This is a genomic window from Flavobacterium chungbukense, assembly GCF_020805785.1.
Lineage (GTDB): Bacteria > Bacteroidota > Bacteroidia > Flavobacteriales > Flavobacteriaceae > Flavobacterium > Flavobacterium chungbukense.
Window position 1 is genome coordinate 173,014 of sequence record NZ_JAJGZV010000004.1, and the last position, 57,671, is coordinate 230,684.

Annotated in this window: 56 protein-coding genes, 1 tRNA gene and 1 pseudogene (2 of these 58 only partly in view); 29 read left to right on the forward strand and 29 right to left on the reverse strand. The window is 33.0% G+C overall.

All coding sequences use genetic code 11. The features are described 5' to 3' along the window. The 8 genes from LL966_RS14665 to LL966_RS14700 all read left to right on the forward strand — a co-directional run. On the forward strand, positions 1–139 hold the final stretch of the coding sequence (locus LL966_RS14665; protein ID WP_229354323.1) for a YcxB family protein. 383 nt of this gene lie to the left of the window's left edge; 139 of the gene's 522 nt are visible here — the last part of the coding sequence; its start codon lies beyond the left edge, outside the window; its stop codon occupies positions 137–139. A 53-nt stretch (positions 140–192) separates the two neighbouring features. Continuing rightward, positions 193–1,452, forward strand: coding sequence for a sigma-54 interaction domain-containing protein (locus LL966_RS14670; protein ID WP_229354325.1), 1,260 nt, complete (start codon positions 193–195; stop codon positions 1,450–1,452). A 98-nt stretch (positions 1,453–1,550) separates the two neighbouring features. Beyond that, positions 1,551–2,069, forward strand: coding sequence for an LptE family protein (locus tag LL966_RS14675; protein WP_229354327.1), 519 nt, complete (start codon positions 1,551–1,553; stop codon positions 2,067–2,069). Positions 2,070–2,166: 97 nt separating this feature from the next. Beyond that, positions 2,167–3,804 (forward strand): tetratricopeptide repeat protein, encoded by a 1,638-nt coding sequence (locus LL966_RS14680; RefSeq protein ID WP_229354329.1) that lies wholly within the window; start codon positions 2,167–2,169, stop codon positions 3,802–3,804. A gap of 3 nt (positions 3,805–3,807) precedes the next feature. Then, on the forward strand, positions 3,808–4,149 hold the full coding sequence (secG, locus tag LL966_RS14685; RefSeq protein ID WP_229354331.1) for a preprotein translocase subunit SecG: 342 nt from the start codon (positions 3,808–3,810) through the stop codon (positions 4,147–4,149). Between the two features lie 143 nt (positions 4,150–4,292). Continuing rightward, positions 4,293–4,568 (forward strand): co-chaperone GroES, encoded by a 276-nt coding sequence (locus LL966_RS14690; protein WP_012023920.1) that lies wholly within the window; start codon positions 4,293–4,295, stop codon positions 4,566–4,568. Positions 4,569–4,650: 82 nt separating this feature from the next. Further along, positions 4,651–6,282, forward strand: a complete 1,632-nt coding sequence (gene groL, locus LL966_RS14695) for a chaperonin GroEL (protein ID WP_229354333.1) — start codon at positions 4,651–4,653, stop codon at positions 6,280–6,282. Positions 6,283–6,619: 337 nt separating this feature from the next. Continuing rightward, the gene (locus LL966_RS14700; protein ID WP_229354335.1) at positions 6,620–7,819 is read left to right on the forward strand and encodes an alkaline phosphatase family protein; all 1,200 of its coding nucleotides are present in this window, start codon (positions 6,620–6,622) and stop codon (positions 7,817–7,819) included. Positions 7,820–8,008: 189 nt separating this feature from the next. Here the strand turns inward: LL966_RS14700 and LL966_RS14705 are convergent, their stop codons facing one another. From LL966_RS14705 to LL966_RS14725, 5 genes are all read right to left on the reverse strand, one after another. Next, a complete protein-coding gene (locus tag LL966_RS14705; protein WP_229354337.1) occupies positions 8,009–8,848 on the reverse strand; it encodes an oxidoreductase in 840 nt (279 codons plus the stop codon). A gap of 91 nt (positions 8,849–8,939) precedes the next feature. Then, a complete protein-coding gene (locus LL966_RS14710) occupies positions 8,940–9,848 on the reverse strand; it encodes a helix-turn-helix domain-containing protein (RefSeq protein WP_229354339.1) in 909 nt (302 codons plus the stop codon). Between the two features lie 319 nt (positions 9,849–10,167). Then, the gene (locus LL966_RS14715) at positions 10,168–11,697 is read right to left on the reverse strand and encodes a SulP family inorganic anion transporter (protein WP_229354340.1); all 1,530 of its coding nucleotides are present in this window, start codon (positions 11,695–11,697) and stop codon (positions 10,168–10,170) included. A gap of 232 nt (positions 11,698–11,929) precedes the next feature. Next, positions 11,930–12,142 carry a hypothetical protein gene (locus LL966_RS14720; RefSeq protein ID WP_229354342.1) on the reverse strand — a complete coding sequence of 71 codons (213 nt, stop codon included), beginning with the start codon at positions 12,140–12,142 and terminating at the stop codon, positions 11,930–11,932. A 35-nt stretch (positions 12,143–12,177) separates the two neighbouring features. Beyond that, on the reverse strand, positions 12,178–13,167 hold the full coding sequence (locus LL966_RS14725; protein ID WP_229354344.1) for a DUF6268 family outer membrane beta-barrel protein: 990 nt from the start codon (positions 13,165–13,167) through the stop codon (positions 12,178–12,180). Between the two features lie 179 nt (positions 13,168–13,346). Here LL966_RS14725 and LL966_RS14730 point away from each other — a divergent pair, with 179 nt between their 5' ends. From LL966_RS14730 to LL966_RS14790, 13 genes and pseudogenes are all read left to right on the forward strand, one after another. Next, positions 13,347–14,345, forward strand: coding sequence for a sensor histidine kinase (locus LL966_RS14730; RefSeq protein ID WP_229354346.1), 999 nt, complete (start codon positions 13,347–13,349; stop codon positions 14,343–14,345). Next, on the forward strand, positions 14,318–15,031 hold the full coding sequence (locus tag LL966_RS14735; protein ID WP_229354347.1) for a LytR/AlgR family response regulator transcription factor: 714 nt from the start codon (positions 14,318–14,320) through the stop codon (positions 15,029–15,031). Before LL966_RS14730 ends, LL966_RS14735 begins: the two co-directional genes overlap by 28 nt. 353 nt (positions 15,032–15,384) lie before the next feature. Then, positions 15,385–15,849, forward strand: coding sequence for a hypothetical protein (locus LL966_RS14740; protein WP_229354348.1), 465 nt, complete (start codon positions 15,385–15,387; stop codon positions 15,847–15,849). Between the two features lie 379 nt (positions 15,850–16,228). Continuing rightward, on the forward strand, positions 16,229–17,458 hold the full coding sequence (locus tag LL966_RS14745) for a TMEM143 family protein (RefSeq protein ID WP_229354349.1): 1,230 nt from the start codon (positions 16,229–16,231) through the stop codon (positions 17,456–17,458). A gap of 93 nt (positions 17,459–17,551) precedes the next feature. Then, positions 17,552–18,016 carry an Mpo1 family 2-hydroxy fatty acid dioxygenase gene (locus LL966_RS14750; RefSeq protein ID WP_229354350.1) on the forward strand — a complete coding sequence of 155 codons (465 nt, stop codon included), beginning with the start codon at positions 17,552–17,554 and terminating at the stop codon, positions 18,014–18,016. Positions 18,017–18,023: 7 nt separating this feature from the next. Further along, a complete protein-coding gene (locus tag LL966_RS14755; RefSeq protein WP_229354351.1) occupies positions 18,024–18,890 on the forward strand; it encodes a class I SAM-dependent methyltransferase in 867 nt (288 codons plus the stop codon). A gap of 155 nt (positions 18,891–19,045) precedes the next feature. Continuing rightward, a complete protein-coding gene (locus LL966_RS14760; RefSeq protein WP_229354352.1) occupies positions 19,046–19,825 on the forward strand; it encodes a hypothetical protein in 780 nt (259 codons plus the stop codon). Positions 19,826–20,478: 653 nt separating this feature from the next. Beyond that, a pseudogene (locus LL966_RS22885) lies at positions 20,479–20,889 on the forward strand (TlpA disulfide reductase family protein); the annotation flags it as partial. 150 nt (positions 20,890–21,039) lie between these two features. Next, positions 21,040–21,447, forward strand: coding sequence for a hypothetical protein (locus tag LL966_RS14770; RefSeq protein ID WP_229354354.1), 408 nt, complete (start codon positions 21,040–21,042; stop codon positions 21,445–21,447). A 131-nt stretch (positions 21,448–21,578) separates the two neighbouring features. Beyond that, complete coding sequence (locus LL966_RS14775; protein ID WP_229354356.1) at positions 21,579–22,439, forward strand: hypothetical protein; 861 nt, start codon at positions 21,579–21,581, stop codon at positions 22,437–22,439. Between the two features lie 52 nt (positions 22,440–22,491). Then, positions 22,492–22,686, forward strand: coding sequence for a hypothetical protein (locus LL966_RS14780; protein WP_229354357.1), 195 nt, complete (start codon positions 22,492–22,494; stop codon positions 22,684–22,686). Between the two features lie 183 nt (positions 22,687–22,869). Further along, positions 22,870–23,463: a dihydrofolate reductase family protein gene (locus LL966_RS14785; protein ID WP_229354358.1), complete on the forward strand. Its 594-nt coding sequence runs from the start codon at positions 22,870–22,872 to the stop codon at positions 23,461–23,463. Positions 23,464–23,468: 5 nt separating this feature from the next. Next, positions 23,469–24,578 (forward strand): tetratricopeptide repeat protein, encoded by a 1,110-nt coding sequence (locus tag LL966_RS14790; protein WP_229354359.1) that lies wholly within the window; start codon positions 23,469–23,471, stop codon positions 24,576–24,578. Positions 24,579–24,676: 98 nt separating this feature from the next. Here LL966_RS14790 and LL966_RS14795 read toward each other — a convergent pair. The 16 genes from LL966_RS14795 to mraZ all read right to left on the reverse strand — a co-directional run bounded on the left by LL966_RS14795 (position 24,677) and on the right by mraZ (position 42,088). Further along, positions 24,677–24,750: transfer RNA gene (locus LL966_RS14795), tRNA-Arg, on the reverse strand. Positions 24,751–24,838: 88 nt separating this feature from the next. Further along, positions 24,839–25,288, reverse strand: a complete 450-nt coding sequence (locus LL966_RS14800) for a GatB/YqeY domain-containing protein (protein WP_229354360.1) — start codon at positions 25,286–25,288, stop codon at positions 24,839–24,841. 263 nt (positions 25,289–25,551) lie between these two features. After that, a complete protein-coding gene (gene ftsZ, locus LL966_RS14805) occupies positions 25,552–27,528 on the reverse strand; it encodes a cell division protein FtsZ (RefSeq protein WP_229354361.1) in 1,977 nt (658 codons plus the stop codon). Positions 27,529–27,614: 86 nt separating this feature from the next. Further along, positions 27,615–29,024: a cell division protein FtsA gene (gene ftsA / locus LL966_RS14810; RefSeq protein ID WP_229354362.1), complete on the reverse strand. Its 1,410-nt coding sequence runs from the start codon at positions 29,022–29,024 to the stop codon at positions 27,615–27,617. Between the two features lie 6 nt (positions 29,025–29,030). Then, positions 29,031–29,753 (reverse strand): cell division protein FtsQ/DivIB, encoded by a 723-nt coding sequence (locus tag LL966_RS14815; protein WP_229354363.1) that lies wholly within the window; start codon positions 29,751–29,753, stop codon positions 29,031–29,033. After that, positions 29,740–31,089, reverse strand: a complete 1,350-nt coding sequence (gene murC, locus LL966_RS14820) for a UDP-N-acetylmuramate--L-alanine ligase (protein WP_229354365.1) — start codon at positions 31,087–31,089, stop codon at positions 29,740–29,742. The genes LL966_RS14815 and murC overlap by 14 nt, the downstream gene beginning before the upstream one ends. A gap of 198 nt (positions 31,090–31,287) precedes the next feature. Further along, positions 31,288–32,376: an undecaprenyldiphospho-muramoylpentapeptide beta-N-acetylglucosaminyltransferase gene (murG, locus tag LL966_RS14825; protein ID WP_229354367.1), complete on the reverse strand. Its 1,089-nt coding sequence runs from the start codon at positions 32,374–32,376 to the stop codon at positions 31,288–31,290. A gap of 43 nt (positions 32,377–32,419) precedes the next feature. Continuing rightward, positions 32,420–33,730, reverse strand: a complete 1,311-nt coding sequence (locus tag LL966_RS14830; RefSeq protein ID WP_229354368.1) for an FtsW/RodA/SpoVE family cell cycle protein — start codon at positions 33,728–33,730, stop codon at positions 32,420–32,422. 72 nt (positions 33,731–33,802) lie between these two features. Continuing rightward, positions 33,803–35,134, reverse strand: coding sequence for a UDP-N-acetylmuramoyl-L-alanine--D-glutamate ligase (murD, locus tag LL966_RS14835; RefSeq protein WP_229354369.1), 1,332 nt, complete (start codon positions 35,132–35,134; stop codon positions 33,803–33,805). Positions 35,135–35,166: 32 nt separating this feature from the next. After that, positions 35,167–35,547 (reverse strand): four helix bundle protein, encoded by a 381-nt coding sequence (locus LL966_RS14840; protein WP_229354370.1) that lies wholly within the window; start codon positions 35,545–35,547, stop codon positions 35,167–35,169. Positions 35,548–35,600: 53 nt separating this feature from the next. Next, positions 35,601–36,830 (reverse strand): phospho-N-acetylmuramoyl-pentapeptide-transferase, encoded by a 1,230-nt coding sequence (gene mraY / locus LL966_RS14845; protein WP_229354371.1) that lies wholly within the window; start codon positions 36,828–36,830, stop codon positions 35,601–35,603. 75 nt (positions 36,831–36,905) lie between these two features. Further along, the gene (locus LL966_RS14850; protein ID WP_229354372.1) at positions 36,906–38,369 is read right to left on the reverse strand and encodes a UDP-N-acetylmuramoyl-L-alanyl-D-glutamate--2,6-diaminopimelate ligase; all 1,464 of its coding nucleotides are present in this window, start codon (positions 38,367–38,369) and stop codon (positions 36,906–36,908) included. Beyond that, positions 38,366–40,372 carry a penicillin-binding protein gene (locus tag LL966_RS14855; protein ID WP_229354373.1) on the reverse strand — a complete coding sequence of 669 codons (2,007 nt, stop codon included), beginning with the start codon at positions 40,370–40,372 and terminating at the stop codon, positions 38,366–38,368. The genes LL966_RS14850 and LL966_RS14855 overlap by 4 nt, the downstream gene beginning before the upstream one ends. Beyond that, positions 40,363–40,710 (reverse strand): FtsL-like putative cell division protein, encoded by a 348-nt coding sequence (locus LL966_RS14860; protein ID WP_229354374.1) that lies wholly within the window; start codon positions 40,708–40,710, stop codon positions 40,363–40,365. Before LL966_RS14860 ends, LL966_RS14855 begins: the two co-directional genes overlap by 10 nt. Before the next feature lie 21 nt (positions 40,711–40,731). Further along, a complete protein-coding gene (gene rsmH / locus LL966_RS14865; protein ID WP_229354376.1) occupies positions 40,732–41,640 on the reverse strand; it encodes a 16S rRNA (cytosine(1402)-N(4))-methyltransferase RsmH in 909 nt (302 codons plus the stop codon). After that, positions 41,615–42,088: a division/cell wall cluster transcriptional repressor MraZ gene (mraZ, locus tag LL966_RS14870; RefSeq protein ID WP_184157698.1), complete on the reverse strand. Its 474-nt coding sequence runs from the start codon at positions 42,086–42,088 to the stop codon at positions 41,615–41,617. The genes rsmH and mraZ overlap by 26 nt, the downstream gene beginning before the upstream one ends. Before the next feature lie 377 nt (positions 42,089–42,465). Here mraZ and LL966_RS14875 point away from each other — a divergent pair, with 377 nt between their 5' ends. Next, positions 42,466–43,230: an alpha/beta fold hydrolase gene (locus LL966_RS14875; RefSeq protein ID WP_113677632.1), complete on the forward strand. Its 765-nt coding sequence runs from the start codon at positions 42,466–42,468 to the stop codon at positions 43,228–43,230. A gap of 43 nt (positions 43,231–43,273) precedes the next feature. Next, the gene (gene yihA, locus LL966_RS14880; protein WP_229354377.1) at positions 43,274–43,894 is read left to right on the forward strand and encodes a ribosome biogenesis GTP-binding protein YihA/YsxC; all 621 of its coding nucleotides are present in this window, start codon (positions 43,274–43,276) and stop codon (positions 43,892–43,894) included. 855 nt (positions 43,895–44,749) lie between these two features. Here yihA and gldC read toward each other — a convergent pair. Further along, positions 44,750–45,082: a gliding motility protein GldC gene (gene gldC, locus LL966_RS14885; protein WP_229354378.1), complete on the reverse strand. Its 333-nt coding sequence runs from the start codon at positions 45,080–45,082 to the stop codon at positions 44,750–44,752. Next, positions 45,082–46,041 (reverse strand): gliding motility lipoprotein GldB, encoded by a 960-nt coding sequence (gene gldB, locus LL966_RS14890; RefSeq protein ID WP_229354379.1) that lies wholly within the window; start codon positions 46,039–46,041, stop codon positions 45,082–45,084. Before gldB ends, gldC begins: the two co-directional genes overlap by 1 nt. A 100-nt stretch (positions 46,042–46,141) precedes the next feature. On the opposite strand from gldB, the gene nadE reads away from it, so the two are divergent. Then, complete coding sequence (nadE, locus tag LL966_RS14895; RefSeq protein WP_229354380.1) at positions 46,142–46,948, forward strand: NAD(+) synthase; 807 nt, start codon at positions 46,142–46,144, stop codon at positions 46,946–46,948. A gap of 92 nt (positions 46,949–47,040) precedes the next feature. Continuing rightward, positions 47,041–47,670, forward strand: coding sequence for a response regulator transcription factor (locus tag LL966_RS14900; protein ID WP_008467169.1), 630 nt, complete (start codon positions 47,041–47,043; stop codon positions 47,668–47,670). A gap of 93 nt (positions 47,671–47,763) precedes the next feature. On the opposite strand, the gene dnaG is transcribed toward LL966_RS14900, so the two are convergent. From dnaG to LL966_RS14925, 5 genes are all read right to left on the reverse strand, one after another. Next, a complete protein-coding gene (gene dnaG / locus LL966_RS14905) occupies positions 47,764–49,830 on the reverse strand; it encodes a DNA primase (protein WP_229354381.1) in 2,067 nt (688 codons plus the stop codon). A 127-nt stretch (positions 49,831–49,957) separates the two neighbouring features. Next, positions 49,958–50,986: a hypothetical protein gene (locus tag LL966_RS14910; protein WP_229354383.1), complete on the reverse strand. Its 1,029-nt coding sequence runs from the start codon at positions 50,984–50,986 to the stop codon at positions 49,958–49,960. Positions 50,987–51,130: 144 nt separating this feature from the next. Continuing rightward, on the reverse strand, positions 51,131–51,856 hold the full coding sequence (locus tag LL966_RS14915; protein WP_229354385.1) for a hypothetical protein: 726 nt from the start codon (positions 51,854–51,856) through the stop codon (positions 51,131–51,133). After that, complete coding sequence (locus LL966_RS14920; RefSeq protein WP_229354386.1) at positions 51,843–52,403, reverse strand: RNA polymerase sigma factor; 561 nt, start codon at positions 52,401–52,403, stop codon at positions 51,843–51,845. The genes LL966_RS14915 and LL966_RS14920 overlap by 14 nt, the downstream gene beginning before the upstream one ends. 197 nt (positions 52,404–52,600) lie before the next feature. Further along, positions 52,601–53,578, reverse strand: a complete 978-nt coding sequence (locus tag LL966_RS14925) for a polyprenyl synthetase family protein (protein ID WP_229354387.1) — start codon at positions 53,576–53,578, stop codon at positions 52,601–52,603. 147 nt (positions 53,579–53,725) lie between these two features. Here LL966_RS14925 and LL966_RS14930 point away from each other — a divergent pair, with 147 nt between their 5' ends. Further along, entirely contained in the window at positions 53,726–54,586 is an 861-nt protein-coding gene (locus LL966_RS14930; RefSeq protein WP_229354388.1) for a hypothetical protein, read from the forward strand. 207 nt (positions 54,587–54,793) lie between these two features. Here LL966_RS14930 and rlmN read toward each other — a convergent pair whose 3' ends face one another. Beyond that, positions 54,794–55,840, reverse strand: coding sequence for a 23S rRNA (adenine(2503)-C(2))-methyltransferase RlmN (gene rlmN / locus LL966_RS14935; protein ID WP_229354389.1), 1,047 nt, complete (start codon positions 55,838–55,840; stop codon positions 54,794–54,796). A 334-nt stretch (positions 55,841–56,174) separates the two neighbouring features. On the opposite strand from rlmN, the gene LL966_RS14940 reads away from it, so the two are divergent. The 3 genes from LL966_RS14940 to LL966_RS14950 all read left to right on the forward strand — a co-directional run. Further along, the gene (locus LL966_RS14940) at positions 56,175–56,735 is read left to right on the forward strand and encodes a YceI family protein (RefSeq protein WP_229354390.1); all 561 of its coding nucleotides are present in this window, start codon (positions 56,175–56,177) and stop codon (positions 56,733–56,735) included. Between the two features lie 298 nt (positions 56,736–57,033). Continuing rightward, positions 57,034–57,603, forward strand: a complete 570-nt coding sequence (locus tag LL966_RS14945; protein WP_229354391.1) for a YceI family protein — start codon at positions 57,034–57,036, stop codon at positions 57,601–57,603. Positions 57,604–57,608: 5 nt separating this feature from the next. Beyond that, on the forward strand, positions 57,609–57,671 hold the 5' end (the start) of the coding sequence (locus LL966_RS14950; RefSeq protein ID WP_229354392.1) for a hypothetical protein. The gene runs 1,389 nt beyond the window's last position; the window shows 63 of its 1,452 coding nt (coding positions 1–63); the start codon lies at positions 57,609–57,611; its stop codon lies beyond the right edge, outside the window.

The following is a 57,671-nucleotide window of genomic DNA, read 5'->3' on the forward strand; positions in this document are numbered from 1 at the left end:
GAAAAAAGATATGTTTTTGTTCTATATAGGCAAAAACAGTGCTATGCTTTTACAAAAAACAGACCTAAAAGACAATCAATACAACGAATTAAAACAGCTTTTTAATTCGATAGATATAAAAAAGAGTTTAAAAAGTTAAGGTTTTAAAAACTTGAAACCTGAAACAAAATAAAACTTGAAACAAAAATTTACATGGAAACAGTTCAAGCAATAAAACAGCGATTTGAGATTATTGGTAATGATCCGAAATTAAATCGTGCTATCGAAAAAGCCATTCAGGTTGCTCCAACTGATATTTCGGTTATGGTAACTGGAGAAAGTGGTGTTGGTAAAGAAAACATTCCTAGAATTATACATTCGCTTTCGCACAGAAAGCATGGTAAATATATTGCCGTAAACTGCGGTGCAATTCCGGAAGGAACAATTGATAGTGAGCTTTTTGGTCACGAAAAAGGAGCTTTTACAGGTGCAACTAGCACACGTGAAGGATATTTTGAAGTTGCTGACGGCGGAACAATATTTTTGGATGAAGTTGGTGAATTGCCATTGACAACTCAAGTAAGATTACTTCGTGTTCTTGAAAACGGTGAATTTATTAAAGTAGGTTCTTCTCAAGTTCAAAAAACAAATGTCCGTATTGTTGCGGCAACCAACGTGAATTTATTTAATGCTATTGAAAAAGGTAAATTCCGTGAAGATTTGTACTATCGTTTAAGCACAGTCGAAATTACCTTACCTCCTTTAAGGGAAAGAAACGACGACATTCATCTGTTATTTAGAAAATTTGTTGCCGATTTTGCTCACAAATACAAAATGCCTCCTTTAAGATTGGACGATGACGCGGTACAGCTTTTACAAAAATTCAGATGGAGCGGTAATATTCGTCAGCTTCGAAATGTTGCGGAACAAATTTCTGTTTTAGAAACCAATAGAGATATCACGCTGGCAACTTTAAAATCGTATTTGCCTGCGGAAGGAAGCAACTTACCTTCTGTAATCAGCGACAGTAAAAAGGAAAGTGACTTTAGTACAGAAAGAGACATATTATATAAGGTACTTTTTGATATGAAAAGTGACTTAAATGATTTGAAAAAACTGACTTTAGAATTAATGAAAAATGGTACTTCTAAAGTACAAGACATTAATCCGAATTTAATTCAGAAAATATACGGAAATCAGCAAAATGATAGTGAAATTGATTTTGAAGAAGAACCAAGAACCGCTGTTATGACAACACCAGCCGTTCGTGAAGAAAACTATCAAATTCCAGAAGACAATTATTTGTTTGCTGAAACAATTGAAGAAGAAGAAATTTTACGTTTAGAACAGAAAGAAATCGAAATGATCAAAAAATCATTAGAAAAAAACAAGGGAAAACGTAAAGCTGCGGCGGATGAATTGGGTATTTCTGAAAGAACTTTATACCGTAAAATCAAACAATTCGACTTATAATAAATCTCAATATTTAAATTCCAAATCCCAAATTAGTATATTTGGCAAGATTTGGAATTTGGAATTTCAAAATACTTGGAATTTGATTAATAAACATTATGAAAAAAATATATTCTCTTTTTGCATTTTTAAGCCTTTTTATGTTGAGTGGCTGTTCGGTTTACAATTTTACTGGAACTGGAAAAATTGATGCCAAAACATTTCAGGTTAATTTCTTCCAAAATAATGCAGACTTAGTTGAGCCTGGAATTGACAGAACCTTTACATTGGCTTTGCAGGATTTGATTATGAACCAGACCAATTTAAACCTGGTTCCAAATGGAGGAGATTTAGTTTATGAAGGAGAAATTATAGATTACAGAACCACTCCAATGACGGCAACAGCTGTCGGATCTAATGGCGAGGTTGGTGCAGCTCAAAACCGTTTGACTGTTCGTGTTAATGTTAGATTTATCAATAAAAAGAAAGAAACAGACGATTTTGAAAAATCTTTCGAATTCTATTATGACTTTTCAGGGCAGCAACTTCCAACAGGAACAGTTTTAAACGATGCTATAAAAACTATTTTCGAAAGAATCACACAGGACATCTTTAATGAATCATTGGCAAAATGGTAAAATGTTTATTTTACTGAACTCTTTTAGACATTGAAACGTTTAAACGAAAAAAGTAAAACAATAAACGATTAAACAATTAACCGATTAAACAAAAAAAATGAACGTTACCGATTATACCTACTTAATGAACAAACCCGATGCTATTACAGAAAAGCAGGCGGATGCATTAGGAAGTGTTTTGAATGAATTTCCGTATTTTCAAAGTGCACGCGCATTACGATTAAAAGGACTTTACAATCAAAACAGCTTTAAGTATAATTATGCCTTAAAAGTTACGGCGGCACACACATCTGATCGATCTATCTTATTTGACTTTATTACTTCGGAAATCTTTACTTCTATTCAAAACGATTTTTACGAACAAAAACTAAGAGATCTTCTTGAAATTACTGTTTTTGAAAGTGAAATAATTTCACCAGAACAAATTAGAAAAGCCATTGAAGTAAAAACAGAAAATGAAAAACAGCCGGTCTTAGAAGCTAACAAAGTAGCTGAAACTATTATTGCTGAAGAACCTGTTAAAACGGAAAAGCTAAAAAGTGTTCCGGAAATAGATCCAACTATTTTTCTTGCCATAAAAGAATCTCAAGCTATAACTTTTGAAAAACCGATAAAAACGGAAGAACCAAAAACACTTCCTGTAATCGATGAATCTATTTTTAACGCCATCAAAGAAGCACAATCGGTAACTTATGAAAAACCAGCTTTAGCAGAAGAAAATAAAAATATAACTGCTGAAGAGCCTGTTTCAGAAATAAAAGAATCAGAAACTGTATCATTTACCGACACTACAAAAACCGAAGAAACTAAAATTGATCGTATTGAAAATTCTATCTTAAGTTCGATAAAGGTTTCTGAAACGCCTTTTTTACCAGAACCAGTAAAAGTTGAAGAACCAAAAATTGATGCTGCGATCGAACGTTCAATTCTTAATTCTATTAAAGAAGCAGAAGCATCAACTCCTGACGAACCTAAAATAGAAGAATCTAAAATTGAAATTGCGGAACAACCTGTTTTAAATTCTGCTGATGAAGAAGAAGACGACAGTGTTATCGAAGAAATGATAATTCCGGAGTTTAAAATGAATCCAGTTGAAAGATCTATTCTTTCTTCTATTAAAGAATCAGAAACTGTTATTCCTGAACAGCCAAAAGAAGAGATTCAGGAAGAAATCCTAAATAAAACATCACCAGAAACTGAGTCCGAAACTGAAGAAATAATTGAATTACAAGTTCAAGATACCGATGAATCTGTAAAAATGGCGACAGAGCATTTAGAAATCGGAATGCCTTTAGATTTTTCTCTTAGTGAAAAACATTCTTTTCAAGAGTGGCTGCAATTATCTAGAACAGAACCAATTGATCGTTCTAACGAAATTTCGGAAGAAACAGACACTAAAACAACCGTTGAAATTGAAAAAGAAGAACAGTCAATTTTAGAGGAGAGACAAAAAAAGGCTGAAATTATCAATAAATTTATCGAAACTAATCCTAAAATCTCTCCAATAAAGCCTGGCACAAGTGCTCCAGTAGTCCAAATTGAAAGCAATTCTGATGACAATTCTTATCTGATGACAGAGACTTTAGCTAGAGTTTATCTGGAACAAAAGAAATATACAAAAGCAATTCAAGCATATGAAATATTAATTTTGAAATATCCAGAAAAAATTACTTTCTTTGCAGACCGCATATCGGATATAAAGATTTTACAACAAAATAACAATAACAATAATTAAGTAATGAGCACATTTTCAATTTTTTTAGTTTTAATTACAATAGTTTGTTTTCTATTGATCATCGTAATCATGGTACAAAACCCTAAAGGAGGCGGATTGTCTTCTACTATCAGCGGAACGCAGATGTTAGGTGGAGTACAAAAAACAACTGACTTTTTAGATAAAAGTACTTGGACTTTAGCTACTGTTCTAATTGTGTTAATTTTACTTTCTAGTTTAAGTTTTTCTGGAGCTTTAAGCGATACAGATTCTAAACTTATTGATAAAACAGAAGCTCCTGTAAATACACCAGCGGCTCCTGCTCAAGGAACTACTCCTGCTCCAGCAGCACCTGCAACTAAATAATCTTATTTCAATATAGAAATCTAATGCCAGCCTGTCAAAGCTGGCATTTTTTTTAAGAAATAATGTCAGTTTTACCAGCATGGCATAATTTCTGAAAGTTTATAGAACATAAAAAAATGTATAACTTATAATAATATAAAATCATGGCTTTAAACATTAAACCGCTTTCAGATCGCGTACTTATTGAGCCTGTTGCAGCTGAAACCAAAACTGCCTCAGGTATTTTTATTCCAGATACTGCCAAAGAAAAACCACAAAAAGGAACTGTAGTTGCAGTAGGAAACGGATCTAAAGATCATACTATGACTGTAAAAGTTGGTGATACTGTTCTTTACGGTAAATACGCAGGAACAGAATTAAAATTAGAAGGAACTGATTATTTGATTATGCGCGAGGATGATATTCTTGCAATTATCTAAAAAAAAATATTGTATTGAGTAAGAAGTACTAATTAAGAACTTCATAAACTTGAAACAAATCAAACTTTAAACAAAAATTAAAATGGCAAAAGATATAAAATTTGATATTGAAGCACGTGACGGATTAAAACGTGGTGTTGATGCATTAGCAAATGCTGTAAAAGTAACTCTTGGACCAAAAGGTCGTAACGTAATCATCGGAAAATCATTTGGTGGACCAACTGTTACTAAAGATGGTGTTTCTGTTGCAAAAGAAATCGAATTAAAAGACCCATTAGAAAATATGGGCGCTCAAATGGTTAAAGAAGTTGCTTCTAAAACTAATGATTTAGCTGGAGACGGAACTACAACTGCTACAGTTTTAGCTCAGGCTATCGTAAAAGAAGGTCTTAAAAACGTTGCTGCTGGTGCAAATCCAATGGATTTGAAACGTGGTATTGATAAAGCGGTTGAAACTATTGTTGCTGACTTAGCAAAACAAGCTAAAGTGGTTGGAAGTGATTCTGACAAAATCAAACAAATTGCTTCTATCTCTGCTAATAATGACGAAGTTATTGGTGAATTAATCGCTACTGCTTTCGCTAAAGTTGGAAAAGAAGGTGTTATTACTGTTGAAGAAGCTAAAGGAACTGATACTTTTGTTGACGTTGTTGAAGGAATGCAGTTTGACAGAGGTTACCTTTCTCCTTACTTCGTAACTAACCCAGAGAAAATGGAAGTGGAACTAGACTCTCCATACATCTTATTATACGACAAAAAAGTATCTTCTTTAAAAGAATTACTTCCAGTTTTAGAGCCAGTTGCTCAATCAGGAAAACCATTATTGATTATTGCTGAAGATGTTGACGGAGAAGCTCTATCTACATTAGTAGTAAACAAATTAAGAGGTGCTCTTAAAATTGCTGCTGTAAAAGCTCCTGGTTTTGGAGACAGAAGAAAAGCAATGTTAGAAGATATCGCAATCTTAACTGGTGGAACTGTAATTTCTGAAGAAAGAGGTTATACTTTAGAAAATACAACTATCGAAATGTTAGGAAACGCAAAAAGAGTTTCTATCGATAAAGATAATACTACTATTGTAAGCGGTGCTGGTGAAGCTGATATTATCAAAAACAGAGTAAACCAAATTAAAGGTCAGATGGAAACTACTACATCTGATTATGATAAAGAAAAATTGCAAGAGCGTTTGGCTAAATTAGCTGGTGGAGTTGCTGTTCTTTATGTTGGTGCTGCTTCTGAAGTTGAAATGAAAGAGAAAAAAGACAGAGTTGACGATGCTTTACACGCAACTCGTGCAGCTGTTGAAGAAGGAATCGTTGCTGGTGGAGGTGTTGCTTTATTAAGAGCAAAACTTGCTTTAGCTGACTTAAAAGCGGATAACGCTGATGAAGCAACTGGAATCCAAATCGTTTCTCGCGCTGTTGAATCTCCATTAAGAACTATCGTTGAAAACGCTGGTCTTGAAGGTTCTGTTGTTGTAGCTAAAGTTTCTGAAGGTTCAGGTGATTTTGGATACAATGCAAAAACTGACGAATATGTAGACATGTTAAGTGCAGGAATTATCGATCCTAAAAAAGTAACTCGTGTTGCATTAGAAAATGCTGCCTCTGTTTCTGGAATGATCTTAACTACAGAATGTGCATTAATTGATATTAAAGAAGAAAATGCCGGTGGCGGAATGCCAATGGGAGGCGGAATGCCAGGAATGATGTAATTCATTCTCTTCTTAAAACTTAAAGCGTCAGATTTTCATCTGACGCTTTTTTTTGCCACAGATTTCACTGATTAAAAGGATTTTCTTTTGCCACGAATTGCTCGAATTTCCACGAATTACTTTTTTAGCCACAGATTAAAGGATTATAAAGATTAAAATCTGTGGAAATCTTTTTAATCTGTGGCAAATTTAACAGTAAAACAATTCGTGGAAATTTATGTAATTGCTTCGCCTGTTCGCTATCGCTCGGGTCGTGACAAACTTTTTTATTTAACATTCTCTTTTTCTTTAAAAAATCTGTTATCAATATCTTTGCTGCTTCATAATAATATCAAAAATGAAAAAGCATTTTACCTCACTCCTATCATTAATTTTTCTTTCACTTTCATTCGTTTTACAAGCCCAAAACAATAAAGACAATTATGTTGTTTTAGTTTCTATGGATGGCTTTCGCTGGGATTATGGCAAGCAATTTAATCTTCCAAACCTAAAACAAATTGAAAAAGAAGGCGTTCATGCCAAATCAATGAAACCTTCATATCCAACAAAAACGTTTCCTAATCATTATACTATCGTAACAGGTCTTTATCCTGATCATCACGGAATTATAAATAATGTTTTTTATGATGCAGAATTAAATCAATCTTTCTCATTATCAAGCGAAGCAAAAAATGATTCTCGTTTTTATGGCGGAAATCCGATTTGGAATTTAGCAGAACAGCAAGGTGTAAAAACGGCTTCTTTTTTCTGGCCGGGTTCTGATATTGACAAAAGAAATCCCAGCTATTTTAAAAATTACAATGGAAAAATTCCGTACGAAGCCAGAATTGATACGGTTATGAAATGGCTTCAGCTTCCAGAAAAACAAAGACCTCATCTGGTAACTTTGTATTTTGATGAACCTGATCATTCAGGACATAATTTTGGTCCGCTTTCGCCACAAACTAAAAAAGCCGCAATCAAAATGGATTCAATTATGGGGGAACTATCTAGAAGATTAGATCAATTGCCAATCGGAAAACAAGTTAATCTAATCATTGTTTCAGATCACGGAATGGCTGATATTTCTAATGATAAAAAAGTAGCCGTTTTAGATTACTTACAACCAGAATGGTTAGGTTACAAAGACGTAATTAACCCAATTATGAGTTTACAAGCAAAAAACGGCTTTAAAGATTCTATTGCCAATGCTTTGAAAAAGGTACCTCATATTAAATTTTGGAAATCGAATGAAGTTCCAAAAAGATTGCATTACGGAACAAATCCGCGTGCACATGATTTTGTGATTGAGGCCGAAAAAGGATGGAGTTTAGTAAGCAAAGAAAGCACCCATATTAAAGGCGGAACCCATGGTTATGACAATGATAACAAAGACATGCATGCTATTTTTTATGCAAAAGGTCCTGCTTTTAAAGTAGACAAAACGGTAAAAACTTTTCCAAATATTTCCGTATATCCTTTAATTGCTCACATTTTAGGGTTACAAGTTGGCGAGATTGATGGGAAGTTAAGCGATGTTAAATCGATGCTTCGCTAATTAGAGAATTTGTCAATTAGAAAATTAGATAATTATTTCCATTTTAATCTGTAGAGACGCACCGCAGTGCGTCTAACGCAACGTAACCACAATTTTTGATGCATGAAACGCAGACGCACTGCGGTGCGTCTCTACAGATATACATCATGTCAAATCATTTTCTAATTGACAAATTATCAAATTGACACATTAAAACCCAGTTGAAATAGAAACCGATTTCCATCCCTCCAATTCCTTTTGAACACTCGCTATTTTTTGGTTTGCCATATTATAAGCATCTTCACCTAAAAACAAATGCAATGGAGGATTTTGATCGTGGCTCGCTTTAATTAAAGCTTCTGCTAATTTTACCGGATCTCCCGGCTGATTTTCGTTAATATCCTCTTTGTGAGCGTTTTCAGATTGTCTCACTTCTTTATAATCTGGAATCGGATTTTGAGGTAATAATAACGAACTGTCTTTTAAGAAATCGGTTCTAAAATAACCAGGATAAACAATTGTAGCGTGAACTCCAAATGATTTTACTTCAGCTGCCAAAGATTCTGTTAAACCAGCAACAGCAAATTTTGTAGAACAGTAAATTCCCCAGCCTGGAAATTCTCCGTAATAACCTCCAACAGAAGAGATATTAAAAATATGACCCGACTGATTCGCGCGAAGAATTGGCATTGTGTTTCTAATTACATTTAATAATCCGAAAACATTTACTTCGTAATTTTTTCTGGCTTCAGCATCAGTTAATTCTTCTAATGCACCTAGTAATCCGTAACCAGCATTATTAACTAAAACATCAATTGTTTTAAAATGATTTACCGCTTTATCAATTGCCTTTTTTACACTTTCTTCATTAATCAAATCCATTTCAAGAGGCAGAAAACTATCAGATGTGTTTCCTAATGCTTCAATTAAAGAAGATTCATTTCTTGATGTTGCAGCTACTTTATAACCTTCTGCTAATAATTTTTTAGCTAATTCTAATCCAAGTCCTTTTGAAGCACCTGTGATAAACCAAACTTTGTTATTTTCCATGATTTTAATTTTTTACATTTTAATTACAGGACAAAGGTATTGGCGAAGTGCCTCTTAAATATTGAAGCAATCAAACAAGAAGTTGCAAAAATCAAACAATTTCAGTCAAACGATAGTTTTTAGGCGAAACCTGAACATTTTTCTTGAAGAAATTAATAAAATGAGATAATTCTTCGAAACCTAAACACCAGGCAATTTCATTAATATTCCAATTGGTTTGTTTCAATAAAATCATCGCTTCTTGAACAATTCTTTCAGAAATAATCTGAGAAGTGGTTTTTCCAGTCGTTTCTTTTAAAGCTTTATTCAAATGATTGACATGTACATTTAACTGATTGGCGTATTCCGAAGGTGAACGAAAATTGATTTGCTGCGAAATCGATTCAATCGGAAATTGACGCTCTAACAATTCCAAAAACAAAGAAGAAATTCGAATCGTCGCATTTGATTTACTGTATAATGAAGTAGTTACAGTCTGGGTTTTAAGCGCAAGGTGAATAATCTCGAAAACCAAATTTCGGATTACATCATATTTAAACACATAATCTGAATTGATTTCATCCAGCATTCGCAAATAAACTGATTTCAAAGATTCAGCTAATTCTACTGAAACGGGAACCACTGGATTTCCGCCGGGCTGAAATAATGGATACTCTTTTAAATTCCCAAACTGACTAAAAAAAGCATCTGTAAAAATACAGAAAAACCCAGTCTGACTTTCATCAATATGTTCCCAGCTGTACGGAATTTGAGGATTTGCAAAGAATAAAGCCTGATCTTCGATCGCTACAACTTTATCTGCATAATGCACTTTGTTTTTGCCAATGATTAAACTTATTTTATAAAAGTCTTTTCGAGTATAAGGCAATGGATTACAAGTACTACCAATATAGTCATCCAATTTAAAAACATTAAAATGTCCGATTTCTTTTTTAAGATTTTCGGGCATTCCTTTTATTTTTACGGTGTAAAAATCTTCTAAAGTTTCTGTCAGTTTCATTTGGCAAAGTTACGAAAATCAATCTTTAGTTAATTAGATAATTTGAGAATGTGTCAATTTGATAATTAGAAAATTTGATGATTAACTGATTGTCACCCTGAGCGAAGTCGAAGGGCGCTCCAATTAGCACGCGGGCTTCGACTTCGCTCAGCCTGACAAAACAACAAACCCGACAGGTTTTAAAACCTGTCGGGTTTGTATACATTGTGTAGACGCACTGCAGTGCGTCTCTACAGATACACGTTTCCAAAATCATTATCTAATTATATAATGGACACATTCTCAAATTATCTAATTATCAAATTGACACATTATCAAATTAACTGACCACTTTATAAGTAGGATCTTCAATAACATTGACATTAATAACCGCATCTGCATTTTTGAGTAATTGCCTGCAGTCTGGGCTTAAATGCTCCAACTCTACTGTTTTATTTAGCTGATTGTATTTTTTTGTCAGATTATTTAAAGCTTCAATTGCAGACATATCTGAAACCCTGCTTTCTTTAAAATCGATTATAATGTGGTTTGGATCGTTTTGAATGTCAAATTTTTCTAAAAAAGCAGCTGTTGAACCAAAGAATAATGGGCCATAAATTTCGTAATGTTTTACTCCGTTTTCATCTATATAATTTCTTGCGCGAATTCGTTTAGCACTTTCCCAAGCAAAAACCAAAGCCGAAATAATCACACCAATTAAAACCGCCAAAGCTAGATTGTGCAATACAATGGTAATTAACGCCACCAAAATCCCAACAAAAATATCGTGCCTTGGCATTTTATTGATAATCCTAAAACTCGCCCATTCAAAAGTCGTAATGGCAACCATCATCATTACCCCCACTAAAGCAGCCATTGGCAGTTTTCCAATTACGGGCGCTCCAAAAAGTATAATAATCAAAATGGTCAGAGAAGCAATAATTCCAGAAAGTCTTGCTCGTGAGCCCGCACCAAGATTAACCAAAGTTTGTGCAATCATTGGGCAGCCGCCCATTCCGTAGAAAAAACCGTTTAGAATGTTTGAACTTCCTTGCGCAATACATTCGCGATTACTGTTTCCGCGAGTTCCGGTAATTTCGTCGACTAGATTCAGCGTAAGCAAACCTTCCGTTAATCCAACTGCCGCAACAATTACGGAATAAGGGAAAATCACTTTTAGGGTTTCAAAAGAAAATGGAATATTCGGAATATGAAATGGAGGAAAACCTCCTTGAACCGAAGCAATATCTTCTACGGTTTTGGTTTCAATATTGAAGATAATTACCAAAGCAAAAACAACCATAATCGCAACTAAAGAAGCTGGAACTGTTTTTGTGATTTTAGGAAAAATCAAAACGATGGAAACTGTTAACGCTACCAAACCCAACATAATATATAACGGTGTTCCTTGAAGCCAAGAAACCTGACCGTTAATTACGGTTTTAAACTGTTCTAACTGCGACATGAAAATTACAACTGCCAATCCGTTAACGAAACCAAACATTACGGGTTGAGGAACAAGTCTTATAAACTTTCCGAGTTTAAAAAGTCCTATGCAAATCTGAACTATTCCGCCAAGCGCAACGGCAGCAAAAACATATTCTATTCCGTGCGATTTCATCAGAGCGATCAAAACAATTACTGTCGCTCCTGCCCCGCCCGAAATCATTCCTGGTCTTCCTCCAAAAATAGCTGTCACCAATCCTGCAATAAAAGCGGCATATAATCCGACTAAAGGTGGAAATCCAGCCAGAATTGCAAATGACAAAGATTCGGGAATCATGGTCATAGCTACTGTTAAACCGGCTAAAATTTCATTTTTGTAATTGACTTTTTGGGAGAAATCGAAGAGTTGGAATGCTTTTTTCATAGGCACAAAATTAGAAAAATTATATGCAAAAAAAGAATAACCCTTTTCAAGAAGAAAAAGAGGAGGGAAGAAATCGATAAATGGAACAAATGTACTAACGCAGCTGTTCTAAAAGAAAAATTAAAATCGAAAGAATAAAGCCTATCATCTTGGTTATTGTTTTTTGGGATAAAATTATTTAGCAAAAATACTTACAAAAACATTAAAAACAACTGCGTATTTACACCTGCTTTTAATCTAACCTTATACAAGTATATCCTAAACAGTGCATATAATCCATAATATTATCGCACTGCAAATCCATTCCTTCAACTCTCAAGATTTTATCGCAGTCTTCCAGATCAAAATTAATTTTATAGTCAGGAAATTGAATCTGTATAATGGCAACGACATAATCTCTTTCTGACTCTTTCTGAACATTTGTTTTAAATATCTCCACAATCATAACGTTCTCTTTTAGTTCTTTCAACGTAATCATTATTATTTTCGATTAAAAAAATTATACGATATTCCAAACCTAACGTAACCCTGCGCATCTTCTTTTTGATCATAAATATAACGGTTGGTTCGTTCGCCTCGTTCCGTAATTCGGGCGCTCACAACATTGTTGATACCGCCTTTTGCAAATGCAATCAATTTTGGAGTAAAACTATACTCGTATGTAATCCCAGATTTTAGCTCCAACTGGTTCAGTTCATAAACTCCTTTTAAATTTGCGCTATTTAAATTTAAGTAAAAACTTTCAGTATTTAATTCTGTTCCTAATGAAATTCTTCCGTTTTCTAAAAGCTCTCTTCTAAACAAAATTCGTTGCGGCAGAATAAAATCCATATCCCATTTTGAGTTTTTAAACTTATGATTAACAGACAAAAGCGGTGTCATTGGCACAATAGAAGATGGATCGAGCAGTAGTAAAACCCCAGCTGTAATAGTCGTCGAAGGCGTTCTTTTAAGCACCAAAACTCCAGAGGCAAAACCTTTTAAACGCTGCAGTCTTTCTTCGTTACCATCTACGGTTGCGGTTGCACTGTAAATAGCTGTTTTTCCAAAAAGCGATGCCATATAAGTTGCTGTTATTGCGCCTGCCCAATAATGAATATCGGCATTTTCTCTCCTATAACTTTCGCCAGTGCCATAATTGTAAATATCGCCAAACTCATAGTTCTCATATTTGTAACGAAGCGAAGCAGCTAAAACAAAACGTTTTGATTTTGTAGCATAAAAAGGCAGATTAAACGCCGCTTTGAATCGGCTGTGACTCTCAAATCTTCCTCTTTCAAATTTATTCCCGAACAATTCCGAATTGTAATTCGATGGCCCAAGCTGTTCGTACTGCACATCAAAAGTTCTAGTGGTCGGAAACTTATCTACTATGGCTTTTCCTAAGGTTTTCATGCCCGGCTCCTTTTCCTGTGCCATGGTTTTTAAAGAAATAAAGACAACTAAAACGGAGATGATTTTGGATTTCATAAATTAAGTGATGTAAAATTTATTTTGGGATACATTGAAACTGGATCCAAAAGTAAATGAGCCATACTTATTATAACAGTATTTTTATACCAACGGCGTATGATTTATACGAACGGCGTTAGTATAATTTATCCTTTACAAAGGGCTAAAAACTATACGATTATATTATTTTTGCCGTTATGACTATCTCCAAACTTTATCAAAACTTTTTCCTGCGAAATCTATTCGTAAATACACTTGTTTATTTAGTCATTTTAGCCTGTGTTTACGACGAAATAAAACTAGACGGACACAGCTGGTCTTATATTTTAAGTAAAATTGCCGTTGGATATTTCCCGTGTATTGTTTGGATTACCATTTTCAATATCTGCATTATCAAACCTGTTTTATTCAAGAAAAAAGTCAAAACATTCTTTGTGCTTCTTGCAGCTTATTGGACTGGTTTTTACTTTTTTATGAACTGGTTTTTTCCTCTTGTTGGTTTAGGAAATTTTAAAACCCTGCAAATATTATCGTTGATTATTAACGGAATGTTTTTCTATTTTATTCATGTTGTGATTACGAAAAAAATCATGGATGCGGATAAAGATATTATGAATTTTAAATCGGAACTTTCATTTTTAAAACAACAATTGAATCCGCATTTTTTGTTGAATGCGATGAATAATCTTTACGGAGAAGCATTGGCTGAACCCGACAAAGTTCCGGATCGCATTCTAAATCTTTCAGATATGCTGCGTTACCAGATTGAAGCTTCTAAAAAAGATTATGTTTTATTGGAAGAAGAAATTGCGTTTATTAAAAAATATATCGAATATTACACCTTTAGAAATGAAAGACTTATGGCAAAGCAAAAATTTGAAGGTGTTCATGACGAGATTGAAATTCCCCCTTTGTTCTTTTTACCTTTGGTAGAAAATGCCGTTAAATTTTCTGCCGAAACTACAGAACCTTTTATTAATTTAGATTTAAAAGTAAAATGCCGCGGTATTATTTTTACCATAAAAAACAATTGTCTGGATTCGGAATCGCGTCTTTCGAGCACCGGAATTGGAATTGAAAACCTAAAAAGACGTTTAGAAGTTTACGGTCTAAAACACCGTTTGAGCTGTAAAAAAGAGAAAAATATGTTTACCGTAAAATTATGCATATGGCATTTACCTACCGCTGTCTCATAATTGATGACGAATCACCGGCACACAAAGCCTTGATTTCGCATATTTCTAAATTTGACGAACTGGAGCATTCCGGTAGCGCTTTTAATGGTATGGAAGCCATAAAACTGCTAAACGAAAACCAATACGACATTATTTTTTTAGACATTAATATGCCTGTAATTTCTGGCGTAGAATTAATGGAATTACAACCGAATCGTCCGCTTACGATTGTCACAACGGCTTATTCTGATTTTGCACTTTCTGCCTACCAAAATGATGCAATTGATTACCTTTTAAAACCCATTTCGCCAGATAAATTTGCTAAAGCAATAGAAAAGGCAAAAACCTTTCATTCTGGAAATAATCTTAAAAAGGAAGATAGCAGCAACGAAAAAATACTTTCTTGTCGCTCTAACGGGCAAATAATTGAAACTCCACTAATTGATATTTTATACGTTGAAAGTCTTGGCAATTATATGAAATTATACAGCCGAAAATTGAAATCTCCAATCATCATTTACGGTTCTCTTGCCAGCATTGCCACTGAGATTGACTGTTCTCATTTTGTTCAGGTACATCGCTCGTTTATTGTAAATACCCGAGAAATAACTTCGGCTATCAATAAAACTTTAACAATGAGTAATGGAGAAATCATTCCGGTGGGAAGAAAGTATCAGATTTTGTTGGACAATTTGCTGATTAAATAATTGAGATGATTTTTCTCTTATTTTGTTTAGCTTTTCTTTAATTAAACTAAACAGAAAAGTAAACTTTTTTTTTAATCAAAACAAAAGAATTATTTTTCTTACAATATAAAATTCAAAAAATCAAAATCATTTTGTACTAAATCTAACACAATCTCAAACTCCTGCATACCCAATAATTACAGGAAATCTTACTTTTACGAAAACGTTATATGTCGTTAATTTAAACCAAATAAAAATATACTTATACGCAATTTCGCGAATTATTTTCTTAAAAAATATACTTATCTGGATAATTTTTCCTACTTAATTATTTAAATTCGCACGACACAACTATTTAGATTATTTTATAACCAATGAGCATTTTTAATTTATTTAAACGATCAGATATAAAATGTCCGAGATGTCTTGGAAAAGGTTTTGTCTCTTGGGAAGATATTAATCGTTTAAACAGGCAATTAAAATGGGTTCCCGCTCCTTGCGCTTATTGTAATGCAAAAGGAAAAGTCGAAAAAAAGATGCTTTCTATGGTTGACGTAGATTGCATGTATCTCACCATCGATTTGCCAGAATCTGTACTAGATAAAATAAAAGAAGGCGATCTGGAAACAATTGAAAAAGGCAAACAACGCGAACTTTTTGTAGATTCTTTAATACAATATGCAGAGCATCATTATGTAACTCAAAATATGGATGCCGAAAGCATTGCAAACTTATATTTAAGCAACGAAGCCGAAAATGCCCCTTTTTCTGCAACACGAGAAGAATTAATAAAATACATTCAAGGCGTTATCAATCTCAAAAAGTCGACTTTAAACTAAACAACCTTTACAACTTTGCCACTTTATACCTCTGCATCTTAAAAACAAAAAACAGGTATAAATACGTATAGCCACAATTTTATTTTGGCGTAAACTTGCTGTGAATAATTTTTAGTTTAGAATAAGGTTTTCTTCTAGAAGGCTTTTAAATTTTTTGTCACTTTTTTTGGAACACAGAAGTGGAATTTCAAATCGCTGGTACCGATATGAAATTTCACTTTTTTATTTTATAAGTATCCTCAAATATGTACAAAGTCATAAAATACGATCGCTCGATTCTTTTCTCTTCTTTCTTTCAAATCTGCCGCTTTTGACCCTAAAAAAAAAGCCTTATTTTTGCATTCTGTAAACGCCACGAAATTAAAGCCCAGAAATCGATATGATACGAGAACATTATATTCCGTTTAATAAAGAGTTTTTACTCGAACAGCAAATTGCCGTCTTTGCGGAAGATGCTAAAAAAGCGGAAGATTTTAAGAAACTTTTCGATATTATCGAACATTATTATCACTATGAATCTTTTAATTTAAATCGAAATCTAAAGCAAAATTATGCGCTTTACGATCCAGATTTAAGCGAAAAAGAACGCGAGCAGTTTATCAATAAAAGTGATTTTCCTGTTTTTAAAGAAACGCTTTTGAAAGTTTTAGAACGCGGAAATTATTACAGAATTGATCAGAATGCTTTGGATAAAGCTTTTAAGGAATCTGATTTGATTGGCTTAAATCTTTCTATCGATTTTAATGCTTTTAAAGATTTCGAACTCTACGCAAGAGGCCATCATAAAAGTAAAGAAAAAATCAAAAAATACTTTTTCTGGACAAAAGAAGTCGAAATTGAATATTACGATCGTATCTTAATTTATTTGAATTACAGCGATGCCGATTATCTTAAAAGCAAAAAAGTCAAATTAGGAAAAATGCCAATTGATCCTGGCTCCATTGGATTGAAAATTTTCAAACGAGTTCCTAAAAACGATCTTGAAACGATTTTTCCGAATGCGATTCCGAAAATGTCTTTAAAAGACAAAATGCTGCTTTGGATTCCAGCAGTTTTTGGTGGAATTTCGTTATTAAGCGCTAAAGTAATTCCAGCTCTGATTAATATGTATGATGCGTATCAGACTGGAGAAACTATCGATTTACTCAACAGTAAAACTTCCTTAAATCAAGGTTTAATCGCTTTAGGAATTTTGGCTGTTTATTGCTTTCGTCAATACAATAATTTTATAAACAAAAAAATTAGATACTCCAAAACACTCTCTGACAGTTTATATTTTAAAAATGTCGGAAACAACAGCGGTGCATTCTATTCTCTTTTAAATTCATCTGAAGAAGAAGCTTTAAAAGAAACCATTCTAGCTTATACTTTTTTACACGAAAGTCAAAATCCATTAACCGCAGAAGAACTCGACGACCAAATCGAATCTTGGTTTAAAACAAAATTAAATACCGATCTAGATTTTGACATACATGATGCTTTGCTGAAATTAAAAAGCATTGGACTAGGTTTAGAAAACAATGGAAAATGGAGCGTAATTCCGTCAAACGATGCCTTAATTACAATTGATGAATTGTGGGATAATGTTTTTGAGTATAACCAAAAATAGGTTTGTTATTTTTATTTTGCAGTTTATTGCCTTCCGATTAACGTAAGAGAAATTTCATTAGATTTACTGCAACCTAACTATAAAACCACAAAAATGAGAACCTTAGACCAATGGTTTGCAGAGTATGCTGTAAGTCACCAAAACCCTAAAAACAAAGCCATACACTACATTTGTGTACCAGCCATTTTCTTTTCTATTGTCGGATTGTTAATGAGCATTCCGAGTTCAATTATTTCAAGTACGTTAAAACTAAATGCGCCAATTATCGAAAATTGGGCTTTTATCGTTTTGCTTTTTGTTCTTGTTTTCTATATCAGATTATCAATTGCAATGGCTATTAAAATTGCTATTTTTTCTATGCTTTGTTTGGTTATAAATTACTACATCGGAAAATTAGTTCCGTTATGGGCTTTCTCAATCGGCGCATTTATTATTGCCTGGATTGGACAATTTTACGGACATAATATTGAAGGAAAAAAACCATCTTTCCTTAAAGATCTTCAGTTTTTATTAATTGGGCCAGCTTGGGTTGTAGAAAATTTGTTTTCTAGAAAATAGAACTAAAATGAAAGCAGAAAAAACAAGTAGAACGGCACAATACATGGCGTTCTTTCGAGCATTGGAAACACAACGTAAAGAAAGATTGTTTTCAGATCCTTATGCCATCAATTTTATAGACTCAAAATTAAGACTTGCAGCTCAATTGTATAAATATCCGGTTGTTGCAAAATATATTGATAATATTATACAAAAAAAGATTCCAGGAGCTTTGTCTTCTGGAATTGCAAGAACAAAATATATTGATGATTTACTTAAAAATGCGGTTTCAAATGGCATACAACAAGTTATAATTTTGGGCGCGGGATTTGACACAAGAGCAGTACGTCTCGATTTTCTAAAAAATATTCCTGTAATAGAAATTGATCATCCGAATACATCAAATTTCAAAGCTGAAGTTTATAAAAACAGGATTGGGCAAATTCCTCAAAACATACTTTTTCTTCAAATTGATTTTAATAAACAAAATCTAGATCAATTAGCATTAGAAAACAATGTAGACTTTTCTAAACCAACTGCAATAATTTGGGAAGGTGTAACAAATTATCTAACGGAAAATGCTGTAAAAAGCACTTTTGCTTTTATTTCAAAATTCGCTGCTGACAGCCATATTATTTTTACTTACGTACATAAAAATATTCTTTTAAAGCCAGAATCTTTTTTGGGCGGTAAAAAACTTCTGGAAGATCTTAAAAACCTAGAAGAACATTGGACATTTGGTTTTATGCCAGAAGAGCTTCAAAATTATTTAAAGCAATTTGATATTGAACTTTTAGAAGATTTGGGCGCCAATGAATATCGTGAAAAATTTCTCGAAAACCGATCTGAAAAAGGTTATGAATTTTACAGAACTGCGATTGGTGTAAAAAAGTAAGCTATTTAAAAGATATTCTTACTATATAAAATCTTCAAAATAATTTTGTGGTTTTTGCTAATATTTTCTTAATAAAAAAACAACGAACGGTATAATATAAACTTTTACAATTCGTTAAACAATTAAGAAATAAACAAATAAAAAACCACAAACAGATGAAAAAAATCTACCTTTTGTTATTCTTTGCCGTTGTTAGCAATCTATTCTCTCAAAACGGAAAAATCTATCTAAAAAATTCAAAATTCAACATTGGCAAACCCAATACGTATGTTTATGAACCTCCTCAAGGTCTCGCAATAAAAGACAACGCGAAAGCAAATTTTCTTTACATCACGCCTACTGATTTTTCTTCTGACATTAGTCCGCTGAAAAGAAGTGGAAAACGTTATGAGTTTACAGCAAAGGTTCCTGATTCTGTCAGAGTAATTCTAGTAACAATAAACGATTCACAAAAAATTGCAGACAGCAATAATGAAAAAGGTTATTCTGTACTTTTAAAAACACAAAATGATATTGAATTGGGAAAGAGTTTGATAAACGAAATTTATGTTAGAAGTAATGGAAGTTACTTTTTAAGACTAAAATCAGATCCAAAAAGAGAAGATTTAATTGCTGAATATGATGCCATATTCGCAAAATATCCGAAATTAAGAGATGATATCGTTTCTTTAGAATATTTATACACTAAAAAATCTCTCAACAGAGAACAAGGAGAGAAAGACCTTCTAGCTTTTGCCGATATAGGTGTACAAAAAAATACCGAAGAATATTTGACTGCTGCTTATAATATCTATAGTTCTAATAATGATACGCAAGATAAAGCTCTAAAATTGAGAAAAGAAATTTCAGAAAAGTATCCTGCAAATAGAATTGATGCAATGGATTTATTCGAAAATTCTATGATCAGCCTAATAAAACAGAAGCTTCTATTTTAGAAAGCCTTACTACTTTTAAAACAAAATATTCTAACGATACTTCTAAAAGGTCTCTAAGCTATTTTTATTCCGCTTTGGTGCCTATATATCTAGATAAAGGAGAATTAGAAAAGGCTATTGCCTGCGAACCTTATATAAATCTTCCAGCAGACTCCTATAATAATTTTGCTTGGGGTCAATCAGGCGGTGATTTAACAATGCCTGTAAAAGATATTGATTTTGTCACTAAAGTTTCTAAACGATCATTAGACATTCTTGAAGCAAAACGAAAAGAATGTTACACTCCTGATTATAATGGCAAATTCAATATGTTTGCCGATACTTATGCGATTCTGCTTTATAAACAAGGTAAATATGAAGAAGCTTTTAAATACCAAAGCGGAGTGAAAGCACTAAACGGATTGGATGCTGGTGGGAAAGAGCGCTATTTAGCAATGTTAGATAAATTAAAAAGTAAAGATGAAGTAAAAGCTTATATTGAAGACGAAATCAGTAAAGTCAATACATCACCTGCATTTCTTTCTAAACTTAAAGAAGTTTACATAGAAAAAAAATTACCTCTTGCTGAATATGATGCGATAAAACAAAAGACAGATTTATTAGCAAAAGAAAACAAGAGCAAAGATCTTCTTTCAAAATTTGGAAGCGCAACTGCTTACGATTTTACTCTTAAAAATATGGAAGGAAAAGAAATTAAACTTTCAGATTATAAAGGCAAAATTGTTGTACTTGATTTTTGGGCTACGTGGTGCGGGCCATGCAAAGCATCTTTTCCTAAAATGCAGGATTTAGTTACCAAATATAAAGGAAAAGACGTCGCTTTCTTATTTGTAAATACTTGGGAAAATGGCAAAGAAGACGAAATATTTAAAAACGTGACAGGTTATATCGCCGAGAAAAAATTTGACTTTAATGTTATTTTTGATTCTAAACAAGAAGTGGTTACCAATTATAAGATTGAAGCTATTCCAACACGTATTGTAATTGATAAAAATGGCAGTATTCTAGCTTATGATAACTCAAATACTAATATAGCTGAGCTTATTGAAGAGCAATTAAAATAAGTATTCTCTTATTTTTAAAACAAAAAAATGTACTTTTGATATATCAAAATTAGATTTATGATACAGCTTATTTGGGGAATATTAAACATTGTTACATTTTTTGCACTTATTGCTTTTTGCTGGAAAAAAGCAGTTGAAATCCGTCAAAAAATGGGAATTTTTGTTGCTGTTCTTTTTTCATTTTTTGCTTTGTCTTTTATTACAAAACCTGGTAATAGCTCAGAGTATAAAAAATTTGAATTTGAAAATAAGAAAGTAAGCCAAAAAATAAATCGTAACACGCATTTCTCAGAGATTACTCTAGAAGACGATTTGGCAACAAAAATGGAGTTGAGCGTTCTTTATGATGATGAAAATGCAATTTCAGCAGTTGTTACCAGAAGTGGTTTTGTTAGCGGTACAGAATGGCAAACTCATAATATCTTTGTAAATAAATTGGAAAAAAAAGATAGCTATCAATATTCAGTCACCGGCAACAGAAAATGGAAAATTCTAGGAATTGAGCTATATTCAGAATTTAAACAATATAGAGGAATGAAAGAATTTAAACCTAAATAGATTTTACATTTTTCCTTCAAACAGATTCTAAAAGGACAAAAAGAATTCTATCTTTTTTGTCCTTTTTTTAAATGTAAACCTATTCTTTTTGTAGCCAAAATTCATTATCAATCCGTATTAATTTATAATAAATGAGAAAACTAATCACATTAATAGTCATAACCATTTTAGCTTCTGCCTGCAAAAAATCCGAAAATAACACAGTTTCAAATAACGCAGTAACAAAAACCGATAGCACTTCTGCTAATCATTCGGCAACAGCCATAAAATCAGATTCTGGCGCTCTTTTGGATTTATTCACTAAAAGAAAAGACGAAATTATCCTAAAATTAAAATCTATTTCTGCCGAAGAAGCCAATGCTTTATATGAAAAATATCACGAAGAAAACGGTTATTTACTGCATCAGATAGATGAAAAAGAAGATCGTTTACTACAAAATTTTTATAGTGAAAAAGACGCTGATAAAAAGGAAATCAAACTTTTAAATGATAAACTGGTAAAACATCAATTGCAATTTGACGAATTAGGCGAAGGGATTGTTGAAATTACCACAAAACCAGATTTTTATTATTCGATTTTTAAAAACTATGTGACGCCAGATTACAAAGAATATTTGCTTTTGCAAAGCGAAGAAAACAAACAGCCTTATTCTGCAGATGCAGGACTAATTATTAGTTTTAAAGATTTAGGAGACCGAGTAGTTTCATGGGAAATTTTCATGAATAAATATCCGAACTCAACATTAATGAAATCTGTAAAAGATGAGTACAAAATGTATCAATTAGATTATTTAATCGGAGAAGATAATACGCCAACTTATGAAAGGGCAGCAGACGAAAAGTACATTTATCCAGAAAATATTCAGGAGTTTAACCGTTTTCTAAAAAAATACCCAAACAGCCCGACTGTGCCTTTAATTCATATATTTATGGAAAACTTCAAAAACGAAAATATTGCAGAAATGCTGCGTGAAGAACAAGATAAATTATAAATTTTAATATAACGATTTTCAAAATCCTTTAATTCTATAAAACATTTATAACATGGAGAATAAAAATAATGTACCAGTATTTACTTTTAGTATTGTAGCAATCATTTTAGGCGTAGTGCTGTATAAACAATTCGATTTTAATACGTTAACATTCGAAAAACCTGCATTGGCAATTGTTTATATTATAGTTTTTGTATTTTCAATTTTTGTTCTAATTAAAAACTTCACAAAAAGAGCTAAAAAATAAAACTGTTTTTTACAAAAGCAGCTCAAGCATCAAACTAAAAAAGAGAACATAATTTTATATGAATTTCCAAAAGAACCATATCAATAGATTATCGAATAATAAAACAAATGAGTTTGTTATTTGAAGTTGTATAAAGACAGAAAAGGCCTAAATCTAAACTTATAAAAAACAAAACTAGATATTATGAGAAAAATAATTGTTTTGTCAATGATTTCATTAGATGGCGTAATGCAAGCTCCTGGTGGTCCAGAAGAAGACACGTCTGACGGTTTTGAATTTGGGGGCTGGACTGTTCCGTACGGCGATAAAGCTTATGATGATGCCGTTCAAAAAGAATTAAAACCCGCAGATTATCTTTTAGGAAGAAAAACATTTGAAATCTGGGAAAATTATTGGCCTGATCATTCTGAATTTTGGCCTGAAATTAATAACGGAAATAAATATGTTCTCTCTAAAACCAGAAAAAAATCAGATTGGAAAAATTCTATTTTCATAGAAAGCCTTGCTGAAATAGAGAAATTGAAAGATTCTGATGGTTTAGATATTCACGTTTGGGGCAGCAGCGAGCTCATTCATTTATTATTAAAAAATAATTTAGTTGACGAACTTCGCTTAAAGATTCATCCTTTGTTACTCGGAAAAGGAAAGAAGCTTTTTGATGATAAAGCTAATCCGTCTGCATTTTCTTTAATTGAAAGTACTGTCACTACAACGGGAGTAATTTTAGCTAATTATATCCGAAATGGGGAAATTAAAACTGGGAATGCGATAATCTAATATATATGAAGAAAAGTACCTTAACATTCATTTTAATCTTTTTCAGCTTAGTGATTCTCGCTCAGGATAAAGTAACAAATGAACTGAAAAACTTATCAGACACTCAGCAATTTGACAAAATAATTAGTCAATACACTTCTGAATACAAAGATTTATCAGCAAAATCCCTCTATTATATTGGACTTGCTTATTATATGAAAGAAGACGATTCAAATTGTATTAAATTCATGGATTTATCTATAAATAAAGACAGCAAAGATCCTGCGCCCGCTTATATAAAAGCTTCTACATTAAACTATATGGGTAAATACAATGAAGCTATAACTTATTTTCAAAACGCAATCAATTTAAATCCAAATGACGCAGAATCTTATAGTGGACTTGGGGATTCTTATTATCAAACCAAAGAGGTTAATTTATCACTTGAAAATTATAAGAAAGCAACACTGCAAAAGGAATGTCCAAACAGACCTTATTTAATGTTAGCTCAAATTTATTACGAACAAAAAGAAAATGATAAAGCACTAGAAGCATATTATACAGCGAAATCAAAAATATCAAAAGAGTCTGATTCATATATAAATATCTTATTTAACATTGGACTTTTAGAATCTTTAAAAGGAAATTACGAAAAAGCAGAACCCATTTTTATCGAACTCATTCAATTAGAACCGACTGATTATCATTCCTATGCAAAACTTATTCAAATTTATTACTATAGAAAAGAATATGAAAAAGCAAAACCTTATAAGGATAAGCTCTATGAGGCATATGCAAAGGGAGAATTAAAAGACAATTTAAAAGATATGTTTTGTTATGATCAATTTAAATGGAATGGCTATCAGGTTCAAGCATTTGAACACTACGAAAATAAAAACAAAGGAAATATTTACAATAAACATGTCTTTTATTTAATTGACAATTCAGGTCAAATTGTCTTGAGAGTACAAACGGAGTTTTCACCAGTTTCTATTGAATTGGGCGGAACAAAATATCTCCTTTGCGCCAGTAAAGGAAACACACATTACAACTCAGGAATAGGATTTAATGATGATTTAAATTATAGTGACTTAAAAACAGAAGCTATTAAACTCTTTGAAAAATATAGTAAGTAAAGTTTTTTCATTTGTTTTAATATTCTCAAGAAACATACGGGAATTATATAAATCAAAAAGCGCAAGCCTATAAAATAAGGCTTGCGCTTTTTGTAATGTGACCCCGGAGGGGTTCGAACCCCCAACCCTCAGAGCCGAAATCTGATATTCTATCCAGTTGAACTACGAGGTCTAATATTTAAAATTCAATTTTTTAAATTCCAAATTCCAATTTTAGCATTGGAATTTGGAATTTATATATTGGAGTTTCCAATTGGAATTTAAACTAAAAGTTTCTTTACAATTGCTGAGATTGTTTTTCCTTCAGCAGTTCCACCTAATTGAGCAGATGCTAATCCCATTACTTTACCCATTGAAGCGATTCCTGAAGCACCTGTTTCAGCAATGATTTTTGCGATTACAGCTTCTACTTCTTCTTCGCTTAATTGAGCTGGTAAAAACTTCTCGATTACCGCAACCTGAGCCAATTCTGGTTCAGCCAAATCAGGACGGTTTTGTTCTGTAAAGATTCTTGCGCTCTCTTTACGAGTTTTAACCAATCTTTGAAGTAATTTAATTTCTTCGTCTTCTGATAAATCTTCTTTAGAACCTGACGCTGTAGAAGCCAATAATAATTCAGATTTTACTGCTCTTAAAGCTTCTAATGCTACTGTATCTTTTGCTTTCATGGCCGTTTTGATCTCGTCCATGATCTGTGTTTGTAAACTCATGTTTATTATATTTTATTTGAATAAGCTGATGCTTATTAATTGATATTTATATCGAAAGTACTCATTACTTTTAAGAGTAATTCTTTGTCAGGCTGAGCGAAGTCGAAGCCTCTTTCAGACAAGAAACCCTTGACTTGAGGGTGACAATATTGTCTTTAAAATACTATTTTAAAAGTCAAATTTTAAATTCTGTGCGAAGATAAAAAAAATAACCCGAAAATTAAATCCAATTTTCGGGCTATCCTAATATTATGATGCTAAAATTAATCTACGTTATCGTGCAAAAATGAATTGTTTGAACGTATTTGTAAATCGTTGTTACTATCTGTTCCAACAGAAATTCTAGAATTTGCATTATTAGACTGCGAATTAGACAAGTCAATTCCTAATCTTTTGTAAGCTGGCTCTTTTTCCAACTCGTCAATTCTAGAAACATTATTATGGAATTTATAGTTAAACTCTTTTAGTTTCTTTCTTCTTTCTTCAGCTCTTAAACGTAAAGTTTCTTCAATAGTCAATTCTAAAGGAGAAACTTCAGAAGTTGTAGAAAAATCAGGTTGGCTAGCAAAATCAACTCTTGGTTTCAAAGTGATGTTTAATTCTTCTGGAATAACATCTTCAACCACTTTCTCAACTGGTTTAGAAGCCAATAAATCATTTTCTACCTCCATGTATTCTTCAAGAGAGTATTTAACGATTCCGTTATCTGAAACTTCTGTTACAGGTACAAACTGCACAGGATCATTAACTTTTATCTCACGAGTTTCGTTTGTTAATTCAAATAAAACTCTATTATCTTCTACAACTGGCTCTCTTTTTGCAGGCTCTTGTTTAAACAAAGGAAGATCAAAAGAAAACGTTGTTTGTTCTTCTTTTTCAAATACTCTTTGTTGTTGCACTGGCTGTTGCATTTGCTGAACAGGCACTTCTGGAGCAGAAATTGTAAAATCGATATCTGTAATTGGCGAAACAATTTCGAAAGTTACATCTAGATTTTTGATAAATTCAGACATTACTACCAATTCTTCCTGATTGATTGCTGGAGCAACAGCTTGAACCGGAGTTGGAGCAAATGTTTCGTCTTCATCATCCGTTAAATCAAAAACTACTTTCGCTTCAGGTTTTGTTGTTGGCGTATCAACTGTTAAGTCGAAAGAAGAAAGTGGTTTGTTTGTTAAATTATGAACACTTCTTTGCTCATCTTCTAACGTATGAATGATTTTTTTAGGTTCTGTATTTACAATTTCATTTTGTTGTTCCACATCAAATCCTGTTGCAATAATTGTTACAGCGATTGCTTCACCAAGAGTTTCGTCTTCACCAACTCCCATGATGATATTTGCATTGTAACCCGCTTCGGCTTGAATGTGATCGTTGATTTCTCCGATTTCATCAAGAGTAATCTCGTTAGTTCCAGAAACGATAAGCAACAATACGTTTTTGGCACCTGTAATTTTATTATCGTTTAACAACGGAGAATCTAAAGCCGAAACAATCGCTTCTTTTGCTCTGCTTTCACCTGTTGCTACAGAAGATCCCATAATCGCAGTTCCACTGTTTGACAAAACAGTTTTTGCGTCACGTAAATCGATATTTTGAGTATAATGGTGCGTAATTACTTCAGCAATACCTCTAGAGGCAGTTGCCAAAACTTCATCCGCTTTAGAAAATCCAGCTTTAAAACCAAGATTTCCATATACTTCTCTTAATTTATTATTATTGATTACAATTAAAGAATCTACCTGCTTACGCAATTTCTCAATTCCAATAATTGCCTGCTCCTGACGTACTTTGCCTTCAAATTGAAACGGAATTGTCACGATACCAACAGTCAATATTTCTCTTTCTTTTGCTAATTGAGCAATTACAGGAGCTGCACCAGTTCCAGTTCCTCCACCCATACCGGCAGTAATAAATACCATCTTAGTATTTCTATCCAACATTTTTTCAATGTCAGAAATACTTTCGATAGCAGATTGCTGTCCAACATCTGGGTTTGCTCCCGCTCCTAATCCTTCAGTCAAATTAACCCCTAATTGGATTTTATTTGGCACTGAACTATTTTGAAGCGCTTGTGAATCGGTATTACAAACGATAAAATCTACGCCTTTAATACCTTGTTTAAACATGTGGTTAATTGCGTTACTACCGCCTCCACCAACACCTATGACTTTGATTACATTTGATTGATTTTTTGGTAAATCAAATGAAATACTTCCAAATTCTGAGTTGCTCATCATCTTTTTGGTTTTTGAAATTCTTATTTAGTACATTTTTTACTTCTTGACTTGGGGCAAAAAGTAATATCCTTCTCTTATTATTCTCTTTATTCTGCGTTGTCTAAAAATTCTTTGATTTTGTCGACATAACGATCAAAAAATGATCTTCTTATTTTTGTTTCTGTAGATTCATCTTTAGAAGCTTTTTGGCTTACAAGTTGTCTTTCTTCTTCAATTGTTTCTACTTTTTCAACGTAGTTTTCTTCAACTTCGTATCTCTGTACAGGAGTTGGTGCATTTCTATAAACAACTTTTGGCTGTTCGTTAACCAATTCCATTCTAACAGCACTTTGCGAACTGTTTTCGATACTGTTCATTACCAATCCAACCGCTGTTGCAAACAATGGACTAGAAATTTCTTCGCCAGAATTACCTGCCAAATGCTCGTTTGGATATCCAATTCTAGTATCCATTCCAGTAATGTATTCTACCAATTGTTTGATGTGCTTCAATTGCGCACCACCACCTGTTAATACAATACCTGCAATTAGCTTTTTGCGAGGATCTTCGTGACCGTATGCTTTTATTTCTGCAAAAACCTGCTCAACAATTTCCACAACACGAGCGTGGATAATTTTTGATAGATTTTTTAATGAAATCTCTTTTGGTTCTCTTCCTCTTAAACCTGGAATAGAAACAATCTCGTTGTCTTTATTTTCTCCCGGCCAAGCTGATCCAAATTTGATTTTCAAAAGCTCTGCCTGTTTTTCAATAATCGAACAACCTTCTTTGATATCATCTGTAATTACATTTCCACCGAAAGGAATTACAGCTGTATGACGAATTATTCCGTCTTTAAAAATGGCCAAATCTGTTGTACCGCCACCAATATCGATAAGCGCTACACCAGCTTCTTTTTCTTCCTGACTTAAAACCGCATCTGCTGAAGCTAATGGTTCTAATGTCAATCCAGACAATTCAATTCCTGAACTCTGAATACATCTACCAACATTTCTGATTGAAGACGCCTGACCTACCACAACGTGAAAACTAGATTCTAATCTTCCGCCGTACATTCCAATTGGCTCTTTAATTTCAGACTGCCCGTCAATTTTAAATTCTTGCGGTAAAACGTGAATGATTTCTTCTCCTGGTAACATCGCAAGTTTATTTACCTGATCGATTAGGAGTTGAATGTCATTTTCACCAATTACTTCTTCAGGATTATTTCTGCTGATGTAATCTGTATGCTGAATACTTCTGATGTGCTGTCCAGCAATACCAACAACAACATCCTTTATTTTGTAACCTGAATTATTTTCTGCTTCGATTATCGCTTGTTGTATCGATTGAATCGTCTGCGTAATGTTGTTTACTACTCCTCTGGCAACACCCAAACTCTTGGATTTGCCAATGCCCAAAATCTCCAACTTACCATACTCATTTTTCTTGCCGATCATGGCAACGATTTTGGTTGTTCCAATATCTAGACCTACTGCAATATTATCTTTTTCCATTTTCTATTATTTAGTGCAAACTACTTGTTCCGTAAACCTAAGGTCAATTTTTTTGTATTTGTATAACGAACTATCTAAAACTGCTTTTTGAAAAAACGCTTTATAGTTTCTGAATTTCTTATCAACATTCATTGTTCTTCCGAAATCTATGAAGTAATCATAGTTACGATTAAACATTTTTAAGCTTCCATTCGGCATAATCTCGATTGCAATGATGTTTTTTTTCAAAAACGCATCGTCATAAATTGTGCGAAATAAAGTGGCTAAATCTTCGTTATTTTTTTCATTAATTGCCCCTGAAACAAGAGGAACTCTCGCAGTGAAATTGTCCGACAAAGGCATTTTATTGCCCTCGTAATCAATATAAAAAGAAGCACCGCCATCATAAACTCTTGCTATGGGCGTCTTCTGTTTTACTACTGCTTTTAGAACTCCATCGATACTTACAAAAACATTTGACTTCTCAATCATCTCTTGTGTATCGAGGGTTTTCTCTATCTTATTCAAATCTAGTTCATCTTTTCTAATACTGGAAGCGTCTCTTTTATTTTCTATCAACAATTTATTAACCGTTTCTGGCTTCACAAAAAGCGTATTTTCTCCTACAAAAACAACCATCGATTTTTTCAATTTTCGATCGCCGTTACGGTGCTGTGCGAAGGAATATAGAAACAAAACCAGTCCGAAAATGAGTACTAATCGAATATTTGTCCAGTTAAATATTTTCATTTAAAACCTTTTTAATTGACGGAACCATCTCTCCAAGATCACCAGCTCCAATTGTTACAATAATAGGTGCATCACTGGCTTTGATTTCACCTAATAAATCTTCTTTTGAAACAATTTTTTTGTTCGAATTTGTCATTTTACCCAAAAGCCACTCAGAAGTTACTCCTTCCATTGGAAGCTCTCTTGCTGGGTAAATATCCATCAAAAACACTTCATCAAACTGTGATAAGCTTGCCGCAAACCCGTCAACAAAATCTCTTGTTCTGCTGAATAAATGCGGCTGGAAAATTGCCAAAACTTTACGCCCTGGATACAATTCACTAACTGCTTGATGAACAGCATTTATTTCTGTCGGATGGTGTGCATAATCATCAATATATACTAAATTTTCGCTCTTAATCTGATACGAAAAGCGTCTTCTAATCCCGTTGAATGAAGCAATGGCTTTTGCAATAGAATCGGTTGGGGTGCCGAATGTCTTAGCCATTGCAATAGCCATCAATCCATTCATTAAATTGTGTCTTCCTGGCAATCCAAAACGCAAATCCTTCATAATTTCTGATGGCGTCTGCACATCAAAAACATAAGCCCCATCCTCAATGCGAACATTAAAAGCCTTATAAACAGCATCTTCATTTACAGCACATTGAACTCCCTCTAAAGGCAATTCTTTTGTAATGAAGAGATTATTCTTATCCTCAACTTTTGAAGCAAATTCTCTAAAAGAAGCTTCAATTGCATCACTTGTTCCATAAATATCCAAATGATCTGCATCCATCGAAGTTACACATGCGATATCTGGGCGCAAATGCAAAAACGACCTGTCAAATTCATCCGCTTCAACAACCGTTACTGTTTTACCGCTTCCAATTAAGTTTGAATTGTAATTTTCTACAATTCCTCCGATGAAAGCTGTTACATCAGCACCACTTTGAAACAAAATATGCCCCAAAATACTAGAGGTTGTCGTTTTTCCGTGCGTTCCTGCAACGGCAAAGCAAAAAGTATCTTTGCTTATAATTCCAAGAACTTCAGCACGTTTTTTAACCTCGTATTGTCTTTCTATGAAATAATTCCACTCAGAATGTGTTTTTGGAACAGCCGGCGTATAAATCACCAACGTATTCTCTACGTAATAATCAGTCGGAATTAAGCCAATATTATCTTCAAAATGAATATCAATACCACTTTCAATCAATTCATTAGTCAGCATTGAAGGCGTTTTATCGTAACCTGAAACTTGTTTTCCAATAAACTTGAAGTAACGAGCCAAGGCACTCATTCCGATTCCTCCGATACCAATAAAATAAACGTTTTGTATTTGATTTAAATTCATTTTCTTTATTTATAAAAACATTCTAACACTTTATCTCCTAACTCTGAAATAATATAAATTCCCACTATAATCAGCATAAGGAATGCAATATCTTTTATTGATTTTTTGAAATACTTTTTATCCTTCTTATAATCGTAATAATAAGCAACACCTATTAAAATAACGAACAGAAAAAAAATAATTAAAACATACTTCATATTATTTAATCAACTTCACAATCTGCGCTACAATATCTTGTGTCGCCTTTGGTCTTGCTAGCTTTTTAATATTATCACTTAATTGTTTTTGTTTTCCTGAATCTTTCAGCAGCGCTTCAAAAACGATACTAAATTGTTCGTTCAGCTCAGATTCTTTCAACAAAATGGCGCCTTTCGCATCTACAATTGCCTGTGCATTTTTTGTTTGATGATCTTCAGCTACATTCGGAGACGGAATAAAAATCACTGGTTTTCCAACAATGCATAATTCTGATACTGATGAAGCTCCTGCGCGTGAAATAATCACATCTGATGCTGCGTAAACAAAATCCATTCTTTCAATAAAATCAACCACTTTTACATTGGTCTGATTGTATTTTTTATAATCCTCAAAATATAACTTTCCACATTGCCAGATTACCTGAACATCTTGAGAAAGGAAATTTTGCAATTCTTTTTCAATTAACTGATTGATTCTTCTTGCGCCTAAACTTCCTCCTAAAACCAATAACGTTTTTTTATTTGGATCTAATCCATAAAAAGCAATTGCTTCATCACGTTTGCTGTCGATATCAATTAAATCCTGACGAACTGGATTTCCTGTTAAAACGATTTTCTCCTTCGGAAAAAAACGCTCTAAATTCTGATAGGCCACACAAATTGCATTTGCTTTTTTGCTCAGCAGTTTATTGGTTATTCCAGGAAAAGAATTCTGTTCTTGAACCACTGTCGGAATTCCTGCTGAACCTGCCGCCTGCAATAATGGTCCGCTGGCAAAACCACCTGTTCCAATTACTACATTCGGTTTAAATTTTTTAATTATTCTTTTTGATTCCAATAAACTGCTTGCCAATTTTAGTGGAAACATTAAGTTTTGCAATGTCAATTTTCGTTGTAAACCAGCAATCCAAAGACCTTTTATTTCGTAACCAGCCTGAGGCACTTTTTGCATTTCCATTTTGTCTTTGGCACCAACAAAAAGAAATTCTGCATCTGGGAATTGTAATTTCAATTCATTTGCAATCGCAATCGCAGGATAAATGTGTCCTCCTGTTCCTCCTCCGCTAAGTATGAATTTATACTTTGTCATCTTTCTAAAAATTACAACTTTTTAAAAAACTTTTATATTTTAACTATTTGTTTAAAACTGCATTCATCGGATTTTTTGAATTATCCTCAATGGAATAAATTGGTTCTTCCTCATATATTCCTTCCGGAACAACATCATCTTCTGCCAATTCTTTATCTATTAATCGCTGCAAAGCTTCCTTTCGTTTTGCCTTTTCTTCTTTCTCTTCAGCAATTTCTTCTTCTTTTCTAGTCACACTAATAATGATTCCTAGTCCTAAACAAGTCATCCAGATCGAACTTCCTCCACTACTTATCAATGGTAATGTTTGTCCTGTTACGGGCAGTAGTTCAACTGCAACTGCCATATTAATCATTGCTTGAAATATCATTGGAAACCCAACACCAACGACGACTAGTTTTCCGAATATTGTTGGCGCTTTATGAGAAGCAATTACAAATCGAAATAAAAGCAACAAATACAGAACTACAATTGAAACTCCTCCAACCAAACCATATTCTTCTACAATTATGGCATAAATAAAATCGGAAGAAGATTGTGGCAAAAAGTTTTTTTGAACGCTTTTCCCCGGTCCTAATCCTCCTAATCTTCCTGAAGCAATTGCAATTTTTGCTTTTTCAATCTGATAGTCATCTTCATCAGGCTTATCGGTTGTAAAGTTGGTAATACGACTTTCCCAAGTTGAAACCCTGCTAAAGAATCTCGAATCTGGAAAGGCTTTGGCTACCAAAAGGAAAAATGCCAGCATTGCAATTCCCGAACCAATAATAAATCCGATATATTTTAAAGGATATTTCCCAATGAACGTTAACATTAAAACCATTGCAAAAATCAACGCTGTAGTTGAAAAGTTTGCTGGCAAAATCAGTATTAACGTTATAAATACTGGAATCCAAAGTTGAATTAATGAAGTTTGAAAAGGTTCATTTTCTTCTTTAGTTTTTGATAAATATCTTGCCACATAGATAAACAAAACAATAGCCGCCAAAGTTGATGTCTGAAACGTGATTCCAATAAATGGAACCTGAATCCATCGACTTGCATTTGCCCCAGCAATTACAGTTCCTTTCAATAATGTATAAAGCAACAAGAACCAAACGATAGGCAATGCAATTTTAGAGATTGCTCTAAAATAATGATAAGGCACTCTGTGAACCCAATAAATAATTAAAAAACCAATACAGATATGTGCCAAATGTTTTAATAAATATCCTAAGGTATTTCCTGTTCCGTGACCAATATATGCCAAATTACTACTCGCACTAAAAACAGGCATAAACGAAAATAACGCCAATAAAGCCACGAATGACCATATTACCCTATCTCCTTTTAATTTGTTAACTAGTTCTTTCATATTTTTTGTTTCAGGTTTTATTTTGTTTCAGGTTTCAAGTTCCGCTTAACGTGAAACTTGAAACTTATTTCTCTACAAGTTATGCACCGCTTGCTTAAATTGTTTTCCACGATCTTCGTAGTTTTCGAATAAATCGAAACTTGCGCAAGCTGGAGACAATAAAACGGCATCACCTTTTTCTGTTAATCTTTGAGCTGTTTTTACAGCATCGCTCATATTGTTTACTTCAACCATGATATCAACAACATTTCCGAAAGCATCGATAATTTTGCGATTGTCAACACCTAAACAAATAATTGCTTTTACTTTTTCGCGAACTAATGACATTAATTCGTTGTAATCATTTCCTTTATCAACACCACCAACAATCCAAACTGTTGGAACATTCATACTATCCAAAGCAAAGAAAGTCGCATTTACGTTTGTTGCTTTTGAATCGTTGATATATTGTACGTTTTGTATTTTTAATACTTTTTCTAAACGGTGTTCAACACCTTGAAAATTAGATAAACTTTCGCGAATTGTTGCATTTCTAATTTGCATCAGTTTCGCTACAGAGCTTGCTGCCATTGCATTTTTCATGTTATGTTTTCCTTCTAACGCAATGTGTTCTGTGTCCATTGTAAACTCTTCTTGGTTGATCTTAATTTCCATTTTGTTGTTATTTATAGAAGCCCCTTCATCGAATGATTTTGTCAATGAAAAAGGAATTAATTTTGCTTTTGTTTTATTCTTTTGTAACCATTCTGTACTTGCTTCATCATCTGCATCGTAAATAAGATAATCGCTTTCCGTCTGGTTCATCGTTATTCGAAATTTCGAATTGATGTAATTTTCATATTTATAATCATATCGATCTAAATGATCTGGACTAATATTTGTTATGATAGCGATATCAGGCCTATAATTTACAATTCCATCCAACTGAAAACTGCTCAATTCGAGAACGTAAACATCAAATTTATTTTCTGCAACCTGCCAAGCGAAGCTTTTTCCAATATTACCTCCCAAGCCAACATTTAATCCTGCATATTTCAGCAAATGATGTGTTAGCATCGTTGTAGTAGTTTTGCCGTTACTTCCAGTTATTCCGATTGTCATGGCTTCTGTGTAAGGAATTGCAAATTCAATTTCAGAAATCACTTTTACCCCTGCTGCAATAAGTTTTTTTACTATCGGAGACTTATCTGGAATTCCTGGACTTTTCATCACCACATCAGCATTCAAGATTAAATCTTCTGTATGCTGCTCTTCTTCCCAGGCAATTTTATTAATGATAAGAACTTCTTTGTAACTCTCTTTTATCTTTCCAAAATCAGATACAAAAACTTCATATCCTTGTTTTTTACCGAGGATTGCGGTTCCAATTCCGCTTTCTCCTCCACCTAAAACTACTAGCCTCATACTTTATTTAATTAAAAATTGAGAATTAAAAATTAAAAATCAGCTGTGACTTTTAATGAATTCTTATTTCCTTTTAGGGTTAATATAATTTTTGCTAATATTCTACAAACTTCATCAGCCTCATTAAAGATGCTATCGAATTCATTTGAAGAAATATAATCTGTTGCTTTTAATAATTTTAACCAATAAATTGTTTCTCTTGCTTCTTTATATGAAATCTCAAGCTTAAATAAAAACTCCTTATCGGATCGTCCTCCAATCGATTCTTCAATATTTGCTCCTATTGAAGTTCCAGATCTTAGAACTTGTTTACTCAAAACATATTCTTTTTTCGTTTCTGTTAAGTATTTGTATAAATTGACAATCCTAACAGCAAAATCAAATGATTTATGTCGAATAATATTTTCTTTCATTTTATAAGAACGTGTAATCTTTTAATTTTTAATTCTTAATTTTTAATTGAGCTTTATCTTAATTTTAAAGTAATAATTGATAAAATGGCTAACATCACGGCAACAATCCAAAAACGAGTTACGATTTTACTTTCGTGATATCCTTTTTTCTGGTAATGGTGATGAAGAGGTGCCATTAAAAAGATTCTTCTTCCTTCACCAAAACGTTTCTTTGTATATTTAAAATAAAACACCTGTATAACGACTGAAGCACTTTCTGCTAAGAAAATTCCACAGAATAAAACAATTAAGATTTCTTTACGAACTGCAATTGCTAAAACCGCTATAATCCCTCCAATTGTCAAACTTCCTGTATCTCCCATAAACACAGATGCGGGATAAGAATTGTACCAGAGAAAACCGATTAGAGCTCCAACAAATGCTGAAATAAAAACCGTCATTTCTCCCGAATTAGGGATATACATAATATTCAGATAATTCGAAAAAATAATATTACCAGAAACAAAGGTAAAAATTCCGAGCGCGAGGACCGATATTGCAGAGGTTCCTGCTGCTAGTCCGTCGATTCCGTCTGTTAAATTTGCTCCGTTTGAAACTGCTGTGATAATAAAAATTACCACTGGGATAAATATTAACCAAGCCCATTTTTCATATCCATCCCCCATAAAAGATAAAACTTCAGCATAATCAAATTCGTTGTTTTTTACGAATGGAATTGTAGTTGCTGTAGACTTTTCTTCAACTGGCGCAGGAAGCACAACTGTAGTGTTTGCTGATTTAAAAACATCTGTACGACCTGTATCTGTTCTCACTGTAACAGCGGGATTAAAATAAAGAACTGCACCAACGATGATTCCTAAACCAACTTGACCAATTACTTTAAAAATTCCTTTTAATCCTTGTTTATCCTTTTTGAATATCTTGATATAATCATCAACAAAACCAATTGTTCCCATCCATAATGTTGTTACTATAAGCAATACGATATAGATATTATGCAATCTAGCAAACAACAAAACAGGTAGTAAGGTTGCAAAAATGATAATTAATCCACCCATTGTTGGTGTACCAGCTTTTTCATTTTGACCTGCAAGACCAAGTTCTCTAACAGTTTCTCCTACTTGTTGACGACGCAAAAAGTTAATTATCCTTTTACCATAAATAGTCGACAAAAGCAATGAAAGCATAAATGCCAAAGCTGATCTAAATGTGATGTACTGGAAAACTCCCGTTCCTGGAAGATCCAATGTTTTATCAAAATATTCGAATAAATAGTACAGCATATTTCTTGTTTTTTAAATTCCAATTTTGAAATTCCAAATTCCAATTCTGTGGTATTTGAACCTAAAATTTTATTATTATTTTTTTAATTGTTCTAAAATTTCTTTTATTGTTTCCATATCATCAAAATGATGGCGAACACCATTTATTTCCTGATACGTTTCGTGTCCTTTTCCTGCGATTAGAATGATATCTTTAGGCTGAGCCAATTGGCAAGCCGTTTTAATAGCTTGTTTTCGATCTGTAATTCGAAGCAATTTCTTATAATTCTGTGGCTCCACACCTTGTTCCATTTCATCCAAAATAACTTCTGGATCTTCATTTCTCGGATTGTCAGAAGTCAAAACTGCTTTATCACTTAAATCTGAAGCAATTTTCGCCATAATTGGACGTTTCGTTTTATCACGGTTTCCGCCACAGCCTACAACAGTTATTAATTGCTCATTTTTGGTACGAATATCAGTTATTGTTTTTAAGACGTTTTCAAGCGCATCCGGTGTATGTGCGTAATCTACGACAGCGGTAATTCCTCCATCTGATACGATATACTGAAAACGACCTGAAACACTTTCTAAATCAGACAGTAAACGCAACGCTTCAAGACTATCAATTCCAAGCTCTACTGCTGTTCCGTAAATCGCTAAAACATTGTATGCGTTGAAAGTACCAATTAGTTTTACCCACACTTCATTGTCATTAATTTTTAATAACAATCCCGATAATTGACTTTCTAAAATCTGAGCTCTATAATCTGCATACGATTTTAAGGCATACGTCAGTTTTTTAGCAACTGTATTTTGCAACATTACCGATCCATTTTTATCATCAATGTTTGTTAAAACAAATGCCGATTTTGGTAATGAATCAAAAAACGATTTTTTAACATCTCTGTATTCTGCAAATGTTGGATGGTAATCCAAATGATCGTGTGAAAGATTCGTAAAAATTCCGCCCACAAAATGCAAAGCTTCTGTACGTTTTTGATGAATTCCGTGTGAACTTACTTCCATAAAACAATGCGTAACTCCAGCTTCAACCATTTCATTTAAATAATGATTGATTGTTAAAGAATCTGGGGTTGTATGCGTTGCAGGATATTCTGTTTGATCTACTACAATTTTTACAGTTGACAACAATCCAACTTTAAAACCTGCCTTTTGAAACAATTGAAACAACAATGATGCAATTGTTGTTTTTCCGTTTGTACCCGTTACACCAACTAATTTCAATTTCGCAGACGGATCTTCAAAATAATTAGCTGACATAAAAGCCAAAGCCGCATTGGTATCTTTTACCTGTATATACGTTATTTCATTTTCTGTATTTTCAGGAAGCGTATCACAGATAATTGCTTTTGCTCCAAGCTGAATTGCTTTTCCAATGTAATTATGTCCATCTGAAAGTGAACCGCGAATAGCTACAAAAACATCATTTGCTTCTACTTTACGTGAATCAAATTCAATTTTAGAAATAGCAACATCTGTCGAACCTTTTACAGATTCGATAGCTACTTTATATAATATGTCTTTTAATACTTTCACGATAATTCTAATACAATTGTTGTGTTTTTGCTTATACTAGTTCCAGCTTGAATTGATTGATTCTTCACTTTCCCCATTCCATTTACTTTTACTTTCAAACCTAAGTTTTCAAGCAAAGCAATCGCATCCATTCCTGGCATTCCTTTTAAATTCGGAATCTGATTCATTTTTTTATTTGCTTCTACAGTATATTTATCATAACTGCTTTCTTGCTTTGCAATCTTAGAATCAAGTTGTTTTATTTTGTTTGTTGAAGGCGCATCTGTAAAAATCTTTTGAGCAATTCTTTTAAAAACCGGTCCGGCAACATCTGCTCCGTAATAATTATTTTTTGCTGTATTAGGTTTATGAACCACTACAATACAAGAATATTTAGGATGATCGGCTGGAAAATAACCTGCAAATGATGAAGCATAATACATTCCTTCTCTTCCTGCGTTACCATAATTCACCATAGCAGTTCCTGTTTTTCCTGCCATTGAAAAATCTTTCGAATACAGCTTAGAACCTGTTCCTTTCTTTACCACATTCGCCAAAACTGCTTTTACTTTTTTAAGTGTTTCAGGCGAGCAAACCTTTGGATTAATTATTTCTGTATCAAACTTTTTAATTGTTTTATTCCATTCTTTAATTTCTGATACAAATTGTGGCTTTACCATTACACCATTATTAGCAACTGCATTATATAAGGTTAAAGTCTGCATTGGTGTCACCGAAACGTTATATCCAAAAGCCATCCAAGGAAGTGTAGTTCCTGACCAATGTTTATCTCCAGGCTGAGGAATATAAGGTCTACCTTCTCCTTTAAAATGTAATCCTAATGTCTTATTTAATCCTAATGCATTAATATGATTAACAAACTTAGAAGGATTACTTTTATACCCTTCATAAACCGCCTGAACCATAACTGTATTTGACGAAAGTTCAAATCCGCGGGCTAAAGAAACTTTTCCGTAACCGCCATTATGCGAATCACGTACTGATCTTCCATAATATTTTACCACACCGTTATGACTATCATAAACTGTACTTGTATCAGCAACTTTATCCTCTAAAATCGCCATCAAATCAACTAACTTAAAAGTCGATCCCGGCTCATGAGATTCTGCAATTGCGTAATTTGTTGTTTCGTAATAAGACCCATCTTCTGCTCTTCCTAAATTCGAAATCGCTTTTACATGTCCCGTTTCCGTTTCCATCACAACCACGCAACCATGATCTGCTCCATAATCCTGCAATTGTTTCAACAAAGCATGATGTGCAATATCCTGAATAAAAACATCTATGGTAGAAATCACATCATAACCGTCAATTGGATCTACTTCGTTTACATCACGAATTGGCTTCCATTGTCCTTTTGCAATTTTTTGCTTTAGAATTTTACCATCTTTTCCATTTAGGTAATTTTTAAAAGCCCATTCAATTCCTTTTCCAACTTCTACTCCAGTTGCTGGATCGATTTTGTCGTAACCAATAGTTCTTTCGGCAATTTTTCCAATCGGATGCTTTCTAACCGTTTCTTGTTCAACTATAATTCCACCTTTAAAAGCGCCTAAATTGAATAATGGAAAACTTTTTATTTTTACATATTCAGTGTAACTCAGTTTACGAGCGATCAAATAATAACGATTTTTATTCTCACGCGCTTTTCTTAATTCTTTTTGAAAATAACCGCTAGGTTTATCTAAAACAGTAGCCAATGAATCTGACAATGGTTTTACATACTTTTCAAACGTTTCTGATTTTGGCGCTTTCGCATCAAAACGAATCTCGTAATTCGGAATTGAAGTTGCAAGCAAACTTCCGTCAGCAGAATAGATATTTCCTTTATTGGCAGGAATTACAAAATTTCTAACGGTACGCTGTTTCGCCAGTTTTCTATAATAATCACCTTCAACCCATTGAATATTGGTCAATTTAACGACAATAGCAATTGCCATCACAAAGATGAAAACTGCTACGAGGTAAATTCTGTAGGATATATGCTTATCTTCTACTGCCATATTCTTTTAAAGAAACTTTTTTCTTCTTCTTTTTTAACTTCTATTTTCACTGGAGGAACTGTCGACGGAAAAATTTGTTTTTCTAACATTTTATCCGAAATGGTTGACTCCATTTTTAGCTTCATTAATTCTGAACGTCGATCTACAAATTCAGATCTTAATTCTTTTGTTTCATTATTCAACTTCGCGATTTCAAAAACCTTCTGTTCGTATCGCTGTGTATTGGCAATCATCAAAATGGCCAGCAGAATTATAAAGACGATAAATCGCCAGTTTTTTACTGCATCTTCATGAATCAGGAACCTTGCTTTTAATATGCCAAATACACCACTTTTCATTTTTTCCTACCTTAATATATATTATACCTTTTCAGCTATCCTTAATTTGGCACTTCTTGCTCTATTGTTTATTTTGATTTCTTCATTATCTGGAACAATCAATTTTCCTATTGTTTTGAATGGAACTGAAAAATTTCCGTAAAAATCTCTTTCTGGCTCTCCTTCAAACATTCCGTTTTTAATAAATCTTTTTACCAAACGGTCTTCTAAAGAATGATAGGAGATAACAGAGAATCTTCCGCCTGGTTTCAAAATTTCTAAAGACTGCTCGATAAACTCTTTCAAAACATCCATTTCTTGATTTACCTCGATTCTAATTGCCTGATAAATCTGAGCCAATACTTTATTTCGAACTTTCTCTGGCAAAAACTTCTTCAAAACTTCTTTTAATTCATCTGTTGTTTTGATCGGAGAATCCTTTCTTGCCTCAACAATTGTTCTTGCCAAAACCGGTGCATTTTTCAGCTCCCCATAATCAAAAAAAACACGACGTAAATCCTGTTCCTCATATTCGTTAACCACACGATAAGCATTTAAATCATTTTTCTGACTCATCCGCATATCTAATTCGGCATCGAATCGGGTTGAAAAACCTCTTTCCGGAACATCGAACTGATGTGAAGAAACTCCTAAATCTGCCAAGATTCCGTCAACAGATTTTACTCCGTGAAAACGTAAAAATCTTTTTATGAACCTAAAATTCTCATTTATTAAAGTAAACCTTTCGTCTGGCAATGCATTTGCAAGCGCATCTTCGTCTTGATCAAATGCAAACAGTCTTCCGTTTGTCCCTAATCTTTTTAAAATCTCCTTTGAATGACCACCGCCTCCAAACGTAACATCTACATACACACCATCAGGTTTAATATTTAAACCATCTACAGTTGGATGAAGCAAAACCGGATTATGATATTCCATCTTCGTCGTCATTAATATTTCCCATTACTTCTTCGGCTAAATCTGCAAAATCCATATCTTCGCCACTTATTGATTTTTCGTATAAATCCTTATCCCAGATCTCTACTATATTAACCGCAGATGAAAAAACTACATCTTTAGAAATACTCGCAAACGTTACCAAATCTTTTGGAACCAGCAATCTTCCTAATGCATCAACCTCAACCACTTTAACACCAGCCGTAAACCTTCTAATGAAATCGTTGTTCTTTTTTACAAAGCGATTAAGCTTGTTGATTTTTTTCATCATTAAATCCCATTCTTCCATAGGATATAATTCTAAACACTGCTGAAAAACAGAACGCTTCAAAACGAATCCGCTTTGAAGAGAAGCAGTCAATTGCTTTTTTAAAGGCGCAGGCATCATTAGCCTCCCTTTAGCATCGACTTTACACTCATATGTTCCAACAATTGTGTTCAAAAAAACTAGTTAACATGTTATACAGCAAAAATATAAAAAAAAATACCACATATTACCACTTTATACCACTTTGTTAATAAGTTTAACCACTTTGCTACCACTTTCTATAATTCACAATCAATCAATACCTTAACTATAAATTAACAGATTTATAAATACACTAATCATTCAAAAAAATAATGCGCTAATTTTCTTAAAAAATTGATTATTCCTCAGATTTCTTAACATTTGCATAATTTACCAATTAGAACATTAATTACTGATTTTTAGTCATTTATATATTCTACTGAAATTATCTAGTTAAAAAATGGCAGCAAAAATTCATTTTTATTTATTTAACCCTATATTTGTCGAAATTGAAATTGGCATTAGATTAGATGGACAAACACTACAAAAAAGAAGGCAAATACAGCTATTTTGAAGCTGGAGAAGGTACACCTATCGTCATTCTGCACGGATTAATGGGAGGTCTAAGTAACTTTGATGGTGTAGCACAATATTTCCCAACAAAAGGATATAAAGTCGTTATCCCAGATTTGCCAATATACACTCAAAGCATTTTAAAAACGAACGTAAAAAGTTTTGCCAAGTATGTAAAGGATTTTATCACTTTTAAAGGTTTTGACAAAGTAATTCTTTTAGGAAATTCTCTTGGAGGACATATTGCTTTGTACCATACAAAACTTTATCCTGAGAAAGTTGCTGGACTTGTAATTACCGGAAGTTCTGGACTTTATGAAAGCGCAATGGGAGACAGCTATCCAAGAAGAGGTGATTACGAATACATCAAAAAGAAAGCTGAAGATGTCTTTTATGACCCAAAAATTGCAACTCCCGAATTGATTGATGAAGTTTACGCAACTGCAAATGACCGTATCAAATTAATTAAAACTTTGACAATTGCCAAAAGCGCAATTCGTCATAATATGGCCAAAGATTTACCAAAAATGGATGTAGAAACCTGCATCATTTGGGGTAAAAATGACTCGGTAACACCGCCAAATGTAGCAGAAGAATTTGATAAATTATTGCCAAATTCAACTTTATATTGGATTGACAAATGTGGACACGCAGCTATGATGGAACATCCAGATGAATTTAATGAAATTCTGGAAAAATGGCTCACAGAGCAGAAATTATAGCCTCTAACTTTCGATTTTAAGAAGGTTTTAAAAAATAAAATACATGAAAATTAATAGCGCCGAATTTATTATCAGTAATTCTGATGCTTCAAAATGCCCGACCGAGTTTCTGCCGGAATACGCATTTATAGGCCGATCTAATGTTGGTAAATCATCTTTGATTAATATGATTACCAATCATAAAAATTTAGCAAAAACATCTGGAAGACCAGGGAAAACACAATTAATAAATCACTTTAAAATTAATAACAATTGGTTTTTGGTCGATTTGCCTGGCTATGGATACGCTAAAGTTTCTAAGAAAACAAAATCTGTTTTCCAGCAATTTATTACTGATTATTTTGAAAACAGAGAACAGCTTGTGTGCGCTTTTGTTCTAATTGACATTCGCCATGAAGCTCAAAAAATAGACATTGAATTTATGTCTTATATGGGAGAAAGTGAAATTCCGTTTTGCATTATTTTTACAAAAGCAGACAAAATCAGTAAAGTAAAAATTGACTCTCATATTGCTGCTTACAAAAAACAAATGTACGCCAACAACTGGGCAGAAATGCCGCAATATTTTGTAACCTCATCTACAGAATCAATCGGAAAAGAAGAACTTTTATCTTATATCGATCAGGTAAATCAGGAAGTATTCAAAAACAATTCAGGATTTTAAAAAATAAAAAATCAATACAAAAATCCCAAATTCCAACTGTAACAAGTGGAATTTGGGATTTTTAATTTTTAGACATTTCTTACTCTGTCATTTTACTTTCAATACTTTTCTTTGCTGTTCTTCTAAAATTTAAAGCTTTCCACTCTTTATAAATCAAAATTTGATATAGAATATAAAACAGAGAATTAAAAAACCACAAATCAAGTATAAATGGTTCCGTAAAAATTACCGAATCAGTATTTCCAGATAAAAAAATACTCGCGCTGCTTGTTAAGTAAATAATTAATCCATTGCAAAAATAGAAATAGTCGTGCTTAACGTTTTTTAAATTTGAAACGATGTAATAAAAAGCATAAAGCAACAACGGAATAGAAGTTATTGCTATTTCAATTAAATTAAATTCCCAATAAAGTGATGGAGTGCGGTAATATTGAATACTTAAAAACAATAAAACAGAAATCAGAACCAATAACACAACTTTCTTTAATATTTTCTTTGAAAAAGAATTATAAAAAAACAAGCTTAGCGAAATAAACTGAAAATTGAAATAATAGTGAGACAGAAAAAAATTGGAGTTAGGATAGAGAAACCCAATGATGTTGCAAAATAATTCTACACAAAACAAAAGAACCAAATATGCTGTAACAATGCGATATAGCACATCTCTCTTTTTGCAAGTAATACAAAACCTAATTGCATTAGCAAGTAAAAAAAACAATCCGACGAGGCTTACCAGAAAAGGAAATAGCATGTTATTAATTTTGGGGATGATACTGCAAATAAAAAACAAAAATCCCAAATCTCACTTTTAAGAATGAAATTTGGGACTTTTTTTATTGATTTTTAAGCTTCTTCTTACTTTGTAAGCTCTAATTTTTCTGCGAAGTAGTCACAGAAATCTTTCATAGTATCAGACATTTTTTCATCATCTGTTGCACGTTTAAAAGTGTCTGCCATTGCTACTAAAGTTTGGTGGAAGAAAATTTTCATTTCGTCTACGGGCATATCTTTTGTCCATAAATCGATACGCATTGTTTCTTTCGCTTTGCTATCCCAAATTGACAGCATAATTGCTTTTGCTTCTTCTGCCTGAACACCGCCATCTTGTGCGCTCCATGTCAATTTTTCTGGAACACGGTTTTCATCTAATTCTATATTGAATCTAATCTCTGAGTTTATATTTGCCATTATTTCTTAGGTTTATATTTTGATTTTTCGAAGATTTCTTTTGCATCTATTTTGAATAATTCTGCTAAAGAAACCTCACTATTATTTTTCATGTAAGAACGTACCATCTGCCAGCCAATCCAAGCTCCAATTCGGCCAGGAGAATCGTTATCAATTTCTAAAAAGAATTTAGAAAAAGGTGCAGGTGTCATAAATCGAGTTCTCAATTTAGGATCATCACTGTACAGCATTTCGTTTTCTATAAAATACCTCCAGATGTAAGCTTCATTTTCTTCACACCATTTTATTTGTTCTGGAGTATATCCCATTCTTTCTGCATCTGTGTAATCTGGAAGCAATAAGTCTTTTGCGTAAAGCTGTTTTCCTTCAAAAACCATTTGAGCCACCAGACTTCTATCTGGAGAATCAGGAATATTTCGATAAGAAAAACTAGAAACCACGTCTGGCATAATCTGTCTTTCTTCGAAGTTCTTCTTCAAATAATTTGGAAATTCATAAAACTTATGTTCTTTCCCCAAATACAGCTCCAGCGCCACAATTACAAGGCTATCAGCATAAATTGCTTTTGCATTATAATCCATTTCTCCAATTACGGTAATTACTTTTGGAATTTTAGTTTTAGGAAAGTAATATTTTACGTGCTGAAAAAGAGCATCAAATTCTTTATGAACAGGTTCAAAATTACCATACTTTTTCTGTACTTCATCATAAACTTCTTTCCAAATTGGATCGTTCATTTTTTGCAACCAGACATTATCATCATTACCCGCAGGAAAAAAGAATGGATATTGTTTTTTTACCTGTGCGAGGTCTTGGGGTTTAGTTTCGAAAAACACCTTATCAAAACGCTCTACTTTAATATCAACAGGGATTTCTTCTACTGCTTTTTCGACCTTACTTTTTTGATTGCAGGACAAAAAAAACAGGCATAGAACCACTGCAAAGCGATAAATTTTCATTTTATTTTAATTAGATTTGTGTTATCAGAATTTTAAAGTATTTGCATACTAAAAATAATTCTGCAAATATACATCCCTGTACTTTAAAACTTAAACTATTATGGCTAAAAAAAGCACAATTCAGACAGAAAAAGTAAATACGCATATTGTAGAGTGGCTAAAAAATTACGCTAACAATGCAAAAGTAAACGGTTTTGTAATAGGAATCTCAGGAGGAGTTGATTCTGCTGTAACTTCAACTTTATGCGCGCAGACAGGACTGAAAGTTTTATGTGTTGAAATGCCTATTCATCAAGCAGAAAGCCAAGTTAGCAGAGCAAAAGAACATATTGATCAGCTGAAAAAGCGTTTTCCTAATGTTTCTGATGTTCAAACAGATCTAACTGCTGTTTTTGAATCTTTCAAAAGTGCTGTTCCTAAAACAGATGATGAAGCGAAAGTAAATTTAGCATTAGCCAATACTCGTGCGCGCATCAGAATGACTTCTCTATATTATTTAGCTGGAATTCATGGTTTGCTTGTTGCGGGAACAGGAAATAAAGTTGAAGATTTCGGCGTAGGTTTTTACACCAAATATGGAGATGGAGGTGTAGATTTGAGTCCGATTGCAGATTTAATGAAATCTGATGTGTATGCTTTAGGAGAATTTTTGCAAATTCCGCAATCAATTTTAACAGCCGCACCTACTGATGGATTATTTGGAGATAACCGTACTGATGAAGACCAATTAGGAGCAAGTTATGACGAATTGGAATGGGCCATGTTGGCTGCAGAGTCAGGAAATACGGCATCTGACTTCGACGGGAGAGAAAAATCTGTCTTTGAAATCTATAAACGATTAAACACCAGTAACAAGCACAAAATGGATCCAATTCCGGTTTGTTTGATACCAAAAACGTTAAAATAAAAGATTTTAACATTCTAAGAAAGATATTACAGAATTTATTTATTAATTTTACCACTCCAAAAACATGAACAATTCTAAAAAAGGTAAAAATTATGATTAAAGTATGTCTAGCAGACAATCATCCTGTTACGCACTTTGGCGTTAAGTCTTATTTCAAAGACCACGATCAAATTTCAATTGTTGCCAACGTAGGCAATTTTTCAATGGTTAGAGATATTCTTCAGACGAAGGAAATCGACATTCTAATCTTAGATTTAGAGTTAGAAGGTCTTTCAAGTATCTTCGAAATTAAATCAATCTTGAAAAATTTCCCAAAAACAAAAATTGTTATTTTCAGTGATCTTGCTGAGCAAATGTACGCTCCAAACGCAATTAAAGCAGGAGTTTCTGGGTATGTACACAAAACAGAAAAACTTGAAACATTAGGTCATTCTATTATTAAAGTACACGAAGGAAAAATTATCATCAACGAAACAGTACGCAAAAACATGGCACTTATTGCTAAACAAAGCAAAAGCGAGCGTCTGTACAGAAAACTTTCTAACCGTGAAATCGAGGTTTTACGTTATTTAAGTGATGGTAAGAAAAACAATGAAATCTCTAAAATCTTAAATCTGAACGAAAAAACGATCAGTACTTACAAACTGAGATTATTAACTAAATTGAATGTTACTAATTTAGTTGACTTGGTTAACAAAGCGAAGACTTTAGAAATTATTTAATTACAATTCGAAAATCTTAATCTTTAAGAAATTCGAGAAACTATAAAACTCTATCTTTTTTGATTTATCAGATAAGATAGAGTTTTTTCCTTTTTAGTGATACGGAACAACTACACGACCTAATTTCCTAGAAAAATTATTTAGTAATTTTGAATAATCTATAACCATACTCAAAACTTCCGAATTATCTTCTTGCGGATCTGTCATAAGAGAATTTTTTAATTCTGCAATGATACCAGAAACCAAATACCACCTAAGAGAAAAAATAGTCTCAGAAACATTCTGCTCTATAGTTTCGCTTTTGTGTTTTGGAAATATATTCTGCCCTTCCCAATTATGAACGGTTAATCTTTCATCTTCCATCAAAATATTGGTTACTTCTTGAGCAAAATCAGGCTCTAAATGCATTAAATACTTGTCTAAACTAAAAGTCTCATTTTGATTATAAAAATTGATAATATTATTATAGATATTTTGAAATAAAACATTCGATAATTGAATCTCATCTTCTTGTAAACTCAAATATATTTTCTGGAAAACCTTATATTCTCGTTTTTCGGAAACTTCTTTTACATTTCCTTCTTCATCTGCTTTTAGAAAAACATCTTCAAAATTTTCAACAACATTTCCATACAAAAGAAGAATTTCAATAACTTTCCTTTCAAAACCATATAAAATATCTACTTTTTGAGATTGCTCTTGCGGATAAAATCCTGGATCGCCTGGATAATCATCTGGCGGACCATTTCTTGGATCTTCTGGATCTCCTCCAGAAAATGTACCTGCTTGCGGAGGCTGATTTCTATGGACTTCGAAAGGTCTTTGTTCTTGTTTCTGTTTTTTACTCGCTTCAGCAATATCTTTCTGAATCAATTGCGCCAAAGTACTCGTCAAGACCTGCTCCGAAATTTCCATGATTCGAGCACATTCTTGTATGTAAACTTCACGCTGAATACGATCTGGTATTTTAGAAATACTCGTAACCATATCGCGAATCAAATCCGCTTTTTTAATCGGATCGTTTTTAGCTTCGCCCATTAAAATCGAAGCTTTAAACTGTATAAAATCTTTACTGTTATTTTCTAAATAGGCAACTAAATCGTCATGCGAATTTTTTCGAGCAAAACTATCAGGATCTTCTCCATCAGGAAAAGAACAAACTCTAACATTCATACCTTCTTCCAAAATCAAATCGATTCCACGAATAGAAGCTCGTAAACCAGCCGCATCTCCATCAAAAAGAACAGTAATATTTCTCGTTAGACGATTAATCAAACGAATTTGATCTGGTGTCAAAGCTGTTCCAGAAGAAGCTACAACATTTTCAATTCCGGCTTGACTGAACTGAATAACATCGGTATAACCTTCTACCAAATAACAGTTGTTTTGTTTGGCAATAGATTGTTTCGCATGATATATTCCGTAAAGTACTTTACTTTTATGATAGATGTCACTTTCTGGCGAATTCAGATATTTTGCCGCTTTTTTATCATTAGTTAAAATACGGCCTCCAAAACCTAAAACGCGGCCAGACATACTTTGAATTGGGAACATCACACGGCCTTTAAATCGGTCAAACGGGCGATCTTCTCTTGGAATTGTTAAACCTGTACTTTCTAAAAATTCTAATTTATAGCCTTTCCCTAACGCTTCTTTTGTCAGAGCATCCCAAGTTTCGGGAGAATATCCTAAATTAAATTTCTTGATGGTTTCATTCGTAAATCCTCTTTCTTTAAAATAAGACAATCCAATTGCTTTTCCTTCTTCAGAATTAACCAAAACATCTTGAAAATACTTGGCAGCAAATTCAGAAACCAGATACATACTTTCACGAATATCTGTATTGGCTTTTTCTGCTTCCGATTGTTCCGTTTCTTCTATTTCGATATTATATTTTTTGGCTAAATATCGAATGGCTTCTGGATAAGTAAATTGTGAATGTTCCATTAAGAACTTAACCGAGTTTCCTCCTTTACCAGTACTAAAATCTTTCCAGATTCCTTTTGCGGGCGAAACCATGAACGAAGGAGAACGCTCATCGGAGAATGGACTCAGACCTTTAAAATTACTTCCCGCACGTTTCAAATTCACGAAATCGCCAATAACCTCCTCTACTCGAGCAGTTTCAAAAACAGAATCTATGGTATTTTGTGAAATCAATTTGTGTGCGGTTTTAAAAGTTGAGAGCTTGCAAAAATACGTAAATCCAATCGTAATTTTGCTGCTTTTTAAAACAAAAAAGCATCTCAATGGAGATGCCTTTTTCACTAACTAAACGACCAGTATTTTAGTTTAAATCTACTCGAAGTCCTAACGAAACATTATTCTCTTTCACTAGATTATTCTGAAACAATGGGTTTAAATCATATTTAAAATATAAACTCAATTCTCTATAACCGATATACGAACTCAGACCGTAAACAAAATTATTTACATTGTAATCGCCTTTTATAGTGGTTTTATATTTTAAATCGTCTTCTTCAAATTTTAAAATCTGTTTCGATTTTACGTTTACTCCTGCATAACCTCCAATTCCGAAACGGAAACTTTTATGGGTCTTGAAATATTTTTTGCCATCACTTTCTATTGGTCTAGAAAAATCAAATTCTAAATGTACAGGTGCAACCAAATAAACATTTCTAAAACGAGATTCGCTTAAATTAACTGGATTAACTTCAAGGTTTGTTTGATCTCCATCGACCACAAAACTTCTATTATCTGTCGGACGAATGTTATTATACATTAACGAAAGACCGTATTTAGCATGAAGCAAGTTATCGTTTTTCATTAATCTCGAATTATAAGTAAACCCCCATTCGTAAAAATGCGAACCCATGAAACGATAATTTGAATCTTGAAGTTTTCCATCGGTCATGATATTATTCAATCCCATTGCAAATACAAATTGAGATGTTGTTCTTTTTTCGCCACGAATAGAATCTTTATGGTGTTTATAAGACTTCCAGCGAATCATATATACCTTTGCAGAATCTTCTTTTATTTTTCCGTCCACTTTTTTCTGAACCAAATCATTTAGTTCGTTTTGAGCTAAAGTAATTTTTTCTTCCATAATTACAGCTCTTGCTTCTGCTAATTCCTTTTTACGCTTTTCGGCCTGTTCTTGCGTAATTTTCCCTTCAGATAATTGAACATTTACTGCTTCAACTTCTTCTTTTAAAGCTTCTTTTTCTTCTTTTGTAATCTTTTCGATTTTATTGGCGATTCTTTTTGTTTCAGATTCAAAAGTCTCCTGACCTACTACTTTACTTACCAATAAAAAAAAGAAAAGTATGGTGTAAATGGTAAAATTTTTCATGATTGATTGTTTTAAAATATTTGATTATTGATTGATGATTTTTTAATTGCTAATGGTTGATGGCTGATTCGATAATCATAGGGTTAAAACCGCACGGTACGATGTGGATCATTCCTTCGGAACTTAAAATCTAGACTCTAATTCTCACTCTTGCTTATTTCTGTTAGACAAAGCGACCTTAACCTCTTGAAGGTTTTTGTTGACTTTTGTGATCATTTTTTCTCTAAAAGAAAGTTCAAGTTCACCATCTACTTGATTCAGCAACTCATTAGCGTTGATTTTTATTTTTGATTTTTTAGCTGTGCCTTGAGCTAAAACTTTTTCTTCAGCTTTTTCTAATAATTGATCGACATTTTCTTTTTTAGAATTTTCTGCAATTACAGTTTCATTATTTGATGATTGTTTTTCTTGATTGTTTTTGATGATGACTGAAGACTCCGCTATTTGATTTGATTCATTTTTTATAGATTTATTTGAAAATTGGTTACTTACTTTTTCTTTTTTATTTAAAGTTTCTTCCGAAGTTTTTTCAGCAACAACAGTTTTGTTTTTTTTCGAATCAACATAGTTTAAAATTGGTTTAGTCGCTGATTGTTTTTCGATTTCCTTTTCAACAACGATTGTTTTTGTTGGTTCTGCAGTATTTTTATTTTGATTGAAAAAAATAGTTCCAACCAATAAAAAACCGATAAAACTTGCGGCGATATAAAGCCATTTTCTTTTTGATTTTTTCGAATCAAGTTTAATTGGCTTTTTTTCTTCGGCTACACTCAACATCGCGTCCAATCGATCCCAAGCTTTGTTGCTTGGTTCAATTTTACGTTCGTTTAGTTTTTCACGGAAATCCTTTTCAAAATTATTCGGTTCCATTATCTTGTTTTTTTAGAATAGTAATTTGTGTTTGCAGCATTTTTCTAGCGTGCGATAATTGCGATTTTGATGTTCCTTCATTAATACCCAACATCTTTGCGATTTCATTGTGTTTGTAACCTTCGATTGCGTACAAATTAAAAATCATTTTGTAACCATCGGGCAAAGCATCAATTAAATACTGAATCTGTTCTACGGTAAACTGGCTGTCAATTTCGTTGAAGCTTTCTTCAACAAAAAATTCATCTTCGGCAAATTTTACTTTTTTCTGAACTCTTAAATACGAAATGCATTCGTTAACCATAATTCGGCGGATCCAGCCTTCAAAGCTTCCTTTGTGTTCGAAGTTTTTCAAATTCGTAAACACTTTCATGAAAGCGGTTATCATTACATCTTCTGCCAATTGAATGTCTTTTATATATTGTCGACAAACACTCAACATTTTTGAAGAAAACTTGCTATAAATCTGCTGCTGGGCCTGACGATTATTTTCGACAGCCAACTTTATGATTTTGGTTTCTTCTTGATGTAACTGAATAATTTTCATTAATAAGCTTTTCGGTTTTGGTTTTAGAAACAGACTTCTATTAGCATAGACGATTGTCGATTTGAAATGGTTGCATGGGAGAAAAAAAATAATTAAACAATTAGAAAATTAGCCAATTAGATAATTGATTCACAACAAAGTATAACCAGTTATCTAATTGACAAATTTTCTGATTTTCTGATTTTCTGATTATCTAATTATTTTTTTCTTTCGATTACGTAGTTTACCATCAAAGTCAAAGCATCTTTGAACTCAGAATCTGGGTAATTTTCTAGAAGAGAAAGTGCTTCCTGCTGGAATTGCACCATTTTGTTTTCGGCGTAAGCCAAACCATTATTGTTTTTTACAAAGGCAATAACTTCTTTAACACGTTTTTTGTCTTTATTGTGGTTTTTGATGGAGTTTATCAGCCACTTTTTTTCTTGCGGAGTACAAGTATTTAAAACGTGAATTAAAGGCAAAGTCATTTTTTGCTCTTTAATATCTATTCCGGTTGGTTTTCCAATGGCTTCTTCGCTATAATCAAATAAATCGTCTTTGATTTGAAATGCCATTCCGATCAATTCACCAAACTTTCGCATGTTTTCTACCTGAATATCATCTTCAATTACGGCTTTCGCGCCAAGCGCACAACAAGCAGCAATAAGCGTTGCCGTTTTCTTCCTGATGATTTCGTAATAAACGTCTTCGGTAATATCGAGTCTTCTTGCTTTTTCTATTTGAAGCAATTCTCCCTCGCTCATTTCACGAACGGCAACAGAAATGATTCTCAATAAATCGAAATCGCCATTATCTATAGAAAGCAATAAACCTTTTGAAAGTAAATAATCTCCAACTAAAACAGCAATTTTATTTTTCCAAAGCGCGTTGATAGAGAAAAATCCGCGACGGCGATTACTATCGTCTACTACGTCATCATGAACTAAAGTTGCGGTATGAATCAATTCGATTACCGAAGCTCCGCGATAGGTTCTTTCGTTTACAATACCGCCAGAAACCATTTTTGCAGTAAGAAAAACAAACATTGGACGCATTTGTTTTCCCTTGCGGTTTACGATGTAATAAGTGATTCGGTTTAGTAATGCAACCTTTGAAGTCATCGATTCATGGAACTTTTTTTCGAAAAGTTCCATTTCGTTAAAAATAGGCTGCTTTATTTGAGACGTAATATTCATTTAAACACCAAATATACTATTTTAAATAAAAAAACGTTGTGTATTTTAGGTTAGGATTTAAATAATTTATGCTTTAACCTGAAAAAAATACCAAAAATAGTTCTAACTAATACTGATTTGAATTCATTAACCCAAACTATTTATTATATGAAAACAAAATTTTTATTAATTGGTACTTTTATTACTATGTCTTTTTTTATCGGCTGTAGTTCTGATGAAAAAACAAATGATGGATCAGGAAAAGCGATTACGAACGAAGAAATTATAACCAATTCCAAAATCGACGCTTCTGTAGAAGATGTGACAAATATTGCTGAAGATCAATTTAGTGCACAACTCAATGTAAATGCAAAACCAGGCGGACCAATCAAAAATTTCTTGCCAAGCTGTGCAACAATTACAACAGTTTTAACCAATAACACTTGGACAAAAACAGTTGATTTTGGTGTTGAGGGCTGTACTTTAAATAATGGAAATACCGTAAAAGGAAAAATGGTAATTTCTTTTTCAAACGACTTTAATTCTTCTACTCAGACAATCAGTTATACTTTTGAAGGATTTTATCACAACGGTAAAAAAATTCAGGGCAGTAAAAGCATTGTGAGAACAATTAAAGAAACCAATATATTAGTTACAGCACATCCTGTTTTAACCGCTACTATAGATTTAACGATTACTTTTGATGATGGAGGCGTTTATACTAGAAAAGGAACTCTTGTAAAGGAAATGACTTCTGGTTATGACACTTGGTTTGATTGGGATGATAATGCTTTTATAGTAACCGGAAGTGGCTCTACTACTTTTCCTAATGGAGATACTTTCTCTGCAGAGATTACGACTCCTTTGGAATTTAACGCTTCTTGCAGAAAATCTTTTGCCGTAAAAGGAATTGTTTCTATTACTAAAAATGAAGCTAAAGCAACTATTGATTACGGAAACGGAGAATGCGATACACTTGCTAAAGTAACAAAAGATGGAGTTACTGAAGAAATAGATTTGAAAAAATAATATCCTTTTTGCCCAAGAAAAAAAGCATTAAAAACGAGAAAATTTCTGGTTTGTAATGCTTTTTTTATTTTGTTTATTTTCAAATGTCCCGAAGGGACAAATTCATAATTGTCAATATTTTTTTTCTACCGACGAGATATTCCTAACGGAATATATTCTGATAATTTTTCTGCCGAACTTATACTTTTAAACTTCCTAACGGAGTATTTATTCTGCTTCTTTGTTCGCTAATTGTCCGCATGCGGCGTCGATGTCTTTTCCTCTGCTTCGTCTTACTTTTACCACTATCCCGATATTTTCCAATGCTTTTATATACGCCATAATTGACTCTTCTGAAGCTTGCTGGAATTCGCCGTCATCAATTGGGTTATATTCAATTAAATTGACTTTACATGGTACGTATTTACAGAATTTAACCAAGGCATCAACTGAAGCTTTATCGTCGTTGATTCCTTTCCAAACTACATATTCGTATGAAATTTTGCTTTTTGTTTTTCTGTACCAATATTCTAATGCTTCTCGTAAATCTTTTAAAGGAAAGTTTTTACTGAAAGGCATAATGCGAGCACGAGTTTCGTCTATGGCTGAATGTAAAGAAACGGCTAGTTTGAACTTTACATCATCATCTGCCATTTTTTTGATCATTTTCGGAATTCCAGAAGTCGAAACCATGATTCGTTTTGGAGACATTCCTAAACCTTCTTCCGAAGTAATCATATCGATTGCTTTAATGACATTATTATAATTCATCAAAGGCTCTCCCATTCCCATAAAAACGATATTCGAAAGCGGGTGATTGTAATACAATCGGCTTTCTTTATCGATAGCTAAAACCTGATCGTAAATTTCGCCTGGTTCTAGATTACGCATTCTTTTTAATCTTGCAGTCGCACAGAAATTACAATCTAAACTGCATCCTACCTGACTCGAAACACAAGCTGTCGTTCGTGTATCAGTTGGAATTAAAACAGATTCAACCACAAGTCCGTCATGAAGTCTAACGGCATTTTTTACCGTTCCGTCAGTACTTTTCTGCATAGTATCAACCTTAATATGATTGATTACAAAATTGTTTTCAAGCATAGACCTTGTAGTCTTTGCTACATTTGTCATATCTTCAAAACTGTGAGCCCCTTTGCTCCATAGCCACTCATAAACCTGATTTCCGCGAAAAGCTTTATCTCCATTTTCTACAAAAAAATCACGTAGTTGGTCTTTTGATAAGGCGCGTATGTCTTTTTTCTCCATTTGCATGCTGCAAAGTTAATCACTTTTGTCATTTTTCTTTGTTTTTTAAATACATTCTTAAAATCTACTTGAAAAAAGACAAATCATTACGGCTTTCGCAAAAAACACGCAACTCAATAAAAAACAAATATTTACAATAACAAGATTTCTTCAAACCGCTTTAAAATCAAGCTTAATCGAGCTATTTATTCTTTACAATAAAAATTTAATAAAACTTTAGCCATGATTTTTATCATTCCATTTCTTTTATGTCAGGCATAAATTTGATCCAAGAAATAACGTAGTTCGCAACCACACTATAGAACTCTCCCGATTAAAATTAACCTATACACAAATTAAAATGAGAACACTTACATCAATCCTACTAACAGTAATCTTTACAACTGCTTCATTACAAATAAATGCTCAAAGAAGTTTTAATATAAATGCGAACTCGACATTTGAAGTTTCAGGAACTTCAACAGTTCACGATTGGGTAATGAAATCTTCAGAAGGAACCGGCACAGCGAATTTAACTGTGAAAGATTCTAAGCTTGCTGGAATTAACAGCTTAAACATATCATTATTAGCCGAAAGTTTAAAAAGCTACAAAACCAGTATGGATAAAGTCGCTTATGAAGCTCTTGACACTGAAAATCATCAAACCATTGAATATGTTTTGAAATCTGCGGTCAAGGTAGACGAAACAACTTGGAACTTAACAGGAGTTTATACAATTGCAGGCGTGAGCAAAGAATTTGTAACTCAAGTAAGAGTAACTGCCAGTAATGGAACTTTTATTTTACAAGGTTCCAATCAACTTACTTTTGGCGATTTTGAAATGGCTCCTCCAAAAGCGGCACTTGGAGTAGTTAAAGCTGGAAAAGATCTTACCGTGATATTCAATATTATTTTAAGCTAACTCACGTGTTAATAATCAACTAATTTTTTTTTCTAAAATTCCTACTTCATAAATCTTAAAAATTCAGGATTTAATAAAACTCAATACTCTTTTTTGCCTTAGTGATCGATTTCGTAGAAAATGAAAACGTTGTAGTTATTAAATACCTATTTAATAAAATTTTAACAATGATTTTTATCAGGTATTTCCCTGATATATAGAAGGATCTTTGATACAAGTTAAAAACAACATTCTTAGTACTAAATAGAAACTGGCCGACACATTAACTTAATTTTTTTACAATAAAAACATGACAAACATGAAAACAAATACATTAAAATTTTTCGCATTAGCAGCCGCATTTTTAGGAATGACTTCAATCGGTTCAGCACAAAAGTCATACAATTTAGAAAGTAAATCTACTTTTTCTGTCGCAGGAACTTCAACACTCCATGACTGGGAAATGAAATCGGCTTCTGGAACTGGAACTGCATCTTTAAATATCGCAAACGGCAAACTAACTGATATCGATGCATTAACAATAACCCTTCCGGCAGAAACTATAAAAAGTGAGAAAAAAAGCATGGATAAAGTAGCGTATGAAACTTTAAAAACAGACAAAAACAAAAACATCAAATACGTTCTAAAATCTGCTGAAAAAGTAAATGAAACTACTTGGGAACTTACAGGAACTTATACTATTGCTGGAGTAAGCAAAGTATATAAAACTACTGTAAAAACAACTGTCACAAAAGATGGTTTAAACCTGCAAGGATCAAATAAAATCACTTTTACAGAATTCGGAATGAAATCGCCAACTGCAATGCTTGGCACCATCAAAACTGGTCAAGACCTAACCTTAAAATTTAATTTAAACTTTAATTTATAACCGCCATGAAGAAGATTTATATCCTATTTATTACATTAATAAGTACATACACTATTCAAGCACAAGTA

Bases quoted from the DNA above. Each gene is read 5' to 3' on its own strand.
- LL966_RS14670 (WP_229354325.1), top strand. From the start codon at position 193: ATGGAAACAGTTCAAGCAATAAAACAGCGATTTGAGATTATTGGTAAT.
- LL966_RS14675 (WP_229354327.1), top strand. From the start codon at position 1,551: ATGAAAAAAATATATTCTCTTTTTGCATTTTTAAGCCTTTTTATGTTG.
- LL966_RS14680 (WP_229354329.1), top strand. From the start codon at position 2,167: ATGAACGTTACCGATTATACCTACTTAATGAACAAACCCGATGCTATT.
- secG (WP_229354331.1), top strand. From the start codon at position 3,808: ATGAGCACATTTTCAATTTTTTTAGTTTTAATTACAATAGTTTGTTTT.
- LL966_RS14690 (WP_012023920.1), top strand. From the start codon at position 4,293: ATGGCTTTAAACATTAAACCGCTTTCAGATCGCGTACTTATTGAGCCT.
- groL (WP_229354333.1), top strand. From the start codon at position 4,651: ATGGCAAAAGATATAAAATTTGATATTGAAGCACGTGACGGATTAAAA.
- LL966_RS14700 (WP_229354335.1), top strand. From the start codon at position 6,620: ATGAAAAAGCATTTTACCTCACTCCTATCATTAATTTTTCTTTCACTT.
- LL966_RS14705 (WP_229354337.1), bottom strand. From the start codon at position 8,848: ATGGAAAATAACAAAGTTTGGTTTATCACAGGTGCTTCAAAAGGACTT.
- LL966_RS14710 (WP_229354339.1), bottom strand. From the start codon at position 9,848: ATGAAACTGACAGAAACTTTAGAAGATTTTTACACCGTAAAAATAAAA.
- LL966_RS14715 (WP_229354340.1), bottom strand. From the start codon at position 11,697: ATGAAAAAAGCATTCCAACTCTTCGATTTCTCCCAAAAAGTCAATTAC.
- LL966_RS14720 (WP_229354342.1), bottom strand. From the start codon at position 12,142: ATGATTGTGGAGATATTTAAAACAAATGTTCAGAAAGAGTCAGAAAGA.
- LL966_RS14725 (WP_229354344.1), bottom strand. From the start codon at position 13,167: ATGAAATCCAAAATCATCTCCGTTTTAGTTGTCTTTATTTCTTTAAAA.
- LL966_RS14730 (WP_229354346.1), top strand. From the start codon at position 13,347: ATGACTATCTCCAAACTTTATCAAAACTTTTTCCTGCGAAATCTATTC.
- LL966_RS14735 (WP_229354347.1), top strand. From the start codon at position 14,318: ATGGCATTTACCTACCGCTGTCTCATAATTGATGACGAATCACCGGCA.
- LL966_RS14740 (WP_229354348.1), top strand. From the start codon at position 15,385: ATGAGCATTTTTAATTTATTTAAACGATCAGATATAAAATGTCCGAGA.
- LL966_RS14745 (WP_229354349.1), top strand. From the start codon at position 16,229: ATGATACGAGAACATTATATTCCGTTTAATAAAGAGTTTTTACTCGAA.
- LL966_RS14750 (WP_229354350.1), top strand. From the start codon at position 17,552: ATGAGAACCTTAGACCAATGGTTTGCAGAGTATGCTGTAAGTCACCAA.
- LL966_RS14755 (WP_229354351.1), top strand. From the start codon at position 18,024: ATGAAAGCAGAAAAAACAAGTAGAACGGCACAATACATGGCGTTCTTT.
- LL966_RS14760 (WP_229354352.1), top strand. From the start codon at position 19,046: ATGAAAAAAATCTACCTTTTGTTATTCTTTGCCGTTGTTAGCAATCTA.
- LL966_RS14770 (WP_229354354.1), top strand. From the start codon at position 21,040: ATGGGAATTTTTGTTGCTGTTCTTTTTTCATTTTTTGCTTTGTCTTTT.
- LL966_RS14775 (WP_229354356.1), top strand. From the start codon at position 21,579: ATGAGAAAACTAATCACATTAATAGTCATAACCATTTTAGCTTCTGCC.
- LL966_RS14780 (WP_229354357.1), top strand. From the start codon at position 22,492: ATGGAGAATAAAAATAATGTACCAGTATTTACTTTTAGTATTGTAGCA.
- LL966_RS14785 (WP_229354358.1), top strand. From the start codon at position 22,870: ATGAGAAAAATAATTGTTTTGTCAATGATTTCATTAGATGGCGTAATG.
- LL966_RS14790 (WP_229354359.1), top strand. From the start codon at position 23,469: ATGAAGAAAAGTACCTTAACATTCATTTTAATCTTTTTCAGCTTAGTG.
- LL966_RS14800 (WP_229354360.1), bottom strand. From the start codon at position 25,288: ATGAGTTTACAAACACAGATCATGGACGAGATCAAAACGGCCATGAAA.
- ftsZ (WP_229354361.1), bottom strand. From the start codon at position 27,528: ATGATGAGCAACTCAGAATTTGGAAGTATTTCATTTGATTTACCAAAA.
- ftsA (WP_229354362.1), bottom strand. From the start codon at position 29,024: ATGGAAAAAGATAATATTGCAGTAGGTCTAGATATTGGAACAACCAAA.
- LL966_RS14815 (WP_229354363.1), bottom strand. From the start codon at position 29,753: ATGAAAATATTTAACTGGACAAATATTCGATTAGTACTCATTTTCGGA.
- murC (WP_229354365.1), bottom strand. From the start codon at position 31,089: ATGAATTTAAATCAAATACAAAACGTTTATTTTATTGGTATCGGAGGA.
- murG (WP_229354367.1), bottom strand. From the start codon at position 32,376: ATGACAAAGTATAAATTCATACTTAGCGGAGGAGGAACAGGAGGACAC.
- LL966_RS14830 (WP_229354368.1), bottom strand. From the start codon at position 33,730: ATGAAAGAACTAGTTAACAAATTAAAAGGAGATAGGGTAATATGGTCA.
- murD (WP_229354369.1), bottom strand. From the start codon at position 35,134: ATGAGGCTAGTAGTTTTAGGTGGAGGAGAAAGCGGAATTGGAACCGCA.
- LL966_RS14840 (WP_229354370.1), bottom strand. From the start codon at position 35,547: ATGAAAGAAAATATTATTCGACATAAATCATTTGATTTTGCTGTTAGG.
- mraY (WP_229354371.1), bottom strand. From the start codon at position 36,830: ATGCTGTACTATTTATTCGAATATTTTGATAAAACATTGGATCTTCCA.
- LL966_RS14855 (WP_229354373.1), bottom strand. From the start codon at position 40,372: ATGGCAGTAGAAGATAAGCATATATCCTACAGAATTTACCTCGTAGCA.
- LL966_RS14860 (WP_229354374.1), bottom strand. From the start codon at position 40,710: ATGAAAAGTGGTGTATTTGGCATATTAAAAGCAAGGTTCCTGATTCAT.
- rsmH (WP_229354376.1), bottom strand. From the start codon at position 41,640: ATGACGACGAAGATGGAATATCATAATCCGGTTTTGCTTCATCCAACT.
- LL966_RS14875 (WP_113677632.1), top strand. From the start codon at position 42,466: ATGGACAAACACTACAAAAAAGAAGGCAAATACAGCTATTTTGAAGCT.
- yihA (WP_229354377.1), top strand. From the start codon at position 43,274: ATGAAAATTAATAGCGCCGAATTTATTATCAGTAATTCTGATGCTTCA.
- gldC (WP_229354378.1), bottom strand. From the start codon at position 45,082: ATGGCAAATATAAACTCAGAGATTAGATTCAATATAGAATTAGATGAA.
- gldB (WP_229354379.1), bottom strand. From the start codon at position 46,041: ATGAAAATTTATCGCTTTGCAGTGGTTCTATGCCTGTTTTTTTTGTCC.
- nadE (WP_229354380.1), top strand. From the start codon at position 46,142: ATGGCTAAAAAAAGCACAATTCAGACAGAAAAAGTAAATACGCATATT.
- LL966_RS14900 (WP_008467169.1), top strand. From the start codon at position 47,041: ATGATTAAAGTATGTCTAGCAGACAATCATCCTGTTACGCACTTTGGC.
- LL966_RS14910 (WP_229354383.1), bottom strand. From the start codon at position 50,986: ATGAAAAATTTTACCATTTACACCATACTTTTCTTTTTTTTATTGGTA.
- LL966_RS14915 (WP_229354385.1), bottom strand. From the start codon at position 51,856: ATGGAACCGAATAATTTTGAAAAGGATTTCCGTGAAAAACTAAACGAA.
- LL966_RS14920 (WP_229354386.1), bottom strand. From the start codon at position 52,403: ATGAAAATTATTCAGTTACATCAAGAAGAAACCAAAATCATAAAGTTG.
- LL966_RS14925 (WP_229354387.1), bottom strand. From the start codon at position 53,578: ATGAATATTACGTCTCAAATAAAGCAGCCTATTTTTAACGAAATGGAA.
- LL966_RS14930 (WP_229354388.1), top strand. From the start codon at position 53,726: ATGAAAACAAAATTTTTATTAATTGGTACTTTTATTACTATGTCTTTT.
- rlmN (WP_229354389.1), bottom strand. From the start codon at position 55,840: ATGCAAATGGAGAAAAAAGACATACGCGCCTTATCAAAAGACCAACTA.
- LL966_RS14940 (WP_229354390.1), top strand. From the start codon at position 56,175: ATGAGAACACTTACATCAATCCTACTAACAGTAATCTTTACAACTGCT.
- LL966_RS14945 (WP_229354391.1), top strand. From the start codon at position 57,034: ATGAAAACAAATACATTAAAATTTTTCGCATTAGCAGCCGCATTTTTA.